The organism is Shewanella atlantica, from assembly GCF_003966265.1.
GTDB lineage: Bacteria > Pseudomonadota > Gammaproteobacteria > Enterobacterales > Shewanellaceae > Shewanella > Shewanella atlantica.
Window position 1 is genome coordinate 1,153,428 of sequence record NZ_RXNV01000001.1, and the last position, 57,671, is coordinate 1,211,098.

General features: G+C 45.1%; 52 protein-coding genes and 4 tRNA genes (2 of these 56 cut by a window edge). 11 read left to right on the top strand and 45 right to left on the bottom strand.

Annotation, left to right across the window (positions count from 1 at the left end):
• Window positions 1–339, top strand: partial view of a class 1 fructose-bisphosphatase gene (locus EKG39_RS04980; RefSeq protein WP_126504617.1) — the 3' end only. 651 nt of this gene lie to the left of the window's left edge; only the last 339 of its 990 coding nucleotides appear in the window; its start codon lies off the left edge, out of view; it ends in the stop codon at window positions 337–339.
• Window positions 340–457: 118 nt separating this feature from the next.
• Here EKG39_RS04980 and EKG39_RS04985 read toward each other — a convergent pair whose 3' ends face one another.
• From EKG39_RS04985 to orn, 27 genes are all read right to left on the bottom strand, one after another.
• Complete coding sequence (locus EKG39_RS04985) at window positions 458–1,255, bottom strand: DUF1338 domain-containing protein (protein ID WP_126504618.1); 798 nt, start codon at window positions 1,253–1,255, stop codon at window positions 458–460.
• Window positions 1,256–1,480: 225 nt separating this feature from the next.
• Entirely contained in the window at window positions 1,481–2,941 is a 1,461-nt protein-coding gene (astD, locus tag EKG39_RS04990) for a succinylglutamate-semialdehyde dehydrogenase (protein WP_126504619.1), read from the bottom strand.
• Between the two features lie 8 nt (window positions 2,942–2,949).
• The gene (gene astA, locus EKG39_RS04995; RefSeq protein WP_126504620.1) at window positions 2,950–3,969 is read right to left on the bottom strand and encodes an arginine N-succinyltransferase; all 1,020 of its coding nucleotides are present in this window, start codon (window positions 3,967–3,969) and stop codon (window positions 2,950–2,952) included.
• Between the two features lie 137 nt (window positions 3,970–4,106).
• On the bottom strand, window positions 4,107–5,324 hold the full coding sequence (locus EKG39_RS05000; RefSeq protein ID WP_126504621.1) for an aspartate aminotransferase family protein: 1,218 nt from the start codon (window positions 5,322–5,324) through the stop codon (window positions 4,107–4,109).
• A 460-nt stretch (window positions 5,325–5,784) separates the two neighbouring features.
• On the bottom strand, window positions 5,785–6,927 hold the full coding sequence (locus tag EKG39_RS05005; protein ID WP_126504622.1) for an HDOD domain-containing protein: 1,143 nt from the start codon (window positions 6,925–6,927) through the stop codon (window positions 5,785–5,787).
• A gap of 226 nt (window positions 6,928–7,153) precedes the next feature.
• Window positions 7,154–9,637 (bottom strand): S9 family peptidase, encoded by a 2,484-nt coding sequence (locus tag EKG39_RS05010; protein ID WP_126504623.1) that lies wholly within the window; start codon window positions 9,635–9,637, stop codon window positions 7,154–7,156.
• Window positions 9,638–9,899: 262 nt separating this feature from the next.
• A complete protein-coding gene (locus EKG39_RS05015; protein WP_126504722.1) occupies window positions 9,900–10,469 on the bottom strand; it encodes an anthranilate synthase component II in 570 nt (189 codons plus the stop codon).
• Window positions 10,470–10,637: 168 nt separating this feature from the next.
• Complete coding sequence (locus EKG39_RS05020) at window positions 10,638–11,093, bottom strand: ClpXP protease specificity-enhancing factor (protein ID WP_126504624.1); 456 nt, start codon at window positions 11,091–11,093, stop codon at window positions 10,638–10,640.
• Window positions 11,093–11,722, bottom strand: coding sequence for a stringent starvation protein SspA (gene sspA, locus EKG39_RS05025; RefSeq protein WP_126504625.1), 630 nt, complete (start codon window positions 11,720–11,722; stop codon window positions 11,093–11,095). The genes EKG39_RS05020 and sspA overlap by 1 nt, the downstream gene beginning before the upstream one ends.
• 108 nt (window positions 11,723–11,830) lie before the next feature.
• Window positions 11,831–12,541: a cytochrome c1 gene (locus EKG39_RS05030; protein WP_126504626.1), complete on the bottom strand. Its 711-nt coding sequence runs from the start codon at window positions 12,539–12,541 to the stop codon at window positions 11,831–11,833.
• On the bottom strand, window positions 12,541–13,755 hold the full coding sequence (locus tag EKG39_RS05035) for a cytochrome b (protein ID WP_126504627.1): 1,215 nt from the start codon (window positions 13,753–13,755) through the stop codon (window positions 12,541–12,543). Before EKG39_RS05035 ends, EKG39_RS05030 begins: the two co-directional genes overlap by 1 nt.
• Window positions 13,755–14,345 (bottom strand): ubiquinol-cytochrome c reductase iron-sulfur subunit, encoded by a 591-nt coding sequence (petA, locus tag EKG39_RS05040; protein WP_126504628.1) that lies wholly within the window; start codon window positions 14,343–14,345, stop codon window positions 13,755–13,757. Before petA ends, EKG39_RS05035 begins: the two co-directional genes overlap by 1 nt.
• Window positions 14,346–14,673: 328 nt before the next feature.
• The gene (gene hflC, locus EKG39_RS05045; RefSeq protein ID WP_126504629.1) at window positions 14,674–15,552 is read right to left on the bottom strand and encodes a protease modulator HflC; all 879 of its coding nucleotides are present in this window, start codon (window positions 15,550–15,552) and stop codon (window positions 14,674–14,676) included.
• A gap of 2 nt (window positions 15,553–15,554) precedes the next feature.
• On the bottom strand, window positions 15,555–16,700 hold the full coding sequence (gene hflK, locus EKG39_RS05050; RefSeq protein ID WP_126504630.1) for an FtsH protease activity modulator HflK: 1,146 nt from the start codon (window positions 16,698–16,700) through the stop codon (window positions 15,555–15,557).
• 44 nt (window positions 16,701–16,744) lie between these two features.
• Window positions 16,745–18,043, bottom strand: a complete 1,299-nt coding sequence (gene hflX, locus EKG39_RS05055) for a ribosome rescue GTPase HflX (RefSeq protein ID WP_126504631.1) — start codon at window positions 18,041–18,043, stop codon at window positions 16,745–16,747.
• A gap of 20 nt (window positions 18,044–18,063) precedes the next feature.
• Window positions 18,064–18,345: an RNA chaperone Hfq gene (hfq, locus tag EKG39_RS05060; RefSeq protein ID WP_012141144.1), complete on the bottom strand. Its 282-nt coding sequence runs from the start codon at window positions 18,343–18,345 to the stop codon at window positions 18,064–18,066.
• Between the two features lie 93 nt (window positions 18,346–18,438).
• Complete coding sequence (gene miaA / locus EKG39_RS05065; RefSeq protein ID WP_126504632.1) at window positions 18,439–19,365, bottom strand: tRNA (adenosine(37)-N6)-dimethylallyltransferase MiaA; 927 nt, start codon at window positions 19,363–19,365, stop codon at window positions 18,439–18,441.
• Complete coding sequence (mutL, locus tag EKG39_RS05070) at window positions 19,358–21,220, bottom strand: DNA mismatch repair endonuclease MutL (protein WP_126504633.1); 1,863 nt, start codon at window positions 21,218–21,220, stop codon at window positions 19,358–19,360. The genes miaA and mutL overlap by 8 nt, the downstream gene beginning before the upstream one ends.
• A 60-nt stretch (window positions 21,221–21,280) precedes the next feature.
• Window positions 21,281–22,603 (bottom strand): N-acetylmuramoyl-L-alanine amidase, encoded by a 1,323-nt coding sequence (locus EKG39_RS05075; RefSeq protein WP_126504634.1) that lies wholly within the window; start codon window positions 22,601–22,603, stop codon window positions 21,281–21,283.
• A 2-nt stretch (window positions 22,604–22,605) separates the two neighbouring features.
• Window positions 22,606–23,064 carry a tRNA (adenosine(37)-N6)-threonylcarbamoyltransferase complex ATPase subunit type 1 TsaE gene (tsaE, locus tag EKG39_RS05080; RefSeq protein ID WP_126504635.1) on the bottom strand — a complete coding sequence of 153 codons (459 nt, stop codon included), beginning with the start codon at window positions 23,062–23,064 and terminating at the stop codon, window positions 22,606–22,608.
• A 133-nt stretch (window positions 23,065–23,197) separates the two neighbouring features.
• The gene (locus EKG39_RS05085) at window positions 23,198–24,676 is read right to left on the bottom strand and encodes an NAD(P)H-hydrate dehydratase (protein WP_126504636.1); all 1,479 of its coding nucleotides are present in this window, start codon (window positions 24,674–24,676) and stop codon (window positions 23,198–23,200) included.
• 488 nt (window positions 24,677–25,164) lie between these two features.
• Entirely contained in the window at window positions 25,165–25,620 is a 456-nt protein-coding gene (locus EKG39_RS05090; protein ID WP_126504637.1) for a hypothetical protein, read from the bottom strand.
• 998 nt (window positions 25,621–26,618) lie between these two features.
• Window positions 26,619–26,694: transfer RNA gene (locus tag EKG39_RS05095), tRNA-Gly, on the bottom strand.
• 14 nt (window positions 26,695–26,708) lie between these two features.
• Window positions 26,709–26,784: transfer RNA gene (locus EKG39_RS05100), tRNA-Gly, on the bottom strand.
• Window positions 26,785–26,798: 14 nt separating this feature from the next.
• Window positions 26,799–26,874: transfer RNA gene (locus EKG39_RS05105), tRNA-Gly, on the bottom strand.
• A gap of 46 nt (window positions 26,875–26,920) precedes the next feature.
• Window positions 26,921–26,996 (bottom strand) — tRNA-Gly (locus EKG39_RS05110).
• Between the two features lie 113 nt (window positions 26,997–27,109).
• Window positions 27,110–27,655: an oligoribonuclease gene (gene orn, locus EKG39_RS05115; RefSeq protein ID WP_126504638.1), complete on the bottom strand. Its 546-nt coding sequence runs from the start codon at window positions 27,653–27,655 to the stop codon at window positions 27,110–27,112.
• A gap of 113 nt (window positions 27,656–27,768) precedes the next feature.
• Between orn and rsgA the strand changes: the two genes are divergently transcribed.
• The 5 genes from rsgA (at window position 27,769) to EKG39_RS05140 (ending at window position 34,933) form a co-directional block, all read left to right on the top strand.
• Window positions 27,769–28,827: a small ribosomal subunit biogenesis GTPase RsgA gene (rsgA, locus tag EKG39_RS05120; RefSeq protein WP_126504639.1), complete on the top strand. Its 1,059-nt coding sequence runs from the start codon at window positions 27,769–27,771 to the stop codon at window positions 28,825–28,827.
• Between the two features lie 35 nt (window positions 28,828–28,862).
• Window positions 28,863–29,726 (top strand): archaetidylserine decarboxylase, encoded by an 864-nt coding sequence (gene asd / locus EKG39_RS05125; RefSeq protein WP_126504640.1) that lies wholly within the window; start codon window positions 28,863–28,865, stop codon window positions 29,724–29,726.
• Window positions 29,726–30,610, top strand: coding sequence for a DMT family transporter (locus tag EKG39_RS05130; RefSeq protein WP_126504641.1), 885 nt, complete (start codon window positions 29,726–29,728; stop codon window positions 30,608–30,610). Before asd ends, EKG39_RS05130 begins: the two co-directional genes overlap by 1 nt.
• 161 nt (window positions 30,611–30,771) lie before the next feature.
• A complete protein-coding gene (locus EKG39_RS05135; RefSeq protein ID WP_126504642.1) occupies window positions 30,772–33,975 on the top strand; it encodes a mechanosensitive ion channel domain-containing protein in 3,204 nt (1,067 codons plus the stop codon).
• Between the two features lie 262 nt (window positions 33,976–34,237).
• Window positions 34,238–34,933: a glycerophosphodiester phosphodiesterase gene (locus EKG39_RS05140; RefSeq protein ID WP_126504643.1), complete on the top strand. Its 696-nt coding sequence runs from the start codon at window positions 34,238–34,240 to the stop codon at window positions 34,931–34,933.
• Between the two features lie 138 nt (window positions 34,934–35,071).
• Here the strand turns inward: EKG39_RS05140 and EKG39_RS05145 are convergent, their stop codons facing one another.
• Complete coding sequence (locus EKG39_RS05145) at window positions 35,072–35,404, bottom strand: DUF3392 domain-containing protein (protein WP_185817519.1); 333 nt, start codon at window positions 35,402–35,404, stop codon at window positions 35,072–35,074.
• Window positions 35,405–35,717: 313 nt separating this feature from the next.
• Between EKG39_RS05145 and EKG39_RS05155 the strand changes: the two genes are divergently transcribed.
• Together EKG39_RS05155 and EKG39_RS05160 are read left to right on the top strand one after the other, a co-directional pair.
• Window positions 35,718–36,644, top strand: a complete 927-nt coding sequence (locus tag EKG39_RS05155; RefSeq protein ID WP_126504645.1) for a D-2-hydroxyacid dehydrogenase — start codon at window positions 35,718–35,720, stop codon at window positions 36,642–36,644.
• A 238-nt stretch (window positions 36,645–36,882) separates the two neighbouring features.
• Complete coding sequence (locus EKG39_RS05160) at window positions 36,883–37,074, top strand: bacterioferritin-associated ferredoxin (RefSeq protein WP_126504646.1); 192 nt, start codon at window positions 36,883–36,885, stop codon at window positions 37,072–37,074.
• A 111-nt stretch (window positions 37,075–37,185) separates the two neighbouring features.
• Here EKG39_RS05160 and parC read toward each other — a convergent pair whose 3' ends face one another.
• The 7 genes from parC to nudF all read right to left on the bottom strand — a co-directional run bounded on the left by parC (window position 37,186) and on the right by nudF (window position 45,391).
• On the bottom strand, window positions 37,186–39,459 hold the full coding sequence (gene parC / locus EKG39_RS05165; RefSeq protein WP_126504647.1) for a DNA topoisomerase IV subunit A: 2,274 nt from the start codon (window positions 39,457–39,459) through the stop codon (window positions 37,186–37,188).
• Window positions 39,456–40,619 (bottom strand): PQQ-dependent sugar dehydrogenase, encoded by a 1,164-nt coding sequence (locus tag EKG39_RS05170; RefSeq protein ID WP_126504648.1) that lies wholly within the window; start codon window positions 40,617–40,619, stop codon window positions 39,456–39,458. The genes parC and EKG39_RS05170 overlap by 4 nt, the downstream gene beginning before the upstream one ends.
• A 42-nt stretch (window positions 40,620–40,661) precedes the next feature.
• Window positions 40,662–42,548 (bottom strand): DNA topoisomerase IV subunit B, encoded by a 1,887-nt coding sequence (gene parE, locus EKG39_RS05175; protein ID WP_126504649.1) that lies wholly within the window; start codon window positions 42,546–42,548, stop codon window positions 40,662–40,664.
• Between the two features lie 48 nt (window positions 42,549–42,596).
• A complete protein-coding gene (locus EKG39_RS05180) occupies window positions 42,597–43,175 on the bottom strand; it encodes a YqiA/YcfP family alpha/beta fold hydrolase (protein WP_126504650.1) in 579 nt (192 codons plus the stop codon).
• Window positions 43,176–43,416: 241 nt separating this feature from the next.
• On the bottom strand, window positions 43,417–44,256 hold the full coding sequence (gene cpdA, locus EKG39_RS05185) for a 3',5'-cyclic-AMP phosphodiesterase (RefSeq protein ID WP_126504651.1): 840 nt from the start codon (window positions 44,254–44,256) through the stop codon (window positions 43,417–43,419).
• 9 nt (window positions 44,257–44,265) lie between these two features.
• Window positions 44,266–44,715: a DUF1249 domain-containing protein gene (locus tag EKG39_RS05190; protein ID WP_246028405.1), complete on the bottom strand. Its 450-nt coding sequence runs from the start codon at window positions 44,713–44,715 to the stop codon at window positions 44,266–44,268.
• Window positions 44,716–44,776: 61 nt separating this feature from the next.
• On the bottom strand, window positions 44,777–45,391 hold the full coding sequence (gene nudF / locus EKG39_RS05195; protein ID WP_126504653.1) for an ADP-ribose diphosphatase: 615 nt from the start codon (window positions 45,389–45,391) through the stop codon (window positions 44,777–44,779).
• Window positions 45,392–45,703: 312 nt separating this feature from the next.
• Here nudF and tolC point away from each other — a divergent pair, with 312 nt between their 5' ends.
• Window positions 45,704–47,029, top strand: coding sequence for an outer membrane channel protein TolC (gene tolC / locus EKG39_RS05200; protein ID WP_126504654.1), 1,326 nt, complete (start codon window positions 45,704–45,706; stop codon window positions 47,027–47,029).
• A 113-nt stretch (window positions 47,030–47,142) separates the two neighbouring features.
• On the opposite strand, the gene EKG39_RS05205 is transcribed toward tolC, so the two are convergent.
• From EKG39_RS05205 to EKG39_RS05215, 3 genes are read right to left on the bottom strand one after another with little or no spacing between them, the layout of a single operon-like run.
• Window positions 47,143–47,907, bottom strand: coding sequence for a TIGR04219 family outer membrane beta-barrel protein (locus tag EKG39_RS05205; RefSeq protein WP_126504655.1), 765 nt, complete (start codon window positions 47,905–47,907; stop codon window positions 47,143–47,145).
• A gap of 7 nt (window positions 47,908–47,914) precedes the next feature.
• Window positions 47,915–48,886: a DUF2333 family protein gene (locus tag EKG39_RS05210; protein ID WP_126504656.1), complete on the bottom strand. Its 972-nt coding sequence runs from the start codon at window positions 48,884–48,886 to the stop codon at window positions 47,915–47,917.
• A gap of 39 nt (window positions 48,887–48,925) precedes the next feature.
• A complete protein-coding gene (locus tag EKG39_RS05215; RefSeq protein ID WP_126504657.1) occupies window positions 48,926–49,402 on the bottom strand; it encodes a copper chaperone PCu(A)C in 477 nt (158 codons plus the stop codon).
• 32 nt (window positions 49,403–49,434) lie between these two features.
• Between EKG39_RS05215 and EKG39_RS05220 the strand changes: the two genes are divergently transcribed.
• The gene (locus EKG39_RS05220; RefSeq protein WP_126504658.1) at window positions 49,435–50,175 is read left to right on the top strand and encodes an enoyl-CoA hydratase-related protein; all 741 of its coding nucleotides are present in this window, start codon (window positions 49,435–49,437) and stop codon (window positions 50,173–50,175) included.
• Window positions 50,176–50,244: 69 nt separating this feature from the next.
• Here the strand turns inward: EKG39_RS05220 and EKG39_RS05225 are convergent, their stop codons facing one another.
• The 4 genes from EKG39_RS05225 to dusA form a co-directional block, all read right to left on the bottom strand.
• Window positions 50,245–50,598, bottom strand: coding sequence for a hypothetical protein (locus EKG39_RS05225; RefSeq protein WP_126504659.1), 354 nt, complete (start codon window positions 50,596–50,598; stop codon window positions 50,245–50,247).
• Window positions 50,599–50,618: 20 nt separating this feature from the next.
• On the bottom strand, window positions 50,619–50,837 hold the full coding sequence (locus tag EKG39_RS05230) for a PspC domain-containing protein (RefSeq protein WP_246028406.1): 219 nt from the start codon (window positions 50,835–50,837) through the stop codon (window positions 50,619–50,621).
• Window positions 50,838–50,987: 150 nt separating this feature from the next.
• Window positions 50,988–51,284, bottom strand: a complete 297-nt coding sequence (locus EKG39_RS05235) for a hypothetical protein (protein ID WP_126504660.1) — start codon at window positions 51,282–51,284, stop codon at window positions 50,988–50,990.
• A 284-nt stretch (window positions 51,285–51,568) separates the two neighbouring features.
• The gene (gene dusA, locus EKG39_RS05240) at window positions 51,569–52,552 is read right to left on the bottom strand and encodes a tRNA dihydrouridine(20/20a) synthase DusA (RefSeq protein WP_126504661.1); all 984 of its coding nucleotides are present in this window, start codon (window positions 52,550–52,552) and stop codon (window positions 51,569–51,571) included.
• Window positions 52,553–53,183: 631 nt separating this feature from the next.
• Between dusA and EKG39_RS05245 the strand changes: the two genes are divergently transcribed.
• On the top strand, window positions 53,184–53,648 hold the full coding sequence (locus EKG39_RS05245; RefSeq protein ID WP_126504662.1) for a chemotaxis protein CheX: 465 nt from the start codon (window positions 53,184–53,186) through the stop codon (window positions 53,646–53,648).
• A 97-nt stretch (window positions 53,649–53,745) separates the two neighbouring features.
• Here EKG39_RS05245 and EKG39_RS05250 read toward each other — a convergent pair whose 3' ends face one another.
• The 3 genes from EKG39_RS05250 to dnaB all read right to left on the bottom strand — a co-directional run.
• Window positions 53,746–55,125: a BamA/TamA family outer membrane protein gene (locus EKG39_RS05250; RefSeq protein WP_126504663.1), complete on the bottom strand. Its 1,380-nt coding sequence runs from the start codon at window positions 55,123–55,125 to the stop codon at window positions 53,746–53,748.
• Between the two features lie 85 nt (window positions 55,126–55,210).
• Complete coding sequence (gene alr, locus EKG39_RS05255) at window positions 55,211–56,287, bottom strand: alanine racemase (RefSeq protein WP_126504664.1); 1,077 nt, start codon at window positions 56,285–56,287, stop codon at window positions 55,211–55,213.
• Between the two features lie 204 nt (window positions 56,288–56,491).
• Window positions 56,492–57,671: the 3' portion of a replicative DNA helicase gene (gene dnaB, locus EKG39_RS05260; RefSeq protein ID WP_126504665.1), read on the bottom strand. 227 nt of this gene lie beyond the right edge of the window; only the last 1,180 of its 1,407 coding nucleotides appear in the window; its start codon lies beyond the right edge, outside the window — the gene reads right to left on this strand; the stop codon is at window positions 56,492–56,494.

Sequence of the window (57,671 nt, forward strand, 5' to 3'; positions counted from 1 at the left end):
ACTATTGGTCCGAGAGAAAAAGCCTTCAACATGCGCTGGATAGCTGCCATGGTCGGCGATGTTCACCGCGTCCTTTCACGTGGCGGTATCTTCACCTACCCGACAGACAACAAAAATCCGCAGAAGCCATACAAACTAAGATTGATGTATGAAGCAAACCCTATGTCATTCCTGGTCGAACAAGCTGGCGGTAAGGCATCTACAGGCTATGAAACCATAATGGATATCCAACCAAGTGAGATCCACCAGCGTGTGGCCGTCATCTTAGGTTCGGCTAATGAAGTCGATGCCTGCCTGAACTATCATGGTTTAGATTACAGCGAAGAGCCTCAGCTATAAGCTATAAGCTATAAGCTATAAGCAAAGTAACAAAAAAGGAGCCCGTTGTGGCTCCTTTTTTATGGCTAATTTATGACAATGATTAGCTCGCGTTAGCTTGCACTCGCATTAACTTGCATTAACTTGCATTAGTACTCTCAAAGATCTTATCCGCTGAGGCCGCCACAAAGCCTGTGTAAAGCTCTCCATCGGACTTAGGATAGCGTAAGGCAAACTCATAGAAACAGCTTGGGATCTCTTTCTGAGTGTCTTTAAAGCTTACCTCTATCTTATCTGCCATAGTCGAAGACTGTTCAAGCAAAACTTCTGCTGAACCTTTAACCTCACCACCGGCAGAGTTAAGGACAAAATCTCCCTTCTTAAGTGTTTCATTAACATCTAAAATGCTGGTATATCCAGGTAGATGATTAATTGATACTGTAAAGTGATTGGCACGGTAGCCAAATGCGGCTACCCAAGCAGCGTATTCACTCTCTGCAAGCAAGGTTTCGTAGGTGGTGTAATCCAGCTCCCAATGACGACCTGAATAGAGGAAGTTATCGGCTCTTGTGGCTGAACTCTCGATTTGAGTGACTAACCCTTTGATGATTGTCTGCAACTCATCACTAAACTCTTCAACGAGAAGCTCAGAGATAAATACTTTTGGTTGAGTAGCATCCGGATGTTCAAAATGCTTGGCTTTAAGCTTCTTTGCTTCGAAATTGTAATCGCCACAATCTACATAACCTAAGGCTTCGAAATGAGCGGACAATACCGCCAAATTAACCTTTTCAATATTGAAAGTTCGTAGGGCAATATGGTCGTTAATAATGGTGTCACCCTTGGACAATAATTGATGAACCTTAGCCGCCGAAGGCGTCATTTCAACATAATCATTCCAAAGAGATTCAAAAAGCTTATTAATATCTGTGTGCATCAATTTCTTCCTTTAGGGCATCGTGTCGCTAATCGCAAACTGTGCGGGCGAAGTCTTTTATTTTTTTCACGAGAGGTCTTTTATTACTTTCACAAAAAGTCTTTTATTATTTTCACGAGATAATCGGGCGAGAGTGGAGGCGTATTCTTTTCTACGTCTCTTAAAAAGCGGGAAATATCATAAGGATATTTCCCACCAAATTTTAATGACTGAACGTCCTAGTACTTAAATGCTCAAACCAGGACTCAAATTAGCGGGAAGGCTAACTTCGTCCGCTTCAACAGAAGCAACCGGATAAGCACAGTAGTCGGCAGCATAGAATGCGCTCGCTCTATGGTTACCCGATGCGCCTACGCCACCGAAGGGAGCCGCACCAGATGCACCAGTGATCTGCTTATTCCAGTTAACAATCCCGGCACGAATACGCGCAAGGAAATACTCATAATCGTCACGATTATCGGCAAGGATCCCGGCAGAAAGTCCGTAGCGGGTATTGTTAGCTAACTTGATCGCCTCATCGAAGTCGGTATAGCGAACAACTTGCAACAGAGGACCGAAGTACTCCTCATCAGGCAGTTCGATAACCTGAGTTACATCGATTAACCCCGGAGATACCAGGCCAGTTCCCGGCTCAACATGGGTTAACTCAACTAATGAAGTTCCGCCTAAGTTCACCAGGTTACGTTGAGCTTCCACCATTCCCTTAGCGGCAGTCTCTGAGATCATTGACCCCATAAACGGCTGTGGCTGAGCGTTCCATGCCCCAACCGCAATACGCTTAATGGCATCGGTGAGTTGAGCCAGTAAAGCATCGCCCTCTGCACCTTTCTCCACATACAAACGACGCGCACAGGTACAACGTTGACCGGAGGAGATGTATGCAGACTGAATAATGTCGTGCACCGCCGCCTTACTGTCTTTAACGCCTTTGATTATGAGAGGGTTATTCCCTCCCATCTCTAATGCCAGAATCTTTCCGGGATCGCCTGCATACTGTTGATGCAAGATGTGCCCGGTGCGAGAGCTTCCGGTAAAGAACAAACCATCGATCTGAGGGTGAGATGCCAGCGCTTTTCCGGTTTCAACTTCGCCTTGTACTAAGTTGATAACGCCGGCAGGCAGTCCAGCCTTCTCCCAAAGCTTCAACATCAACTCGGCAACTTTAGGGGTTAACTCAGATGGTTTGAAAACGACTGTATTACCCGCAAGCAGTGCCGGCACTATATGACCATTAGGCAGGTGACCCGGGAAGTTATAAGGACCGAAAACGGCAACGACACCATGGGGCTTATGACGAAGGACAGCGCGTCCTGCAGGCGTATCATTCTCTGATGTGCCTGTGCGCTTATTGTAAGCTGCCACAGACAAGCCAATCTTACCAATCATGGCACCCGCTTCGGTCGCCGTTTCCCACTGTGGCTTGCCGGTCTCCTGAGCGATCACTTCGGCTATCTCAGCTTTATTTTCTTCTAACTGGGCACGGTACGCCTCTACAATCGCAAGGCGTCCCTCGAAACCTAACATAAACCAATCAAACTGCGCGTCACGTGCCGCTTCAACTGCGGTATTAACCTGATCGGGCGTCGCTGTTTGACTGTTCCAGATAACGTCATTATTTGCTGGGTTTTTTGAAGTCACTTCGTGACCTAGACCGGCAACCCACTGGCCTTTAATAAATTGAGTCATATTTATTCCTACAAAGCTAAGACACGGATCTCATCACCTTGCTCGAGCAGTAAACCTGCAGCGAGTTCAGGAGAGATCGTCACTTCATTACAGCCTTCTGTCAGCAGAAGTGCAGCAGAGGTAGCACGGTAATTAGCTAATTGAGTATTTGAGATAATAAAGTTGGTATCAGATTCGGGCGCATCGCCAATATTCACGGTCAATAAGCGGCTCTCTCTGACGGAACGAATATCGCTGAGATTACACTCAACAGTCGGACCACCATCGAAAATATCGACATACCCTCGGCACCTGAATCCTTCGGCTTGTAGCAAGTTAAGCGCGGGGCGCGTATTAGCGTGTACTTCACCGATAACTTTTTGGGCTTCTTCCGGTAATAAACAAACGTACACGGCATTCTTTGGCATCATTTCGGCCATAAATGCTTTCTGTCCAAGTCCGGAAAGATAGTCGGCTTCGACAAAATCGATACCTAAGAAGTGCTTCTGTAACCAATCATAAAATGGCGAATTACCATTTTCGTCACTCTCGCCACGCATCTCAGCAATCACAGTTTCACCGAATCGCTGCGCGTGCTGAGCTAAAAACAGAAAACGACTGCGTGACAGCATTCTACCGTTATTGTTCTTTCGATATGAGCTACGCAAGAAAAGCGTACACAGCTCAGCTGCACCGGTGTAATCATGGCACAGGGTCAAGGTTTCAACTTCATTTCTCACATCGATCTGTTCTGAGTAATAGACTTCGGTCCCTAATCGATAGTGGTAAAACGCATCTTCCATTCCAACGGCCGCCTCGAGACCACAAGTACCGACGACTTCGCCGGTATCTGTATCTTCGAGCACCATCAGGTAACCTTCATCGAATGGTTTATCGACCTGCTTTTGAAATGAAGCTTCTACGCGGGCAATTTTCTTTCTTAGTAGATCTTCATTGACAGGCAATGATGTAAACCCATGTCCGGATTCTTCAGCTATTTGATAAAGCGCTTCAAAGTCGCTGGATCGGATAGGACGTATAATTAACATCTCAGGATCTCCTCACTTTCACTCGTCGCTTAACGATCCCTATCCATTCTAAGACAAGCAGATCACAGTTAAGGTTCAAGTATTCCAAATGACAAAAAAAAGAGTGCTTGATAAGAATCAGCACTCTTTCATGTCATCTAGGCCGCAACGACTTTAGCAACTGCACGCTCAAAACGTGCTAAACCTTCGGCGATGTCGGCTTCGGGAATAACCAGAGAGGGAGTGAAACGAACAACGTTTGCCCCTGCGATTAGGCTCATCAGTCCTTCGCTTACTGAAGCAACCAGGAACTCCTTAGCACGTCCCTGATATTTATCATTGAGCACAGCCCCTAAAAGAAGACCTTGGCCACGCACCTCTGAGAATACTTCATACTTCTCATTGATTTTGTTCAGACCATCTTTTATCAACTGCTCACGCATCTTAACCCCATCGAGAACTTCAGGAGTATTGACCACATCGAGCACGGCATTACCGACGGCACATGCCAATGGGTTACCACCATAAGTCGAACCATGAGTACCAATCTTAAGGTGATCGGCAATCTCTTTAGTGGTCAACATAGCCGCTATCGGGAATCCACCACCAAGAGCCTTAGCCGTTGTCAGTACATCAGGGACGACATCTGAGCGCATATAGGCATATAGCTCACCCAAACGACCAACACCGGTTTGAACTTCATCGAATACAAGCAGGGCGTTGTGCTTATCACACAAAGCACGAACAGCTTTGAGGAATTCAGGGTCTGCATCGATGATACCGCCTTCACCTTGAAGCGGCTCCATCATAATGGCGCAAGTCTTATCTGAGATCACAGCTTCAAGAGCGGCAATATCATTGAATGGTACATGAGTAATGCTCTGTGGCTTAGGACCGAAGCCATCTGAATATGCCGCTTGGCCACCAACACTAACGGTGAAGAAAGTACGACCATGGAACGCCTTATCGAAAGCGATGATTTGATCTTTCTCGGCACCAAACTTATCCATAGCATAACGACGAACCAGTTTAAGTGCCGCTTCGTTAGCTTCTGCGCCCGAGTTAGCAAAGTACACTCGATCTGCAAATGTAGCGTTAACCAGTTTTGTTGCAAGTTCAAGAGCTGGTTCATTGGTCATTACATTTGAAAGGTGCCATAGTTTCTCACCTTGTTCTTTCAATGCACCAACCAGTGCCGGATGACAGTGACCTAAACAATTTACTGCTATACCACCGGCAAAATCGATAAACTCATTACCCTCTTGATCCCAAACTCGGCTACCTTCTCCACGAACAGGAATTACTGCCGAAGGCGCATAGTTAGGCACCATCACTTCATCAAATTGGGCTCTTGTCAGGGTGTTGTTTACGCTCATACCTTCTCTTCCTTTATTATTGTTAATGGCTCTGAAAGCCACTACTTCCCGCCTTTTATCGTTATCAAAAGTCTTGATGGCGGTGATTGTTTAGATTGCTTAAGTGACATTAATAACGAAAATGTGATCAAAATACCAGTTTCTTACACTCAAGTAGGAGCATCAGCGCACATTTAATGCATAAAGAGTTGAGTTTAAGAATTATACAAGCGTTTATAGCGGGGGTTTTGAGCATAATTAGTCATAAAAAAAGTTACTCGAGGCCAATACGGCTAAGTATGCACAGCATGTGCATATAAAACCGCATAAAAGACCCGCTGAAAATGAAATTGACTGCTTTTAAATGACCTGAAGTTCACTTGAACACAGCTAAACCCAAAAGCCGTTCACAAAAATTATGGCGGCTTTTTATAAAATGAAAAGACAAAGATGAGGGAAAAACAAAATGGGGAGGGGGAGCCTAAATAATATCTAATTTACGATAGTTTTGGCCTTTTAAACGAATTACCTCCTGTTCAGAGAGCTCATAATAATCAAACATTATACGTTTTTCCTGAGGCGTGATCTGACGCATCTCCTCCAGCAGAACTATTTTGGCAAAGCAGTTCGCTCGGGCTACCATAGCCGCATCGTCAGACAGTTCTTTATAGCTCAGATTATTATCGAGTTCGGCTAAGACTTTGGCCATAGCACTGTCTTTAAAATTTAATTGCTGAAGAAGTTGCCAATTAAGTGAGCTTCCATGCTTCAGAACCAGGTTATATACCTTTTCCGCGGGAAACTCGGTTGCCACAACTGCATCATAAAGTTCTTTATCCCGGCTATCGCTGGCTTCACGGAGCCACTCTCCCCATGTTTTCTCAAACAAGGTTGCGCTATTCTTAAGCACTACAGACGCACCAAGCTGGCTTAATAGGGTGCAGGTATAAACGAATGAGCAGCCCTTACCGTGGAGCTTAGCTAATGCTTGGGCAGCAATAGCACTCACAACCGAGTAACGCCATAATTTTCTGGTAGTCCACAGCAGATTTGCATGACCTGAAGGTAACCAGTTTCGCAAACAAAAGTAAGGTACCAATAATCTGAGATTTTCTCCCCCAATAAAGTTAACCACTAACTTTATATCGGTAACTTTAACATCGGAACGTTGTGGCCGACGATGCCTGAAAGAGGGGCTATTGACAATATTAAGCAGATCTCTGGCTAGCCATGCCTGTTCGGTAATAAGAGGGCTAAGACGGTTAATATCGAGGTTTTTACGCTGTAAAAGTTCCAGGATAAGAAGCTGATTTTCATTTATTCCCGAGTAGGTCAATATCGAGTCGGGCGATGCCAACTGATGTCCTATCGCATTATTAACGGTATTTATCAGTTGAGTGGAAACCTCTTCAAATACTTGTTTTGCCTGGATCTGTTTTGCCATCCTTTCCAGAATAGCTTCCCTCTCGATAGCAAGCTTACTGGCATCGGCCTCGAGTTCGGCGTCGAGCTCATCATACATAGAACCAGACTTTTGTTTACCAACAATAAGTTGCTGGTATAGCCTATGTTCAATCTCTATGACTTTCCCGGGTCTAACGCCCCCCGCTACCGATATCGCCACTGTCTACATCTCTCCAATCGTTATCTATCTCTATAATTTAGCATAATTTACCTTGAATCCACTGATTATGATGGAGTTTGAACTAAACGCATATCTCAAATGTTGATTTATCACTCGTTTCAATATTCTGGTTTTGTATCCGCTCACACTAATCCTCCCCCCAAATATTCTCGTGGCCCATAAAAAAGGCCTCTATTTAGAGACCTTTCATTAAACAATTAGTGCGTTACTTAAGCTCTTGCTCAAATAACTTATAGATACGACGGTACTCATCTAACCAACTCGAAGGCTGCTTAAACCCGTGAGGCTCTACAGGGTAAATCGCTGTCTCAAACATGGGCTTCTCCAGCTCAATTAAGCGCTGTACCAGACGAACACTGTCCTGGAAGAATACGTTGTCATCCAATACACCACTCATGATAAGAAGTGGTTTTTGCAGCCCCTGAGCATGCTCTATGGGTGAGCTTCGTTCGTAGGCAATCCCGTCAACATCAGGTGTGTTAAGTATATTTGAGGTATAGGGTGCATTATAGTGTGCCCAATCTGTCACAGGACGTAGCGCAGCACCGGCCTGGAAAAGCTCGGGCTCGGTAAACAATGCCATAAAGGTCAGGAAGCCCCCATAAGAGCCACCATAGGTGCCAACTTTACCCGCATCAACATTAGCATTGGCAGCCATCCAGCTGACGCCATCCTTCAAGTCCTCAACTTCCGGGTGCCCCATGTTACGGTAAACAGCAGTACGCCAATCACGTCCATAGCCTTTAGAACCACGATAATCCATATCCAAGACAACATAACCTTTCTGAGTCAGCAGGTTATGGAACATGAACTCTCTGAAGTAACCGGAGAACCCGTAGTGAGCATTTTGCAGGTAGCCTGCTCCATGATTGAAAATCACTGCAGGATACTTTTCGCTTCGACTCTCATCGTAACCTTGAGGAAGATAGACTCTGGCATAGACATCATCGGCGCCATGGGTCGAAGGTACTGCGACCACTTCAGGCGCTTGCCACTGATACTCCTTAAAGGCGTCACTGGTGTATGAAGTCAGTTTCTTGATAGCACCGCCGATAGGTTGAATATATAGCTCTTCAGGTTCAGTTCGACGAGACGCGCTGAGCAGCAGCGAGTTTCCGTCCGGGCTCAAAGTATAATCGAGTTGGCCATCCCACTGAGTTAACTGCTCATCTTTACCTGTCTTAACTGAGACTCGGTAAACGTTATCTATGCCAGGATGCTGCTTATTTGCCTTATAGTAGATAAATTGAGCCTTAGGGCCTAAGGTGATATCGCTTACGACAAACTTGCCTTGAGTGAGGGGCTCGGGCTGCTTGCCCTCTTGCTTAATATAGATATGTGAATAGCCGGTTTCTTCTGAGAGATAGTAAAGATTATTCGTATCAGGCAACCAACCAAATTGATTGAAATTATAGTTAACCCAAGCTTCATCATGCAATCTGTGCTGGGTCTTCATAGCTCCCTTTTTAAGATCCAGTGTAGCTATCCAACGATCTTTATTGTCGACGGCTTCGAGCATGATGGCGACCCGATTTGCAGACTCCTGCCATTGAATGGCACTTTGAGACCAGCCCCAATCCTGCATCAATTGGATCTTACGAGGTGTCCTTTCACTCTTATAAGTTTCGCCTGCTAACTTAGCATTTTCAGACTTAACCTCAGCCAGAACATCTTCATCGAAACCTTCAAGACCTTCGATAGTGATATCCGTTGAACTGTGATTTTGAAGATCGAGTAATACTAAACGCTCCCCCGGTGGATTATCTTCGGCAACACGAGCCCTTGCAGGTACGGCATCAACATAGCCATCTTTACCCAGATAATTCGGCATGATGTCATGTTCACTTCGCCAACTGTAATCCTTATCAATTAGTGACAAGAGCACGAAATTACCATCTGGAGAGAGGCTTAAGTCTGACACCTTCTCTTTATCCCCCAAATACCAGGCTTTTGCAGCAATCGTCGGGTCTAGCTTGCTAAGTTCGTTGCCGTACTCTTCTCTCTTCTTTGCATTAGCCTGCTGCATCGCAACATATTGAATTAACCTATGTTGCTGCTTGGCAATATAGCTAGCTGGAGCCTCTACAGCTTTAGGCTTAACATCCATCTTGATGCTTGCCAGTTGCTCAAACATACCCGAGTCCTGATGAATACGATAAACGGTGCTTCCCTGCCAGAAGGCAATATCACCATTTGTTAGGAATCGTACCCCGTCTACATTGTCATTTTGTCTGGTAAGTTGAATTATCTGACCCGTCGCCAACTCTTTTACGAAGAGGTTACCCTGATATATATAGGCTTTTCGGTTTTTGTTCTTATCAAAAACTCCGGACTCTTGATCGGCACCATGAAGTTGTTCCAGCTTGAGCTGAGTTGCCTCTCCCCCCGACACATTCTGGCGGTAATGGTTTTTTATTGGTGCGCCATGGGCCTGACGAGCAAAGTAGATAGACTGGCTATCATCACTCCAATAGGCACCTTTAGCTAGTATTCCCATCCAATCAGGGTTAGCCATGATCTGATTCAAGGTCAGATCTGCTCCGACCTTAGGAGGTGCTGTGAGTTCTGCTTGTACCTTAGTATGCTTCTCTTGCTTTTGTGCAGCGACAAGACTCTCGCTGTTTGCACAGCCCCCCAATATCGCTATCGCAATTAAACTAAGACCAGAATTACGGATCAGTCCTGTCATTTCCCTTCCTTTATTGTTTTTCAACGAACGTCTATACCGCTGACATGGGCAAGGCACGTTGCTATTATTTTGCGGATATTTATAACACAAATGGAATGACGTTGAATTAGGAATATTTATAAAACTTGTAACAGAGGTTTAAACAAAGATAGAGTTTTAAGATAGCTATTGTATAAAGCAATCGAACCTTCCGGCCCTGAAGCATTGCCTACTAAAGTCGCTTCTATATGGGGAGTATCTGACTGCCTAGGTAAACAGGGCCTCAAACGTTCAAGAAATTTCGTAAAAGCTCATGACCTTGCTCGGTAAGCACAGACTCAGGGTGAAATTGAACCCCATATATAGGCAAGGTGTCATGTCTCATGGCCATGATCTCCATTCCATGTATAGGATCTTGATACCAGGCATCAAGCCTAAAGTGCTCGGGTACCGAGTCTACCAGCAAAGAATGATAGCGCGTCACCGTCAGTGGGTTATTGAGCCCCTGAAACAGGCCGGTTCCAAGATGTTCGATAGCACTCGTTTTCCCATGCATTACCCGCTTAGCACGAATCACATTCGCGCCAAATACTTGTGCGATAGCTTGATGGCCCAGACAGACACCCAATATCGGTAATTTGCCGGCAAAATACGCTATGGCTGACAATGAGACTCCCGCTTCATTCGGGCTACAGGGACCCGGAGAGATCACCAGATGAGTCGGCTTTAATGATGTAATCTGCTCGATAGTGACCTCATCATTACGCTTAACCACGACCTCTTGACCCAGTTGCTGAAAATACTGCACTAGATTAAAGGTGAATGAGTCGTAGTTATCGATCATCAAGAGCATAGAGGGCCCGATATCCTGTAGGTGAAATATGTCATTGTAATTGGCCGCAGATGCTACCACAGTGCGCCAGCGGGATCACCTCACAGAGCAAAATCGGATCAATAGATCGGTTGGAAAACAGATATAAAAAAAGCCAGTCACTGACTGGCTTTTTTTGGAGACTAAGAACTACTTAACCAACGTGAGGTGACCTCGACGCTTAGGTTCTGGTGCTTGAGGAGTTTCTTCTGTCAATACAGGTTCAACTGCTGCTTCTTCAACAACGGTTAACCCAGCTTCAACAGACTCATCTTCAAGCTGATATGCTTCTTCCATATCGAAAACAGTACCAGCTCCATTTTCTCTGGCATAGATTGCAACAATCGCAGCCATCGGCAAAACAACTTGCTGAGGAACGCCACCAAAACGGGCACTGAACTCAATAAAGTCATGCCCAATCTGTAGGTTGCCTACAGCTGAAGCGGTAATATTAAGTACAATTTGACCATCTTTCACATACTGTTGTGGAACCTGAGTACCCGGAACATAGGCGTCGACGACGACATGTGGCGTTAACTCATTATCCATCAACCAGTCATAATATGCTTGCAGCAAGTATGGACGGTTCGGTGTCATAGGTTTCATTAGATACCCATGCGCATTTCGCGCTCGGCCTCAGTTAAAGATGCTTTAAATGACTCACGATCGAACAAGCGTGTCATGTAGGCCTTAACTTCTTTAGCTGTACGCATATCGAGCTCGATACCCAGTACAGGTAAACGCCAAAGTAGTGGACCAAGGTAGCAGTCGGCCAATCCAAACTCTTCAGCCATAAAGTATGGCATCTCAGAGAATACCGGAGCGATTGCGGTTAGGCTCTCTTGAAGCTCTTTACGAGCTGCATCGGCACGGTCACCACTTCTGATACGATCGACTAATGAATACCAATCCGTTTCGATACGGTTCATCATTAAACGAGTACGACCGCGAGATACCGGATAAACAGGCATAAGAGGCGGATGCGGGAAACGCTCATCCAAGTACTCCATGATGATGCGAGAGTTATAAAGCACTAACTCACGGTCAACCAATGTCGGTACTGTGTTATAAGGGTTTAGTTCGATTAAATCTTCAGGCATCTCACTTGGTTCAACCTGTAGCACATCAACAGTTACTCCCTTTTCAGCCAAGACGATACGAACTTGGTGACTATAGAGATCATCTGCACCTGAATACAGGGTCATGATTGAGCGTTTATTGGCAGCAACAGCCATTGATACCCTCCGGGACTTAAAAGTCAAAAGCAAAAAAACAAAAAGCAAACGAGGGGCAAAGCCCCCCGTTTACAATATGCGGATAATACATTCTAACCTTTATAGTGGTTAGTGTACATCTCTCCAGTACTCTTTCTTCAGCAGATAAGCTATCACAAAGAAGATAAACAGGAAGCCCATCACCCACCAACCTAAGCTTTCACGCTCAAGTTTTACAGGGTCACCCGAGTAAACCAGGAATCCGGTGATATCACGTACGACTTGATCATACTCTTCAGCCGATAGTTTACCGCCGGTAGCAAGCAAACTACCATCTTCCTGTTTTATAGGAAGTCCTTGAAGATGTTCGAGAACATGAGGCATACCTACCGACGGGAATACAGTATTGTTCACACCAAATGGACGACTCTCATCTTTATAGAAACCTTTAAGATAAGTGTAAACCCAGTCTGCACCACGAACTCGTGCAACTAAAGTCAGATCCGGTGGCGCTGCGCCAAACCATTTAGCCGCATCGGCTTCTGGTATTGCGTTTTGCATCAGATCGCCGGGCTTAGCATTCTCATCGAACATATACTTATTACGCATATCATCGATTGAAATGTCTAAATCTTCGGCAACGCGACTATAACGCTGGTATTGAGTACTATGACAACCAGAACAGTTGTGTTGAAACAGATCAACACCACGCTGCAAAGACTCTTTGTCATTTAGATCGACGTTAGCACTCTCTAAGTGAACGTGTGAACCACCGGCAGCAAATGCTAGAGATGGAACTAAGGTAACTAAGGTAACTAATGCAATAAGTAATTTTTTCATTAGTGAGTCAACCTCTCTGGAACAGGCTTAGTCTTCTCATTCTTACTGTAAATCCATAGCAGTAAGAAGAAACCGAAGTAAGTCAGAGTAAATATACGCGCAGCGATTGTCAGTGCAGGTGTCGCAGGGACAGCGCCTAGATAACCCAAGACCACAAATGACACGGCAAACTGACCGATATTCAACTTATGGATCATGCTACGGTAACGAACAGACTTAACTTTACAACGATCTAACCAAGGCAGTACAAACAGAACCGCAATCGCAAGTCCCATGCCTACGACACCTAACAACTTATCAGGGATCGCACGTAAAATGGCGTAGAAAGGTGTGAAATACCAAACTGGAGCGATATGCTCGGGCGTTTTCATTGGGTTAGCCGCTTCGAAATTCGGCTTTTCAAGGAAATAACCACCACCTTCAGGCATAAAGAACAACACGTAGCAGAAGACTATTAAGAAGCCTGCGACACCCATGATATCTTTAACTGTGTAGTAAGGGTGGAATGGAATACCATCTTTAGGCCAGCCATTCTCGTCTTTATTCTTCTTAATCTCGATACCGTCAGGGTTATTAGAACCCACTTCATGTAATGCGATTAAGTGCAAGAAAACCAATACAACCAGAACCAGCGGCAATGCGATGACATGCAAGGCAAAGAAACGGTTCAGTGTCGCACCGGAGACAACGAAGTCACCACGGATCCATAAGGTTAAATCATCACCTATGACCGGGATAGCGCCAAAGAGTGAGATAATTACCTGAGCGCCCCAGTAAGACATCTGTCCCCAAGGTAACAGGTAACCCATAAAGGCTTCTGCCATCAACACTAGGAAGATAAGCATACCAAACAGCCAAAGTAGCTCTCTGGGCTTCTGGTAAGAACCGTAGATTAAGCCACGGAACATGTGCAGATAGATGACAACAAAAAATGCCGAGGCACCGGTGGAGTGCATATAGCGCAACAACCAGCCGTACTCAACATCACGCATGATATATTCAATCGAAGCAAACGCACCTTCGGCAGTCGGTACATAGTTCATTGTTAGCCAGATACCTGTCAGTAACTGATTAACCAGTACCAACATAGCTAATGAACCAAAGAAGTACCAAAAGTTAAAGTTTGTCGGTGTCGCATACTGGCCAACGTGGCGATTATAGGTCGCCGTCATCGGGATGCGAGCATCGATCCAATCAACAATATTCTTAACCATTAGACTGCTCCCTGATCAACACCGATGATGACATTGCCATCGTCGATATACTGGTGAGGTGGAACAACTAGGTTCAGTGGTGCCGGAACCCCCTGGAATACTCGACCAGCCATATCAAACTTGGAACCATGACATGGGCAGAAGAAACCTGAAGGTACACCCTCAACCTGCTCACCAAATGTGTCAGGCAGATAGGTAGGAGAACAACCTAAGTGAGTACATAAACCTACGGCAATAAAGTACTCAGGATTAATAGAGCGAACTGCGTTTTGTGCATAAGCAGGCTGTTGCTCTTCTGCTGATGCTGGATCGCGTAGTTGATCATCGAGAGTGGCGAGATTATTCAGGATCTCTTCAGTACGACGTACAACCCATACAGGTTTTCCACGCCATTCTACACGGATCAGTTGACCCGGCTCTACTTTGCTAATATTTACTTCAACCGGCGCACCTGCAGCTTTCGCTTTGGCACTCGGATTCCATGACTTTATAAAAGGAACCGCTACAGCGACGGCACCTACACCACCTACTACGGCAGTGGCTGCGGTCAGAAATCTGCGACGTCCGGTATCGACTGGCGCATTGCTCATCCACTTATCTCCAGAGAGTGTTGGAATTTTTGTTTTAAATTATTTTTCGAATATAGGGTTTTAACCCGAAACTCAAAAACGAAACTTGAGGCGGGGCTCATTATAGCCAAAAATTAGAACCAGATCATAGTAAAACAGATAACAAAGTTAACTATGTTAGAAAAATAACCGTTCCAGCTCAAAAAACATGCGAACTTATATACGATTTAAACAAAAATAACTCAGGAAAAGTATAGAAACAACAATAACATTCATCACTAAATTAGTTAGTTAAGAGTTGTAAGCAAAAAAAAACCCGACCAGAGTCGGGCTTTTAATTCAAATGGGTTTATTTACCTTGAGAGCTCTTCATATATTTGAAGAATTCGCTATCCGGCTCTAACACCATAACATTTGATTCACCACTGAAACTTTCTTTATAGGCTTCAAGGCTTCGTATAAAGCTATAGAACTCAGGATCCTTATTGAAAGCGTCGGCATATATCTTGGCCGCCGTCGCATCACCTTCACCTCGAACTTCCAATGCTTTACGTTGTGCATCAGCAATCTGAACCGTCACAGAAGCGTCTGTCTTGGCGCGAATTATCTCTGACTGCTCCATACCTTGCGCTCGATGCTCTTTCGCTACCGCGGTACGTTCTGCACGCATACGCTGATAGATACTCGAACTTACGTTTGCAGGTAAGTTGATCTGCTTAACACGAACATCAACTACTTCAATTCCTAGGTCTGCAGCGCTCTCAGATGCATTTTTAAGTGCATCTTGTTGAAGCTCGTCACGACTACCGGAAACAATCTCTTTGATCGTACGACGACCAAACTCGGTACGAAGATCGTTATTGATCTTACGTTGAAGTAAAGACTCGGCGTTCGCTTTAATACCGCCATTAGTCGAAAGATAATATTTCTCATGGTCTAATATGCGCCACTTCACATAAGAGTCGACCATAAGATCTTTCTTCTCTGAAGTTACGAATCTATCAGCTGCGCCATCCATCGTTTGGATACGTGAATCAAGAAACTTAATCTTATCGATCATTGGTAACTTAAGATGCAAGCCAGGCTCATAGATGCGTGTTACGCCATCATCCTTTAAGATCTTTCCGAAGCGTGAAACAATCGCTCTCTCACCTTCGTTAACAATCAAAATAGAGGACAAAAACACAGCTACAAGTACCGCTGCAATAATTGCAGTTAATCTACCCATTCTTAATTCCTCCCCTGGCGAGTTCTATCGCTGCGAGACGAACGAGAATCGAGCGGCATGCTGTTCTGACCAACAATTTCATTTGATGAACTCATCGATGAGGTAGAACTCACTTTGCGAGGCTTAGAGTCAGATGGAGTACCTTGCATTAACTTATCCAAAGGCAGATACATCATATTGCCACTGCTCTTCGAGTCGACCAGGACCTTATTTGTGCCTTTTAATACTGACTGCATAGCATCAAGATAGAGACGTTCGCGTGTCACTTCAGGTGCAGCTTTATATTGAGGGAGTAATAGTTCAAAGCTTGCAACTTTACCCTTAGCCTCTAATATTTCGCGTTCTTTATATGCATTAGCCTGCTGCTCCATTCTTTGAACCTGGCCACGAGCCTTAGGTTCAATTGCACGGGCATAAGCCTCAGCTTCACGAATAAAGCGCTGCTCATCTTCCTGTGCTGAAATAGCATCATCGAATGCATCCTTCACCTCTTCAGGAGGACGTGCTGGCAAAAAGTTAACGTCTACAATGTTAATACCAAGATGGTAAGGCTCGATAATACGCTCGACCTCTTCCCAGGTATCACGGCGGATCTGATCACGACCGGTCGTTAAGATGTCATCCATTTTGTTATGGCCGACAACGTAACGCAGCGCACTGTCAGTTGCTTCACGCAAACTTTCATTGGCATCTACAGCACTGAACAAGAAGCGATATGCGTCGACAACACGATACTGGACATCGAGTTCAACCAAAACCACATTCTCATCAGCCGTAAGCATGCTTCCTGAAGCAGGAATCGAGCGAACAGTACTCACATTAACCGGAAAAACTTCATCGATGAAGGTAGCTTTCCACTGTAAGCCAGGCTCGACTTCACCAATGTATTCACCAAACCTCAATGCGACACCTTTCTCGGCCTCCTTGACTGTATAGAAACCCGATAGTCCCCACACTACAAGTGCGATGCCCAAGACAATGACAAGACCAAATGAACTGACCCCTGGTCCTGACCCACTACCTTTCCCACCACCAAAGCGTTTCGAAATATTACGAAAAACCTCATCGAGATCTGGTGGTCCCTTATCGTTACCGTTTTTATTTCCCCAAGGGTCTTTTCCCTTGTTACCGGGCTCGTTCCAAGCCATTTAGCACTCCATAGGTACGTGAAATAAATGAGATTACTAAAAACCTACTCAACTGCCGTATTCTCGACAACAAAGGTCTCTAACTCCCCTTGGCTCTGTTTCATCAGTCGGCGCCAATCGGCCTCCAACAAACGAACAGATAAGATACAGTTCCCCAGATCGTCGTACTCTTTCTGCTGTATCACATCAAGTCTGTAAAACTGACCAAGATAATGTCCAGCAGTTGCTGGAATTTGCAAGGTTAATTCTAAAGTCGTCTTACCAACTATTGCGTTGATAGCTTCCTTCAGTTGTTCCAAACCTTTTTGCTGCTGGGCAGATACCCAGACTCGTGTTGGTACGCCTTCAGAGTCATAGTCGATCTTCGGGCTTACATCCTCTAACAGGTCAATCTTATTACAGACAACCAGCTGTGGAATCTCTTCAGCATCAATCTCTTTGAGCACTTTTTGAACCTGCTCAAAGTTATCCCCCATATCCTCATCGGCACAATCAACAATGTGAAGTAAAAGATCCGCTTCTCGTGTTTCTTGTAATGTTGCCTTAAATGCAGCAACTAAGTCATGGGGTAGATGGCGAATAAAACCAACGGTATCAGCTAATATTATCGCACCATCCCTCAACTCTAACTTTCTCAAGGTAGGATCGAGTGTGGCAAAAAGCTGATCGGCGGCATAAACATCTGATGCCGTGAGTGAATTAAACAATGTAGACTTACCGGCGTTGGTGTATCCAACCAGAGAAACAGTCGCTAAATCGCTACGACGTCTCGAGCGTCGGCTCTGCTCACGTTGCTTATCCACCTTCTCCAAACGACGATTAATCGTTCTTATCCGGCCACGTAATAAGCGTCTATCGGTTTCAAGCTGAGTTTCCCCAGGTCCCCGAAGACCAATACCACCTTTTTGTCTTTCAAGGTGGGTCCAGCCACGTATCAGGCGTGTCGACATATGGCGTAACTGCGCTAGCTCCACCTGCAACTTGCCTTCGTACGTGCGTGCCCTTTGGGCAAAAATATCTAAAATGAGTGTAGTGCGGTCCAGCACTCGACATTGGCATAACTGCTCAAGATTTCGCTCTTGAGCTGGACTTAATGCATGATTAAAAATCACCACATTTGCCTCAGTCGCTGCAACTAAGGCAGCTAACTCATCGGCCTTTCCCGAACCTACGAAAAATTTTCGGTCCGGTGCTCGGCGACTTCCTGTTATCACTCCGATTGACTGGGCCCCAGCCGACTCTACCAATAATTGGAGTTCGACTAGATCCTCCCTACTATCTTCATCGGAAAAGTCGATATGAACAAGGACCGCATTCTCTCCCGCTTCATAACGCTCAAACAAAAAGCAAACTCCTTAATTTATTACTGGTCGTTGTTATCGTCTTGCTGACCATTAAAACCACCAGCAGGGCTAGGCGCTGCAGTGTGACTGTTAACATTAAATGGGCGAGCAGGCACAACTGTAGAGATAGCGTGCTTGTAAACCATTTGGCTTACCGTGTTTTTCAACAAAATAACAAACTGGTCAAATGACTCAACTTGCCCTTGTAACTTAATGCCATTAACAAGATAAATTGAAACAGGAACGCGCTCACGGCGCAGTGCGTTCAAAAACGGGTCTTGTAAAGATTGCCCCTTTGCCATTTTATAATTTCCTTTTTAATTAAAATAAGTAGTAAAACTAATACAACACAACTTTTTGTTTGGTTTTAGTATTATATAGTGAGGCCTAATTAGCTAGCGACAATGTCGCAATACGGTATTTAGATTAGAATCTACACCACTTTCCAGCCAATTTAACTCAGGCCAGCCTCTCAACCATGTTAATTGACGCTTGGCTAATTGCCTAGTAGCAACTATCGCTTTTTCGACCATAGTATCATAGTCATATTCACCATCCAGATATTGCCAACATTGTCTGTAGCCTACACATCTCATCGAAGGAAGCGCTAAATCCAGATCACCCCTTTCTTTCAAGGCGCGAACTTCATCGACGAAACCTTGATTTAACATCAATTTGAATCTTTCTTCTATAGAAAGATGTAACACTTTGCGATCTTTTGGTGATATAGCAAATTGAACGACATCATAAGGCAGAGGCTCTGACTTAATTTGGCTCAATTCGGTCATTGACTTGCCACTGACCCTGCATACTTCCAGCGCCCTGATTAACCTTTGAGGGTCATTCGGATGTATACGTTCAGATGAGACAGGATCAAGACGCTTAAGTTCATCATGCATATCTTGCCAACCGCGCTGCTCAGCTTCCACGATAATTTGTTCGCGCACAGCCTCATCGGCACCGGGAAGTGGGGAAAGACCTTCCACTAAAGCCTTAAAATACATCATGGTTCCACCAACTAATAGTGGTGTTTTCCCGGCCTTTAATATCTGCTCTATTTCACATAGCGCATCGGCCCTGAAATCGGCCGCCGAATAACTTTCTGCCGGATCTCTTATATCGATCAACCTATGCGGCGCAACGGCAAGCTCATCGGCATTGGGTTTGGCAGTGCCTATATCCATACCACGGTAGATAAGTGCAGAATCGACTGAGATAATTTCACAGTTGTGCTTTTGAACCAATTCAATCGCTAATGCCGTTTTTCCTGAGGCCGTAGGCCCCATTAACGTTATAATTTTTGGCATATTCTGTTCAGTCACTCGATTGCTCTTCCAGCCATGATTGCCAAGGTAAAACCTTGGCTTTCTGAATTAATTCTTCTCGATCATTGTCATCTAACTGGCTAAACGCTAACCAGGTATCCGGTGCTGATTCAAATCTCTTATCGTCATGTTTTGCAAGCCAGCAAGCCAATGCTTCATTATTCGGTTCTTCGAACCTAAGCCACTGCAGTAAATCAGGTATGACTGTGACTAATTGGCTCTGTCTTAAATATGGGGGCACTTTCTTTATAATCAACTGCCCGAGACGAATTGTTACCTCAATTCCTATTTTTCTGAGCAATAATTCTCTTTCAGTAAGTGTATCGCCCCAAGTTTCATCCATAGCGATAGAAACTGGCATCAATAATGGCTGGCTAACCAGCCCGCTATCGAGTTTATCTGAGATCTCATGTTGCAAAAGCCAGCTCGAAACGATTTTAACTGGTAAGAGTATCAGTTGCTCTCCCTGAGCAAGAACCCAGTATTCTCCCGCCAAGAGTGGCGGCATGGTCAAATTAGATTGAAGCTCCTTGTTACCTCTATCTCCTTGCTCCACATTAGGTGTCTTTAATAGCTCTCCATAGGATGCTATCGCCTCGGCACTGGGCAATTCCGTTTGTGGGCGATAAGGAGAAGCCGAACCTCCTCTTATCTGTGGTTGAGGCTCGCGGGAAGGAGAAGCTGAAATAGGCGAAGAAAAGCTCTGACGATTTCTTTCTATGCTTGATGGAGTCTGATGTGAATAATCATGTCTTGAATGGCCTGGCTCAGTAACGCCATAACCACTATTTTCGGTCTCACGACTCTGGGGGCGAAAACCAGTATCGGGCGTATTATCTGAATCGATAGCTAACCTACCAACTTGCTGAAGAGCAGATTGTAGGGCTTGAAAAATATAGTCATGCACGTAACGACTCTGATGAAACCTAACTTCATGTTTAGCTGGGTGTACATTAACATCGACCTGATGTGGATCCAGCTCAAGCATCAATACATAGCTTGCTTGCTCTCCGGTCACATGCTCGGCAAATGCTTGCCTCACGGCATGATTAACCAGCCTGTCACGTACCAATCTGCCATTAACATAAAAATATTGAGTATCACTCGCCGGCGCTTCAAAGAAAGGAGATTGAATATAACCAGTTAACTTAAGATCATCGTGCTGACAGTTGATCTCAATCGCCTGCTCGGCAAATTTTTTACCACTGATCTGAGCTAAACGTTGCAGATATTGATCTTGAGTACTGGTTGCACGGTAGTTTCGCACTACCTTGCCGTTATGCTTCAGGGTGAAGTGAATATCACTGCGCACCAAAGCAATACGTTTAAGCCACTCATCGATATGGGTGAACTCTGTTTTATCACTCTTAAGAAATCGTCTTCTCGCTGGCGTATTGAAAAACAAATCGACGGCTTCAACGGTTGAACCAACCGGATGGGCGGCAGGTATCACTTTCACCGCCATATCAGAGCCTTCGGCATATGCTTGCCAGGCTTCAACTTGGTCGGCCGTTCGGGAAGTTAAGGTTAGCCGGGAAACGGAGCTGATACTTGCTAACGCCTCACCACGAAATCCGAAGCTGAGAATAGCGTCAAGGTCATCGAGAGAATTGAGTTTTGAGGTGGCATGTCTCGACAAAGCAAGGCCTAGATCCTCTTTTGAGATCCCAGAGCCATTGTCGTGAATTTTAATCAGTTTACTGCCGCCTTTCTCGATCTCTATATCGACCCGAGTGGCACCGGCATCCAGACTATTTTCAACCAGCTCTTTAATCACTGAGGCGGGTCTTTCGACAACTTCACCCGCCGCGATTTGGTTTGCCAGTTGCGGCGGTAATATCTGTATTGTCATAATATTTTAACTCTTGAGGCCAATGAGACCTGCTTGCCTATTCACCCGTGCAGGAGTGACTTAAGCCCTTGGTATAACCAACTTTTGACCAATACGTAATGTATTAGATTTCAAACCGTTGGCCTTCTTAATACTGATTATTGAAACCTGATACCTGTGCGCTATAACCGACAATGATTCCCCTTTACGGACATTGTGCTTAAAGGAACCTTTACTTGCCATCAATGAGTTGACCGGCGGATTCGCTTCAAAGTAGCGTAGCACCCCTTTATGTACCGCTTTTGCAATATTATTCTGATGCTCTCTCTGCGACAAAAGCCGCTCCTCTTTATGATTCGATATAAAGCCGGTTTCAACCAAGATCGAGGGGATATCGGGTGACTTGAGTACTGCAAAGCTGGCAGATTCAGGTTTATGCTTATGCAGTTTGGTTACTTTGCCTAAGTTGGAAAGCACATCGTCGGCGATGTTATGACTGATTGCCATAGATCTATCCATCGACATATCTAATAGAGTCATGGCCAAGTACTGCTCATTATCGGTACTTTGAATTATCTCACCGGCTCCACCTAATAACTCTGAATGCTTCTCTTTCTGCTCGAGCCAGCGACCAATTTCACTGTTTGCCCGGCGCATAGACAGCACCCAAACAGATGCTCCTCTGGGCTGAGATGAGGTAAACGCATCCGCGTGAATAGAAACTAAGAGATCGGCTTTACTATTTCGTGCAATTTCAGAGCGCTTATTGAGGTTAACAAAATAGTCCCCGGTGCGGGTCATGACGGCTTTCATACCTGGTGTTGCATTGATCTGAGCTTCGACTTTTTTCGCAATCTGCAGGACAATTTTTTTCTCATATATGCCTGATGGTCCTATGGAGCCAGGGTCGTCCCCGCCATGGCCGGCATCGATCGCAACGATAACGTCACGCAACTTCTGCTTAGGTTTGCTGGTTGGTTTAGTCTTCGAACCGGAACGGCTATCATCAAGATCGACCACCAGTCGGTTGCCATATGGCGCCGTAGGTGAGAGGGCAAACAGGTTTGCCTTTACCGGCTTAGTCAGATCGATAACCAGCCTGAGCGTTCCCTTAGCAGGTGGCTTACTAATACGCACTCTTTTGACTATTTTACTGTTGTTTGCCAGCTTTTTGAGATTAAGAGAGGTCGATGTTCCTTTGAGATCGACGACCAATCGGTAAGGGCCGGTGAGGGTGAAATGGGTAAAGCTAGGTGCCTTACTCAAGTCGAAAACGACCCTAGTCGACTCAGGAGCAGCCCATATCCGCACACCATCGAGCTTTGTAGCGCCATTGGCTACAAAGGAGATACAGACAGACAGTGAAACTAATAGAAACTTAAAAATAAAATCAATTCTTATCATTGTTATTTGAGTTTACTCAAGAGTTGGCTTCCCTTATCTGAACCAGATGAGATTTCAACTTCCCTACGTTCACCTACATAGTTAATTTGAAGACTGATATCGGCCTGAGGTAACAGACCATGCCCTCTATCCGGCCATTCAACAATACAGATACTTCTCTGTGTAAAATAATCTCTGATCCCCATGAACTCCAGCTCTTCAGGATCGCTCAACCGATAAAGATCAAAATGATAGAGATCGATCCCGTCAAACTCATAGGGTTCAACTAATGCGTAGGTAGGACTCTTCACCGCCCCTTTATGTCCTAAGGCTTGGATGAGGCCACGACTCAAGGTTGTCTTACCCGCACCCAATTCGCCAGACAAATTCAGCATCAGAGGTGGAGAAATAACTGCCGCTAATCGCTTACCAAGATCCACTGTATCTTGTTCATTATCGAGGTAGACTTTTACTGATGTCATTGTATTGAGTTTACTAACCTAAAGTTGTTCCGAACCTGTTACTTTATACCAATTAACCAGTCAGCTAAATAGCTTTCATGTAATTACACTAAATCGTCTCTGTGCCCCATTAAACCTTATGGGGTAACGGCAATCATATTCGGTTCACCAACTGCCTGATATGGGGCATTAAGTCACTGGCAAGCATCCCCCTCTCTCCATCCATTGCGGCGCGGTCGGCAGCTTCTCCATGCACAACCACTCCCATAATTGCCGAAGAGAGTTGATCGAATCCCTGCGCCATCAGCGCAGCAATAATTCCTGATAACACATCGCCACAACCGCCACCGGCAAGCCCGGGGTTACCTACAGGGGCAACGTAACATTGTGAACCATCATAAATTAAAGTACCCGGCCCCTTTAATACCACCACCCCACCATATTTCTGCTGTATGGCTTTAACCGCCGCAAACCTGTCGTTTTCAACTTCTTTTGTAGAAATACCCAATAATCTGGCTGCTTCACCGGAATGAGGGGTCAAAACCCAATGATCCTGTCTTCCATGTTCTGCGCTGAGTAAATTCAGGGCATCAGCATCCATCACGCAAGGTTTATCACTCAAGCCTACAGCCTTGAGTAGATTGTAGCCCCAATCTTGCTTACCAAGACCCGGACCAATAACCAAAATATTGGCCCATCCGAGGCGAAGGTAAACTTCCATATCGACTAACTCACATCCCCAGAACATCAGCTCAGGTCTATTTGAATTTACGACAATTTGATGTTCAGGCCTGGATATTACCGTGACCAGACCAGCTCCCGCCCTAAGGCAAGCCTCCCCGGCTAACCTGACCGCACCAGCCATACCTGAATCGCCGCCAATAACTGATACCTTTCCGGATAAACCTTTATGTGAGTCTCTATCTCTGGGTTTAATATGTTGATTAACATAGTCAATAGAGACATTTATTGACTTAGGCTGAGGCAGATATTCTGTTAAGCCCAGAGCCGTAAACAGCAACTGACCAACACAGTGTCTCGCACGACCTGTCATTAGCCCTTGTTTAATCGCACCAAAAGTGAGTGTAACATCGGCCTCTACGGCATTAGGTCCTGTTCCTGTATCCCCATTGATACCCGAGGGAATATCTAAGCTAAACACCCATGCACCACTGGCATTGATGCTATCGATGGCAAGTTTAAAGTCGCCTTGTATGTCACCACTAAAACCGGTACCCAGTAAACCATCGATGATCACATCTTCCGAGAGTGCCTTTTCCGGGGAAAAACGCTCCACCTCTCCACCAGCCTCGATGAAAAGTCGTTGCGCTTTAAGTACCTCTTCCCCCATCTGCTCTCGGGTAAATGCCATTAGCGCAACGCTATAACCCGCCACCAGCAACCTCCTGGCACACACGTAGCCATCCGCGCCATTGTTACCGTAACCGACAAGTACCAAAATGGAACTCGATTTATCTTGTGCCATTTCAATCTGCTCGAATGCTGCTTTACCCGCAGATTCAACAAGCCGATAAAAATCTGTGTTTCCACTATCGACAAACTTTTGTTCAGCGGTTCGTACTTGCGAGCTTAAGAACATTTCACAAGGAAAAGTCGATCCGTTTGGCAACATGATTATTTCTCCGTTGAGGTTACGTAAAGCAGAGACCAGCATTCTGAATGCCTAGAATAATAAGATTAATAGAATTTGAGCTTAGATTCGTAAATAGATTCACTTGTCACTACACTTATGTAAGAGAAAGTTGATCTCGCACAAGAAATCAGTTCAGGAGCAAAGGGATGAAGCTCTTTACGTTACTCGTATTAGCGATATGCATGCTGTTATTGAGTTTACCGTTACAATCAAAAATTTTGATTCAAGCACTTTTACTTCTATGCCTGCTACTGGTAGGGATAGGCCTGTATAAAGCAATTATTCAGCCATGTAGCGATAAAGATGATGATGGAAATTAACAGTTCAACCTTATTTCTAGCTGAATTAAACTTAAAACATTAAAAAAGGCACCCTAAGGTACCTTTAGTTAGGCGCTGCATCTGATTTTAGTTGTATCTAATCGATACCAATCAGATTAAAAGCTGCAATTGCTATAACTTGAAATTTTACATGTCATCCATACGGATACTGCTGTGAACCAAGCGCTGTTGCTGAATTTTCTCTACACGTACCAAGTCGTTTAAGGCTCCGGCTATTTCGCTCGATGAAGAGTTTTCAGCCGTCTTATTCAACAGGTTAATCAAAGCGTTATCCAGTTCTAAATGAAGCTCTAACACATCTTCCTCTGACATGTTTGCAGTGAGCACAGTATCCTGGCATCGTTTGACAAAATCCTCAAACGTGATGTCTTTATACCAGGTATCTAACACCCGCTTTGGTGCTTCATCAATATAGTTTTCTAATTTTTCAGCCACACCCTTTTGATGTTGTTGAAAATATTCAAGCATCATCTTCACTCTCGATGAATCTGCCTCTGTCTGTAATCTATTATACAGTTGTGCCATCTCTACGCGGCAAGTAGCAACATAACCTAATAGTTCGCTGAGTTGTTGAAATCGCATGAATCGCTCCCAAAAAAATACTTGCCAAAAATCGGCTCAATTAATCATCTATGTAGGCATTATGCAAACAAACCACGAAGGAATACTTGAACAAGTTCAAAGTTTGATACTTCCGAGACCGCTACATTAGGAGTTGTTAAAAGAAATCAGCATCAGATCACGCTTATCAAATCTACGTGATTTAAACATAAAAAAATCAGAAATTGAGAGGTAAGCTTTACAACCCATCACTGTTGAAGCAAGTTTTTGATTCTTATGGGGCCGGTAGCTGCCAGCTAGCGATAGCTTGCCAAGCGAATAGCATCTCGCTTAAAAAGTTTTTTGTTTGAAAGTTTTGAGATGTTTGAGATGTTTGAGATGTTTGAGATGTTTGAGATGTTTGAGATGTTTGAGATGTTTGAGATGTTTGAGATGTTTTAAATATAGGGGAAGATTGGAGCTAGCTTTTTATTTGAACAAGAGTGGGTTCGAACCGACCTTTGGCTTAACGATTAGCTACGCCTTAGAAAAAAGAGGGTATCGACTCGTTCTATTTACCGAACAAGAAGCACAACTGAGCTAATTTCGTTTAAAACTTTATGAAGTGTTTGAGGTGTTTGGAGTGTTTGAAGTGTTTGAAGTGTTTGAAGTGTTTGAGAAATTTAAATATAGGGGAAGATTGGAGCGAGCTTTTGATTTAAACCAAAGGGGTTCGAACCGGCACTTAGCTAAACGAGAAGCTATACCTTGGCAAAAAGAAGGTATCGACTATTTCTCTTGACCTAACGAGGGAGCGCAACTGAGCTAATTTCGCATAATCTTTTAAAGCTAGGAGAATTTTAATCAAGGAGAAGATTGGAGCGAGCTTTTGATTTAAACCAAAGGGGTTCGAACCGGCCTTTGACTTAACGAGAAGCTATACCTTGGCAAAAAAGATGGTATCGGCTCTTTCTACGAGCACAACTGAGCTAATGTCATATAATCTTTTAAAGCTACGAGGATTAAATCAAGAGGAAGATTGGAGCGACATATCGGGTTCGAACCGATGACCTATACCTTGGCAAGGTATCGCTCTACCAACTGAGCTAATGTCGCATAATCTTTTAAATTGGAGCGACATATCGGGTTCGAACCGATGACCTATACCTTGGCAAGGTATCGCTCTACCAACTGAGCTAATGTCGCTTAATCTTTTAAATTGGAGCGACATATCGGGTTCGAACCGATGACCTATACCTTGGCAAGGTATCGCTCTACCAACTGAGCTAATGTCGCTTAAAACTTTTCTTAAAGACTTTGGTAAATCTCTAAGTTATAAATTTGGAGCGACATATCGGGTTCGAACCGATGACCTATACCTTGGCAAGGTATCGCTCTACCAACTGAGCTAATGTCGCAAAACTTTACTTTTTAATACTCCCCTAAATCGGGAAGCCGTAAAGTTGAGGCCGCATTATATGAGAATTTCATCTCTCTGCAACCCCTTCTTGAAAATAAACTGACTGATTGGTCAAATTTTAAATACTTTTGCCCGATAATACTGCAGTTCTGCTATAGATTCCTGAATATCGACCAATGCTTGATGAGTTCCCTGCTTAGTAAAACCATTCATTAATTCTGGTTTCCAGCGACGAACAAGCTCTTTGATTGAACTCACATCAATATTTCGGTAGTGAAAGTAGTCTTCCAGCTCCGGCATATATCTATTCATAAAGCGTCTATCCTGGCCTATGCTATTGCCGCACATAGGAGAGTCGCCTTTGGTGGCATGCTGAGAAAGAAACGCTATCGTCATTGCCACAGCTTGCTCTTCACTATATTTACTGGCACGAACCCTATCAACTAAACCCGACTCACCATGGTGTTTCTGATTCCAGTCGTCCATTACAGCAAGCTGTTCTTCAGATTGGTGAATGGCAATGACAGGCCCCTCAGCGAGAATATTTAACTCTTTATCTGTCACTATTGTTGCAATCTCAATGACTCTATCGACGCTAGGATCTAGCCCTGTCATCTCTAAATCTACCCATATGAGATTGTTTGCATCTGCAGCCATAGATCTGCCTTATTGTTCCGGTTTGCCTAAATTCAGGCTTTTTTGTTTAAGACCGTGTATCATACTGCTTTTTTAAGCAACACAAAATCACCTTATTTTACGATGGCAAATCTGTGAGTAAAAAGAAACCCCTAAGTCAAGGCCAACGCCGCCGTATGCGGGCCAATCAAGAGAAAAGACTGCAACGGAAAGATTCAGGCAGTAATGCCCCTGAATTACAGGATAGTTCACTTGGGCCGGAACAGCTCGGAACCGTCATATCTCGTTTTGGCCAACATGCCGATATTGAAACAGAATCGGGACAACTGGTTCGCTGTAATATTCGTCGAAATATTCAAAGCCTGGTCACCGGCGATAAGGTCGTCGCGAGATTAGCTCAAGATATAGAAAAGGGAATTGCCGGAGTAGTGGAAGCCGTCCACCCCCGTCACTCCTATCTTTCTCGCCCCGATCTCTATGATGGCATTAAGATCATTGCCGCCAATATTGATCAAATTTTGATAGTATCTTCCGTTGTTCCAACCTTCACGACTCAGATCATCGATCGCTATCTGGTTGCAGCCGAAGACACGGGTATCTCCCCCATTATTGTCCTCAATAAGATCGACCTCCTTACCGATGAGGAACGACCTGAAGTTGAAGCGGCTCTCGAGCGTTATAAAAATATTGGCTATTCCGTCTATCAAGTCAGCAGTAAGTCTGGACTTGGCGTGGACGCTATAAAAGAGCTTCTAAATGAAAAGGTCAGCGTTTTTGTTGGCCAGTCCGGTGTAGGCAAGTCTTCACTGATCAACGCCATGATGCCAGATGCTGAGTTACAAATTGGCGATGTATCTGAAAACTCAGGCTTAGGCCAACATACAACGACTACGGCAAAGTTACTTCATTTTGCCAGCGGTGGTGATCTTGTTGACTCTCCGGGTGTTCGCGAATTTGCTTTATGGCACCTTCCCGCCGAGCGGGTAGGATGGTGCTTCATAGAATTCAGGGATTACCTTGGAACCTGTAAATTCAGAGACTGTAAACATAAGAACGATCCCGGATGTGCGATAACAGCGGCATTTAATGATGGTAAGATTGCAGAAGACAGATATAACAACTATCACAAAATTATCGCTAGCTTAGATGAACAGCGTCACGCTCGACACTTCAGAGCCGGTTCTGACGAATAAGAGTGCAACTCATTAAAATTTAAGGGAAGTAAAACGTGGACAAAATTAAAATTGCGCTGCAATACGTGATGCCAAAGCACTTAATTTCTCGCCTAGTAGGTAAATTGGCGGCAGCAGAACTTGGTAGTATCACCACAGCTGCGATTAAGTGGTTTATTAAGCAGTATAAAATAGACATGAGCGAAGCGGCGCAGAGTGAGCCAGAAGCTTATACGACCTTTAATAATTTTTTCACACGTGCCCTAAAACCAGGTGTACGTCCTCTGTTTGACGACAAAGACTACATTGTCCACCCGGTGGACGGCGCAATAAGCCAGTGTGGTCCAATCAAAGATGGTCAAATTTTTCAAGCGAAAGGACATGAATATTCGTCACTTGCACTGTTAGGCAATCAGGCTGATGATGCGAAGCGCTTCGAAGATGGCGATTTTGCAACTATTTATCTGGCACCAAAAGATTACCATCGAATTCATATGCCGATTAAGGGTACTTTGTCAAAGATGACCTACGTACCCGGAGAGTTGTTTTCAGTCAACCCATTAACCGCTGAAAATGTACCCGGTTTATTTGCCAGAAATGAGCGTGTCGTCGCTCTGTTCGAAACTGAAATTGGCCCAATGGCTATGGTACTTGTCGGCGCAACCATTGTGGCAAGTATTGAAACCGTCTGGGCTGGTACTGTTACGCCACCAACTGGCAAGAAAGTCTTTACCTGGGATTACCCTACTGAAGGACCAGATGCACTGACTCTCGATAAAGGCGATGAGATGGGCCGCTTCAAATTAGGAAGCACTGTGGTTATGTTATTTGCTAAAGATGCATTGGATGAGTTTGCCGAAGATGTCGCAGCTAAAGCAGTCACTAGAATGGGGCAGCCGTTTGCAAAAATAGAGGACTAATGAACCAAACTGCAAATCAAAAACAATCAGGTTTATTAGAGCTACACCTCGCGGTGCTGCTATTTGGCGGCACTGCACTCTTCTCTAAACTTATCCCCCTAAGTGCATTAGATATCACTCTTTTAAGATGTTTTGTCGCAGCCTTGGTCCTCGCACTCATAGTCAAAGCAAGTAAACACAGATTGTTATTAAATTCTGGTCGAGACTATCTGATTGCCCTGGGCTTAGGGATAGTTGTTAGCCTGCATTGGGTCACCTACTTTGCTTCTATGCAACTCTCATCTATCGCCGTCGGCATGATAGCTTTCTTTACCTACCCGGTTATGACCGTATTAATCGAGCCGATAGTTACCGGTAATAAAATTCAAAGAGTCGATATTGTCAGTGGTATCACAGTGCTCATAGGTGTCACTTTACTCATCCCCGAAGCCAACTTGGGTAATGATGTGACCTTAGGCATCGCCGTGGGCGTGTTATCCGCTGCGTTTTTTACTGCACGCAACTTACTCCATAAACGATATTTCTCAGCTTACTCCGGCCCCCAAGCGATGTTTTACCAAACTGCAGTAGCTGCTGTTTTTCTGGCTCCATGGCATAGCGTAGAGATCAACACTATAGAACAGAATGTTTGGGGTTTAATACTTCTGTTAGGTGTTGTTTTTACTGCCGCTCCCCATGCGTTATTTACGGCGGCATTAAGACATTTAAGCGCGAAAACCGTCAGTTTAGTTTCTTGCCTTCAGCCATTTTATGGTGCCGTACTCGCCCTGTTTTTCCTCGGTGAAAACCTGGAACTTAAGACAGTTTTAGGCGGAGTCCTCGTCGTCGCTACCGCAATTTTCGAGACCCGACGGAGCCGCCGTACATATAGAAAATCAAACTAACCCAAGCCTTTTTCATTGAGATTGACCATCGAACTGTTGGTTACTGATTCGAACAAAGTCGACTCTTAAGTAATGAACTGTTCAAATTGATAAAAAGAGCTTGAACTGCGATACCATTATCTTACTATACCTCTGTTCCTTTTCTCTGCCAGCATCAAACTATGCGACTAATTTTACTGCTCTTAGTATTCATGTTTACCCCCTTTGCCAATGCCAACTCTCCTCTTGGGCTAGATAAACGTCTGGGGATAAACCAAACCACAGCTAAAAACCTTTCAGTTGAAGAAAAGCTGGCGCATTTAACACGTGCAACCGAAGAGCAAAAGTTGCTTGCACAGAGCTACCAAGAATCGATTGATAGTTATCAGACTCATAAGCTCAGTATTGAACATCAACTTGTTCAAGCTCAAAACCCTCTCTCTTTGTCACAAAGTCAGGGGTTAACTCAACAAGCTTCTCTTGCGTATTTGAGGCTTTCAGAGTTAAAAGAGACAGAAGCCAATCTGAATGGAAAAATAACAGACTTAATAAAGCTGCATAACCAGCTGCCGAATAAGATAAGTTCGGCTCGACAAACACTTTCCCAGAACAAGAAGCATACAATCACTCAACCGCCCAGCGGAGAAGAACTTGTACTTCAGGCACAACGTCAGCTCTATATTCAAACCTTAGCGACACTTGAAGCTGAACTTGCCAGCAGCCAAAAACGCATAGACCTCAATCAGAAACAGATGTTACTGGTTAGAAAACAGCTATCCCAACAAGAAAACCTGATTGAAACGCTTAACAGCGCAGTGGCTCTGCAACGCCAGAAGAAAACCGATGCTACAATCGCTAAAAGTCTGATTGAAACCTCGACGGAGAAAGATCCTCTCACCCAAGAGCTAAGCGCAATCAATCAAAACTATGCCTCTGAGTTAAAAGGTCTGACAACCAAAACCAATCAGGTAGTAAAACAACAAGAGGTGGCAGAGAACCGATATCAACAGCAAGCCAAGCAGTTGGCAAATATTCAACAACAGATTGGATGGATTAAGCTCAACTCGGCTTTTGGCGAACGCTTTCTGCAGATGCTGCAAACATTACCGAACCCGCCAAACCAAGAAAAGCTACAAAATAAAATTGCCAATGCAAGAATGGCAAGATACCAAGTCGAGCAAGATCAAACCCTCAACGGACAGCAGCTACTGGCTCAGGATTCATTCACAAGCATACAGAATAAATTACTCGACTCTCAGCATGCGCTGATCACTCAGCTATTACAGAGCTATGATCTGTACCTGAGTGAACTGGGCGACTTAAGGGTTGTTTACGAGCAGCTGACTCAACAGCATTTAACCTTAAAAAGTACCCTGAACGAGCACCTGTTTTGGGTTCCGAATGCAAACTCTATCGGACAACTATGGTTCACTGAATTCTACCAGAGTACACAATGGCTGGTACATCAAGCTCCCTCCATAGATCTATCAAACTCCTTCACTGAACGCAGTGGTTTTTGGTCCTGGTGGATTATACTCTTTGTACTCTGTCTCGTTGCCCAGGACATTGTGACGCCTAAGTTTAAAACCGCCATGGCCCAGGATGTGACGTTCGTGGGGAATGTAACCCAAGATCAATTTGTTTATACCTACAGAGCACTTATCAATTCGCTGGCGTACAGCATCATTAAGCCTCTGCCCGTCATCACCGCGGGTTTAATCATGTACTACTCCAGTCAAAATATGGTTTCGGCCATAGGCATGGGGGTGTTAGCCATTGGACTACTCTACCTCCTCTATCGTTTTACTTACCTGCTGGCACTCGACCGCGGCCTGTTGATCAGCCACTTTAAAGGTGAAAAAGAGATCATTCGCGAGGGCCAGCTCAGGTTCAAAACATTCACATTAATGGCCATACCTTTCTTCGGCATCATGGGGTTTACAGAGTTTATTGATAACTCGGTACTACGAAACAGCATAGGAAGAGGTGCATTTATTGTATTCTGCATCATGTTGTTTTGGTTCTATAAGGATATTCTTGCCCTGTCGAAAAAAGAGCATCACTACCACCAGGATGGTAAGAATAAGAAGCTTATTCAACGTATCTTATGGGCTATTCTTCTATTCGTCCCACCCGTGTGTGCAGTGCTTGCATTCAGGGGGTACTACTACACAGCCTTCCAGATGCTGTTACAGTTGCAGTTATCTCTGTTACTCTCATTAGGATTTATGTTGCTCTATCAGTTGATAAAGCGCTGGATGTTGATTGAACGACGCAGAATCGCCTTCGACCGGGCAAAAGCCCGCAGAGCCGAGATCCTCTCCCAACGTGAACGAGGTGAAGATCCTCAAAACACCAATGACTCTCCAGACACCTATGAAGAGCCCGTAGTCGACTTAGAGACCATCTCCAGCCAATCTTTGGGCTTAGTACGTTCATTGCTGCTGTTGGCCTTTCTCGCCTGTTTAATCGGCCTTTGGACCCAGACTCACACGGCGCTATTCTCTTTGCTCGACGGAATAACTCTCTGGACCAGTAATTCAGTAATCAATGGGATTGAACAGCAGCTACCAATCACATTAAAGTCGTTACTGTTAGGGCTTATCATTGTGGGCTTCTCACTGATGATCGCCACCAATTTGCCTGGTTTGCTAGAGCTTATGATCTTGCAACGACTCGATTTAACCCAAGGTACAGGGTTTGCGATAACCACCGTCAGCCGCTATCTGGTGGTTTTCTTCGGCCTGCTTAGTGGGTTCTCGACCCTTGGAATGGAGTGGTCAAAACTCCAATGGCTGGTCGCAGCATTATCGGTAGGTTTAGGTTTCGGTCTTCAGGAGATCTTCGCTAACTTTATTTCAGGCTTGATCATTCTATTTGAAAAACCTGTACGTATCGGCGATACCGTCACTATCAGAGATCTCACTGGAACTGTGAGTAAAATTCAAATTCGAGCGACAACCATTATAGACTGGGACAGAAAAGAGATTATCGTTCCCAACAAGGCATTTATTACCGAGCAGCTAATCAACTGGTCGCTATCGGATCCGATCACCCGTGTCATTGTGTACGTTTCTGTTGCAAGAGATTCAGATCCGGCACGTGTCGAAGCCGCATTATATCAAGCGGTAAAGGAGTGTGATGACGCCTTGGATACACCAGAGCCAGAGGTCTGGTTTGCCGGTTTTGGCAAACATACTCAAGACTTCGAAGTCAGAGCATATGCCAAGGATATGAACTCGCGTTGGCCACTACGTCATAAGTTACATAAACGGATCAGTAAAAAGTTAAACGAAAACAATCTTGAATTAGCATATCCGCAGCTGGAAGTGCATATTAACAATAGCCAGAACAAAGATGCTCAAGGAGTTATTAGGGCCTGTTGACCTTTCATGGTTGTTTTTGCAGCGAGGGGTTGGCATTTTATACAAGGCGGAGCTTGTGCGGTGTAGTTACTCTACATGAATAAGCAACAACGTAGTAGAAATGGCCAACAAACGCTGCCCTACGGGCTCATCTCAATGGGCATATTGCTGTGTTACGAGCTTTTCGCTTAACCCATTAGGCGTCATAGCTCGAAGCCTTGCACTAAACCCATTGAGATTGAGCAAAATTCAAGCTCGAAAGATAAACAGGCCCTAGAACCTAATGATTATTTTCGCACATAGAGGAGCAAGCGGTTATGCCCCGGAAAATACCCTCGCAGCAATGAAAAAAGCTATCGAGCTGGGGGCCGAGGCGATAGAAATTGATATTCATAGCGTAGAGGGAGAACTCTATGTATATCATGATAGAAGGCTTGATCTTAAGAGTAGTGGAACGGGGCTCATCAGTGACGTCAGCCGCGAGTATCTGAAAAATATCTCTGTTGATGGTGAAGCGATCCCGACGCTTTGGGAGGTGATGACCTACCTGAGTAAGCAAAACTGTCTCGTCAATATCGAGTTAAAGGGGATGACATCTCTGGCCCCCTTTATCGCCCTGTACCCAAAGCTCATTAATGAGCTGGGGTTCCGGGCCGAGCAATTACTGATCTCATCCTTTCACCATGGATTTCTACAGAAGTTTCGCCACTCCTACCCCCAGGCTTTTGTCGCACTGCTGTTAGAGGGCATTCTCTTCAATACTATCGATGCAGCAATACAGCTTGATGCCTACTCTATCCATTTCAGCCTGAGCTTTATTACCTCCGAGTTAGTCGACGAAGCTCACTCGAAAGGATTAAAAGTGTTCGTGTATACCGTCGATCATCCCGATGATATTCATGAACTGGATAGCATAGGGGTAGATGGAATATTTACCAATTACCCTGATAAGGCGGCACAAACACTGGCCCAGGGCTAAATATCAATATTATTGAACCCATACATGAAAAAGTTCGATATTATTAATAAACGCGAGACATTCAGTCTGGTGGATTTAAGATAAAATTGTTCGCACAATCAGCACATTCCAGCCTAAACTAGATATTGTTGTGACTCATTAAACTTGACGATTACCTTGTGCCCAGGCACCAATAAGAAAGAAGATAAGCGTCACCACAAGCAATAACCAGTGAGCAGGCAAACTGGCCATGTTTCTGGCAAGTATGGGACTAACTGAAATAATCAGTAAACCATAGCCAAATGCATTGACCAATACAAAAGCTAACGTCCTGAGCACAAATGATCGAGTGGCCAACTTTCGCCTTAAGAAGCGATTGATATCGGCGCCGAATACGACAAGAGTACAGGCAACTATGGCTGTCGCGATCTCGTTAAGCCAAGGATAGAGCCAGGTTCCAACCTGATGAAATATTGAAATAATTTGTTCCATTCTAGGATCCATGAATAATACCAATCAGTATAAGAAAGTGATCTACTCAGAGTTACTTTTGGAAAACTAATTCAAGGCGAATAGATGATGCAATGGTGCTCCCTTGTGAAGCTATTCAACGAGGAAGTAGGCAGCCAAAAAGACTCCTGAAAGGCGAGTTTTAGCGTTTCTGAAGCTGCGTTAACGAGCTTAAACGTAGAGCAACTATGTTCTTCACTCGCTGCCTTGCCTCAGAAGCGCTAAACTCTCGCTGAGCGATCACATCTTTATACTGATTGGTATAATAGTCAACTTAAGAATAAAGGGAGTGTGTATGAGACACAAGTTACTATTATTGACCCATGAAAATGAGCGCTATCGTGATCTGCTTACCTCCTGCCATCTTCCTGAACTCACCCTACTGGGTGATGACCCGCAAAACATAGTTGAAGCCGATATCTGGCTTGCCGAACCAGGCCTCGCCGCCCCAATTCTGCCCCACGGTAGAAAGCTTACCTGGATGCAATCCACAATGGCCGGAGTCGACGCCTTAGTCAAACCGCGTCAGAGAAAGGACTATCGACTCACAAATGTGAGGGGCATATTTGGCCCATTGATGAGTGAGTACCTTTTTGGCTATTTGCTGGCTCACCAGCGAGAGCATCAAAAATATAAGTCGCAGCAGGCTGAAAAAATTTGGCTTCCCGGTAGCTTTAAGACACTTCAGGGCCAGCACCTGCTCCTACTCGGCACCGGTAATATCGCTAAGCACCTTGCGCAAACCGCCAAGCATTTTGGCATGCGGGTCACCGGAATCAACCGTGGCGCCAAACCAACTAAGGGCTTCGATGAAGTAGACACCTTAGCGCACTTACCTAAGTACCTGGTGCAGGCTGACGCTATCGCCAGTATCTTACCCAGCACTCCTGATACCAAAGGTGTCCTCAATACCGAAATGCTTTCTCTGATGAAACCTGAGGCCATCTTATTTAATCTGGGGCGCGGAGATGTGTTGGATTTGGACGCGCTCTATCAGCAATTAGTTAAAAATTGTCAGCAAAATGCAATTTTAGATGTCTTTAATCAAGAGCCACTTCCCCGGGAACACCCTATCTGGTCATTACCAAATGTCATCATAACCCCTCATATTGCAGCGCCCAGTTTTCCTGAACAGGTCGTGGAGATATTTATCGAAAACTACCACAAGTTACTCAATGGTGAGCAACTATCACATGAGGTCAATTTTCAACGCGGTTATTGAAAATGAGTCGATTCACCGGTCCTTATTCAAAGCTGAAACCTGCAGGGTTTTCAGCTTAACGGGCCTTCTACACGACCAATAAAGCTTATCTGCTTCCACTTTCTTCTAAACAAGAACCTCTGTCACATTTTTTAATAACACACACCAGGATTTTTAGCAGTAAACTATAACCACCAGCTATTAGCATTGAGAATCATTTTCATTTATACTTCTTAAATCGAATTAGGGAGACTTTTTAATGTACGTTTGTCTTTGTCATGCAGTAACTGATACACAGATCAAAGAAGCCGTTAGTCAGGGGGATATCTCTCTTGCTGATGTTAAAAAGCGCTTAGGTGTAGGCAGTCAATGTGGAAAGTGTACCAGAATGGCAGGCCAGATCATTCAGAGGCAGTTAGACATAGAGCCTAACTATTACGAAGTAGCCTAAACTTCTAAGCCCCTCTATTGTTCTAAGCTTCTAAGATAATCGTACTCCCAATAAAAAAGCTGCCATCGGCAGCTTTTTTTAGTAATAACGACTTATACCGATTGGTATTAGCTATTCTTCTATCGCTTGAACGCCGTCACCGATTTCAACACTATCGACCCGTTGCAAGCCGCGAGGTAGCTTAGCTCCACGTCGGCCACGCTCACCTCGATAATGCTCCAGATCGCTTGGTTTTAACGTTAATTTACGCTTACCCGCCCAGAGCGTTACCGCAGTATCTTCGGGGACGACATGCAGATGTGCTAACAGCTCTTCCCGACTCTTAGCTCTCTCGCTGGGGATACCGATGATCTTATTACCCTTACCTTTTGAGAGCTGAGGTAAAGCCTCAAGGGAGAATACCAACATACGACCTTCATTGGTGATAGCCAATATCGATTCCACCTTCGATTTATCGACGATCTGAGGTGCGATAACCTTTGCATTGGCAGGCAGCGTCAATAAGGCCTTACCCGCTTTATTTCGGGATACCATATCTTTATAGGAACCGACAAAGCCATAGCCTGCATCTGAAGCGAGCAGATAGAATTTATCATCATCGCCTAATAAAACATGCTCCATCACCTCACCCGGTGACAGATTAAAGCGCGTCGTTATCGGCTCGCCCTGACTCCTTGCCGATGGCAGGGTGTGAGTCTCAGTTGCAAAAGCACGCCCCGTCGACCCTATAAACACACTAGGCTGGTTACTGCGACCCGCAGCGCAGCAGAGGAAGCTATCTCCGGACTTATAAGACAACGCCTTCGCATCGATATCATGCCCTTTAGCACAGCGAACCCAACCCTTTTCTGACAACACAACGGTAACGGCTTCAACTGGCGCCAACTCCTGCTCAGTCAATGCCTTGGAATCTCCACGCTCAACCAGAGGAGAACGTCTGTCATCGCCATAAGTTTCGCCGTCTTGCTTCAGTTCCTTCTTAATCAGCGTCTTCATTCTTCTATCAGAGCTTAATAGCAACTGCAGTTTGTCACGCTCGGCTTCAAGTTCGCTCTGCTCACCCTTGATCTTAAACTCTTCGAGTTTAGCCAGGTGGCGTAGCTTAAGATCAAGAATCGCATCAGCCTGAATATCGGTCAGGTTAAACCTCGACATCAATTCGGCTTTAGGCTCATCCTCATAACGGATAATCTCAATCACCTCATCGATATTCAGGAAGGCCGTCATCAAGGCTTCGAGTATATGCAGTCTGGCTAAGATCTTATCGAGTCTATGTTGAACACGACGAGTTACCGTTTGGAAACGATACTCCAACCACTCGGTGAGGATCTGTTTTAAGCCCTTCACCTGTGGACGTCCGTTCAGCCCTAAAATATTCAGGTTTACTCTGAAAGACTTCTCTAAATCAGTGGTGGCAAACAGATGAGCCATAAGCTGATCGTTATCGACTCGATTTGATCTGGGGACAACGATGATACGCACAGGATTTTCATGGTCGGACTCATCTCTGAGGTCGGCAACCATAGGCAGCTTCTTAGCCTGCATCTGGGATGCAATTTGCTCCAGGATCTTGCCGCCGCTGGCCTGATGAGGAAGCGCGGTGATGACCACTTCGCCATTTTCAATCTTATAGACGGCTCGCGCTTTAATCGAACCTCGACCCGTAGTGTAGATTTTGCTGATATCACTGCTGGGAGTGATGATCTCGGCTTCAGTGGGATAGTCGGGGCCCGGCACAAATTCCATTAAACGTGCTAAATCAGCCTTAGGGTTATCGAGCAGTTCAACACAGGCTGAGACTAACTCACGAACATTATGGGGTGGGACATCCGTCGCCATGCCTACTGCGATGCCGGTAATACCATTGAGCAGAATATGCGGTAAACGAGATGGCAGAACCAAAGGCTCTTTCATCGTACCATCGAAGTTCACACCCCAATCGACGGTCCCCTGCCCTAATTCACTTAATAAAACCTCTGAGAATTTTGACAAACGTGCTTCGGTGTAACGCATGGCGGCAAAAGATTTAGGATCATCCGGTGCCCCCCAGTTCCCCTGACCATCAACCAATGGATACCTGTAGGAGAATGGCTGAGCCATCAACACCATAGCCTCATAACATGCACTATCGCCATGCGGATGGTATTTACCTAATACGTCACCTACCGTACGCGCTGACTTCTTATGCTTGGATTGAGCAGATAACCCCAGCTCGCTCATCGCGTAAATAATACGACGTTGTACAGGCTTCAAGCCATCACCTATGTGAGGTAAAGCACGGTCCATAATAACGTACATGGAATAGTTCAGATAAGCGTCTTCGGTAAAGCGCCGAAGAGGCATCTGTTCTACACCATCAAGGCTTAAATCTATCGCATCACTCATTGTTCAGTATCCAATTTTTGAGCAGGTTCAATCTCTTCTTTAATAATATCTTTATAAAACAAACGATAGATATTGCCTTTAAGATCATCTGAGATATACATAGCACCATCGGGTGCCGTTAATAAAGCGTAGGGTCTGGCAACGGGAAACTCTCCGTCTAAAAAGCTGACCACAGTACTGCGCTTTATCACTTGTTGATTTTCGATCTCCAGCATCACAACCTGATAGCCAATCTTACTGGAGCGATTCCAGGACCCATTTTCGGCAACAAACATTTGATTATGATATTTAGCAGGAAATTGTTGACCACGGTAAAAATGAAGACCCATAGGGGCTACGTGTGCAGGAAGCTCATAGGCCGGCAGCGTGACCTTGAGATTCTCAGGCTTCTCGTATGCCGGTTCTATCACTGACTTTGCATGAATATAGGGAAAACCATAATGTGCGCCAATGTGCTCAACACGATTTATCTCATCCGGCGGCAACCTGTCACCCATCCAGTCCCGTCCTAAATCGGCAAACCAAAGGTCATTATCAATTGGCGACCAATCAAAGCCAGTAACATTACGGATCCCCGTGGCTATCTGTTCACTGCTTCCGGTCTCTATATCTATGGCGATAATGCTACCAAAGGGTGCTACAGCCTCACAGACATTACAGGGGGCACCAATCGATACATACAATCGACCATCTAGCCCAAAATGCAATGCTCTGCGGCTCTTATTCGCTTTTCCCGGTAATCGGTCGTAAACTTCTTTTCCGCGTCCGGGACGTCTTAAACGGTTCTCAATATCGACAAATCGAATAATTCGCTCATCGACTGCGGCATAAAGATCGCCCTTATAAAATGCGATGGCCTCAGGAGCCTGCAAACCTTTTGCTATGACATAACGCTTATCGACTCTGCCGTCGGCATTACTATCTACCAAGGCCTGTATCGTGCCCTTCTTACGTGAACCAACAAATAGTGTCCCTTTATCTCCCAACGCTAACTGCTTTGCATCTCCCAAATCGGAAGCATACAGGGTTAACCCAAACCCTTTAGTTACGGTGATCATCATAGGTTGCGAAGCGGCTTGAGCACTCAGGCTAAACAGCGCGGCGACACTAGCCAAAAACAACCAAATTCCTTTATGATTTTTTGTATGATTCAACAACATTATTATTATTTAAGCCTAATTATCTAATTACTGGAATAGTGACTAAAAATCAGCCAAATCTCCCTTAGTCTCCAACCAAGTCTTTCGATCACCCGAGCGTTTCTTGGCAAGTAGCATATCCATCACCGAGATTGTCGCTTCCGCGTCATCGATCGTTAACTGAACTAACCTGCGGGTATTGGGGTCCATAGTGGTTTCCCTCAACTGCAATGGGTTCATCTCACCCAGACCTTTAAATCGGGTAACCTGAATTTTACCTTTCTTCTTCTCAGCTGCAATTCTATCCAATATGCCCTCTTTCTCCGCCTCATCCAGGGCATAAAAAACCTCTTTACCCACATCGACGCGAAATAGAGGTGGCATTGCTACATAGATATGCCCCTGCTCAACCAACACTTTATAATGCTTCATAAACAGCGCACAAAGCAGAGTCGCAATATGTAAACCATCGGAATCCGCATCCGCAAGTATGCATATTTTGCCATATCTCAGCTCTGAAATATCTTCACTATCCGGGTCACAACCGATAGCGACAGAGATATCGTGCACCTCTTGGGATGCCAACACCTGTGTTGCATCAACTTCCCAGGTATTCAGTATCTTTCCTCTCAGGGGCATGATCGCCTGAAACTCACGGTCCCGGGCCTGCTTAGCGCTACCACCCGCAGAGTCACCCTCCACCAGAAATAACTCTCCTCGCATGGGGTCTTGCCCACTACAGTCAGTCAACTTACCCGGAAGTGCGGGCCCGGAGGTCACCTTCTTACGTGCAACCTTCTTCGCAGACTTCAACCGTTTCTGTGCATTATTGATGCACATCTCTGCGAGGGCTTCAGCCTGATCAGTATGGGTATTGAGCCAGAGGCTAAACGCATCCCTGACAATACCGGAAACAAAAGCAGCACTTTGACGACTCGACAGCTTCTCTTTCGTCTGCCCGGCAAACTGAGGATCTTGCATCTTGACCGATAAGATAAAGCTACTGCGATCCCAGATATCTTCAGGGGTCAGTTTTATCCCTCTTGGGATCAGGTTACGAAATTCGCAAAACTCACGCATCGAGTCGAGCAAGCCCTGCCTGAACCCATTAACATGAGTTCCCCCTAATGGGGTTGGAATAAGGTTAACATAGCTTTCATTGAGGTATTCTCCCCCCTCTGGCAGCCAGGTTATCGCCCAGTCGACAGCCTCAAGATTCCCCTTCAAGCTGCCTATGAACGGTTCCTCTGGCAACATAAGTGCATCTTTAATCGACGAGGTGAGATAATCCGTTAAGCCGCTTTCATAGAACCACTCTTCTACTTCATCTGTTTGCTTGTTAACAAACTTGATCTTGAGACCCGGACAGAGAACGGCTTTGGCTCTCAACAGGTAAACAAGCTTTGAAATAGAGAAATTGGGAAAATCGAAGTAGCTTGGAGTCGGCCAGAAATGAACGCGCGTTCCGGAGTTTCTACGCCCGCAAGTTCCGGTCTCGGTAAGATCTTCAACCTTGTTACCATGTTCGAAAGCCATGTCATAGACTGTGCCGTTGCGTCGAACCGTAATTTCAACACGGCTGGACAAAGCATTTACGACAGAGATCCCGACTCCGTGCAGACCACCCGAAAATTGATAATTATCATTTGAGAACTTACCGCCGGCATGCAATTTAGTTAAGATCAATTCTACGCCGGGGATCCCCTCTTCCGGGTGTATATCGACGGGCATTCCACGGCCATCATCGATAACTTCAAGAGAGTTATCTTTATGCAGGATGACATCGATCTTAGTCGCGTGTCCCGCTAACGCTTCATCGACACTGTTATCGATAACCTCTTGTCCCAAGTGATTAGGACGTGTGGTATCGGTATACATACCAGGACGACGTTTAACTGGATCTAGCCCGTTTAGGACTTCAATGGCATCTGAGGTGTATTGGTTTGTCATGGCACACACAATATATTGTTATTCAGGCCATGTTGAGGCCCTACATGGCTATTTGTCAAGAAACAGAAACTGGCAGATTGAATGCAACTGCTTTTCATAGCCTATAAAACTATGATCACCACCGGCTTCAACTAAAAGCTTACAACAGTGATATTTCTGAACGGCTTGTCGATAATCGAGAACTTCATCACCCGACTGCAATAATACAAAGAAACGATCCGGGTTAAAAATAACTTGGGTATTAAACTCTGCTACGTCACATTTATGCTCAGGTAGAACCTGATAGTGCTCATCGGTATAAGGATTATGTTGGGGGCCAATAAACTCATCGAACAGCTCGAAAGGTGTCACAGCTGGGTTTATCAGTGCTGCACGCCCCCCATATTTCTCAGCTAAATAGCTGGCAAAATACCCCCCCAGAGAGGAGCCGATAAAGGTCAACTCCTCACCATCACTCTGCGCCGACTCAACCAGATTGCACAGTAACGTCATCGCATCTTTCGGACTGGAGGGAAGTTGGGGCTGCAAGAACACGAGTTCCGGGTAATTATCAGTAATAAACCGTTCAGTAACGGTTCCTTTCTCTGATAAGGGAGAGCTATTAAACCCATGAATATAGAGCAGCATATTTCCTCATTCTTTGATTATTCCTGTTATCGAATAACCACAAGGGTTCAAATAGGGGGAGTAATCGAAAAATTCACAATAAACAATCGCTAGAATGCTAACACTTGCCGAGGCTTCTACCAAGCATCGGAGGCTAATAAGTCGGCAGCGGGCTCTAAATTTCTAACATTTATTAAACATCGGCATAGGAGTTCGTCATTTCCTATGCCTCAAACGAAACACAACAGTCGATTGACGACGTTTAGTAACCGCTCGCCTCTCTGTCCGGTGAGAAGTTATCACCAGGCACCCTATAGACATTAGTTAAAATGGTACCGTTCGCTTTCAGTTCAAGTAAGCGGTAACCGGGTTGAAGGGCATCCAAAGCAAAGTAAGAAGACTGTGGTTTAAATTGGATACAGGTCGATGGCGTCGCCATCAAGTGCATTATGCCGTGCTTTCCACGGTGCTCTTGATCCAACTTCTGGTGCACATGTCCCCACAACAAGCCTTTGACCTGTGGTATCTCGGCAACCTGCTCAATGAAGTCACTTCCGTTGTCCATACAGTGCTGATCCAGCCAGGCACAATTCACCAGAATCGGATTATGATGCATCACAAGCAAGGTGTGGCGATCGGGTTGATCGGCAACGGCACTCTTGATGATCTCGATCTCACTATCTGCCATATGACCGCCGGGTTTACCGCGAACGGTAGAGTCGAGCATGATTATCTGCCAGTTTCCGGCCAGAATTCGTCTCTGCCCATAGATATTCGGCCCCTGCATATTAAGATGCATGATCCTTGGGTCATCATGATTACCGGGGAGGTAATGGCAAGGCAACTCGAGCGGGGCAATAGCCCGAACGAAGTTATGATAGGACTCACTAGAGTAGTCTTGACTGATGTCACCGGTAGCCAGCATGAAATGAGCAGGGTAATGCACGGCATTAATCGTGTTGAGTACAGCTTCTAAGCTGTGGGCCGTATTGACTCCCAACAGCTGAGCATCAGGATCGGCAAACAGGTGTGGGTCCGTAACCTGTACGACTCGCACACTAGCATTATCATCGATTGAATAAGAGATAGCCTCTTTTAACACAATTAAACCCTAAGATTCTGACAAACAAACTGCACTCATGTGGCTATCAATCTTTAATAACTCTTCCAGAAAAGCATTGACCTGATACTTTTCATCACGATGGTGCATACGTATATTTGGATAATCATATACCGGACGCAATTGGTAAATCTGTCGACTAGTTAACACTTCTGCTAATTTAGCATCATGATAAACTCTCACACAAACCTGTGGGGAGTTAACGTAATCAGATCGACTTAGCTCTCTTGAGATCTCAATAAGTTGGGTATATCTGGTATTCTCGAGTAGACGCACATCCAGGCAACCAAATTCACCTTCAACTTGCCAGACATCACCCTGCCCCGCTTCGATGGGTAGCCAACGCAGAATATGGAAATAGTTTCGCCCACAAAGAGATAAGAACCTGCTTACATCAGGTTGGTATCTTTTAGGATTTAAACTAGTTGCAGTCTTTCTCACGGGCATTTCTCTTTCATAATGTTTGATTTACGCTCAAGGCATAAGCTTTAATACTTACCACTTACCACTTACTACTTAAAGTTAGTGTTTTATAGTTCAGCTCAAGCCACTGCAGTCCAATAACTGTAGACGCATTGTTGATTATACCATCTTTCACTAAAGTAAATGCTTCCTCACGGCCCATGACATGAACTAGTATATCTTCATGCTCTTCTCTCAGTCCGTGCACACCTTGCGCCTGGCTTGCATCAATTTCAGCCCAAAAAAAGTCATATTTTTCGCTCGAACCGCCAGGACTGGAAAAATAAGTCGCGACCTCCTCAATCCTGTTAGCGTTTATCCCGGCCTCCTCGTTAAGCTCCCTGACTGCCACATCTAAGGGGGACTCCCCAGACTCAACCATACCCGCGACCAATTCGAGTAACCAGGGTGTCTGGCCCGAACGAAATACGGGGATCCTTATCTGCTCAATTAACACGACCTGGTCGGTTACCGGATCATAGGGGAGCACAATAACGGCGTTCCCTCTCTCAAATACTTCCCGGACGACCTCACCGCTCCAGCCACCATCAAATAATCTGTGTTTGAAGCGATATTCCTCCAAGGTAAAGAAACCTTTAAAGAGAGTCCTTTCACCTAACAACTCGACATCCTTATGGCTATATTTTTGTTTCATTTTAACCTCCATATTGGATCGTTTTTGCAGTAATAAACCATTAGGTGCAGCCAAAAGCAACGCTAAACAAATGGTGCGGATAAAATCGGCAGAAAAAGCATAATTAAAATCAAAAACTGTTACAATTCATAGTTGACTTAAAAACAGGTAATTTCTTAATATCTATCTCTTAAATGAAATAGTCATTAAGTTTAGATGTATCGGGAAGCGTCGGGAAGCGCAAACCGCCTTACAGTTTTTTTGTGAGGTATCACTTAGCTATAAAAGTTAAATGGCTCCTCCAGTGGAGGATTTTGTCTAAAAGGACAACTAATGAAATTCAAGATCCGATCGATATGTGCAGCTTTAACGCTTGCAGCCACAACTTCAGCCGTACAGGCCGATGATTTATTGCAAATTTACGAACAAGCGCTAACAAGTGATCCTATCGCCTTACAGGCAAAGGCTCAACGAGATGCCCTGTACGAACAGATTGAAGAAAACCGTGCTCCATTACTTCCTACCATCAGCGCTAGCGTAGGTTATGGAAAAAGCTGGACTAATGTTTCAGAAAGCGAATATAACAGCGGCCTGAATGCCGGTGTTAGCTTAAATCAGATTATCTACGACCACAGTGCATGGGTAGGACTAAGCTTAGCAGAGCTTGCAGCTTCTCAGGCCGATGCCGCTTACGCATCGGAACTGCAAAAGCTAATCATCCGAGTCAGCAGTGCCTATTTCGACGTCTTATCGGCAAAAGATAACTTCGAATTTAAAGGTTCAGAGAAACGTGCTATCGAGCGTCAGCTGGAGCAGACTAAGCAAAGATTTGCCGTAGGTCTGACTGCCATTACCGATGTACATGAAGCTCAGGCTCAGTTTGACTTGGCTCGCGCCTCTGAAATTTTATCAGAAAACCAGTTGATCAACAGCTACGAAGCATTGCGTGAAATTACCGGTATCGATCATAAGTCTATCAATATCTTAGACACCACTCGTTTCTCCGCTGTTACGCCATCTCCGGCGCAACCTAACGACTGGTTAAAAATGGCTGAGACAAACAGCGTCGACCTGATGACCAGGCGTATCGGTAAAGATATCGCTCAAGAGACTATCAGTCTCTATAAGGCCGGTCACATGCCTTCGCTAAGTTTGAGTGCGGGCTATACGACTAACCTTGAGCAGAAAGACGAGCTTAAAGATAAAAGCGATTATGATAATGCCAACATAGGTTTGACACTGAGTGTACCTATCTTCGAAGGCTTTAAAGTCACATCAAAAGTCAATCAAGCTCAGTATCAGTTTGTTGATGCGAGTGAAAAGCTGGAGCAGACCTACCGTAAGGTCGTTAAAGATGTTCGCAATAACTTTAACAACGTAGGCGCTTCAATCAGCTCAATCAGGGCTTACGAGCAGTCGGTACTCTCTTCTGAGAGCGCCTTAAAAGCAACTCAGGCAGGTTTCGAAGTCGGTACCCGTACGATTGTCGATGTACTGAACCGAACTCGTGATCTCTATGATTCTAAGCGTCAGTTATCTGATGCGCGTTACGGTTATATCAACTCGATTCTGGCACTTAAGCAAGCTGCCGGAACCTTGAATGAAGATGACGTCATCGCCATCAACAACGGCCTGACAGCACAAGCTGTAAATCCATAAGCGATAAGACCAGCCAAGAGTCTGGTCTCGCTTTGGTTAATAGATATAAAAAACCGCCACTAACTGAGTTAGTGGCGGTTTTTTAATTCTTACAGTATAAATACTTGTCCGCTTTAGAAAACCAGTTCTACACCGGCAAAGTAGCCTTTAAATTGCGAGTTTGTACTTACCCCATCGAAGTCATTCACATCGAAGCTGAAGTCACGGTAACCGACGCGCACTTTAGTATCCAGTGCGGTACCATCAAACTGCCATCCCAAACCTACAGAGTAATCATAAACGCTGGACTCATCGACACCGACCATCACTTCGGCAAAACCGTAGAGGCCCAGACCCGGAACGCCAACCTGTGCATCGGCGTATGCCATCACGATACCGCTATCGAGCTCTTTCTCTGAGTTTTGACGCGACACGCCATTAGTATCCAATTGGTTTACACGGAATGAACCATGCATCTTCTTATATGCGGCACCTAAGTCCAATGCCACCATATCGTTATCTAACAACTCATAATAGAGTACGAAATCAGTATTGCTGAGATCGGTATTCGATGAGATATCTCCGGTGAACTCTTTACCGCCGAAGCTCATCGTAGTACCCGTTGCAAGACTTGCATTACCACCCGAGTCCAGACTATTTTCACGGATCTTGAAGTTAGGAAGGATTGGGATCCCATGCTCAACTGCAACCCAGACACTCCCCTGAGCGTCGGAGCTATAATTAAAATCTTGCTGGGGTTGACCATTTTCAGCAAAAGTACCGCTTGTATCTGCCTTCCAGTAATCACCACCGACTTTAAAACCAATCAGTGACGCTGCCTGTGCAGAAGTTCCAACTAGTGATCCTAGTAGAGCACATGCAATTAATGTTTTTTTCATTAGTTAATTAACCTTTAGTCAATAAGTTAGTTAGATCGATAACAGCCGCATTGGCGCGGGAAATATAGTTCGCCATCACCAAAGAGTGATTAGCGACAACCCCGAAGCCCGAACCATTTAAGATAATGGGGCTCCATACAGGTTGTTGTGTCTCTTCCAGTTCGCGAATAATTTGTTGCAAACTGACTTCAGCATTCTTCTTTTTCAGCACATCGGCAAAATCAACTTCAATCGCCTTCATGAAATTCAGTAACGCCCATGTCGCGCCACGTGTTTCATAAAAGACATCATCAATTTTCCACCAACTGGTCTTAATCTCCATACTCGCATTGTTAGGCGTCGATTGGCTTGCTTCGCTGTCACCGGCAAGATCGGTATTCAATCGTTCCTGTCCCACACTCGCAGACAGACGTTGCGACATGCTGCCGAGGCGCTTTTGAACCTCTTTAAGCCATTCGTTAAGGTTATCGGCGCGAGCATAAAACTGTGCGTCTTGATTGGCTGGGTCTGAGATTTTAGCGCGATAAACTTTTAATAGTTTGATCGCATCTCTGTATTCACCTTCTGCACTCGGCACTAACCAACTTGTGTGCTCAATATTAAGCTTTGAGTGCGCGGCTAACAGATCTTTATCGGCTGCAGATTGTGACTGGGAGCGGCTAAACTCTTTTCTCATAATAAGCGCCATATCTCTGGCTTGTTCGAGTGCACCAAATTCAAATGCCGGCATATTGTCCATAAATACAGATGGAGGCATTACATCATTGGATAACCAACCACCACTCTTATCCAGTAGCTTCTCCATGGTAAGCACCAATGAAGTCGTTGTCGCATACCCAACGACCTCGCTACCCACTTCAGACTTTAACTCTTGATGACTCAATACATCAGGTTCAACACTCCACCAAACGCTGATGATATAACCAATAAAAATTATCAAGGCAGCAATTAAGGCGCCTTTTTTCCATGTCATTTGCATCTGTTACACTCCTGTATTACCAATACTTACCACTACTTATCAATGGTGGTGTGCATGGCCTTTCATTTTTGCCATATCTTGCTTGCTCACCATCAGGCTAATCGGTAGTTCACTGCCGTCATCAAACTTAAGAGTTAAGTCGACCGATGTCCCGGAGACCAGAGGTTGCTTCAACCCCAACAACATCACGTGTTCTCCCGACTCCATCAGAGTCAGCGTGCCGTGCTGCGGAATGTTAAAACTTTCGACCTGGCGCATTTTTACCATGCCATCTTCTTCAATAATGGTGTGAAGCTGTGCCTCTTTTACGAAATCAGCTTGTACGGCCACGAGTTGACGTTCCGCACCGTGATTTTCAAGAGTAAAGTAAGCTGCCGTATTAGGCACGCTTGCAGGCATAGCCCTCACGTGTCCCTCAACCAATGCCACATTGGCAAAGCTGGCAAACGATGCACACGACAACACCAAGAAATTAAACGCTTGTTTGAATATTCGTTTCAATGTATTAAACTCCATTTAACCCCATTCGTCTAAGAGGAAAAAACGTAATGAGTACAATTCAGGTTCAGGATGAGCAAGGCGTCAGAATCATTACTATCAATAGACCAGATAAGCGCAATGCGCTCAGCCTCGATATGTATTCTAGCCTCACAGAGTACCTTATCCAAGGTGAGTCAGACAACGCTATTCACGCCTTTTTAATCAAAGGACAGCCAGACTGTTTTACCTCAGGCAACGATGTAGCAGACTTTTTAAAAAATAGTAACTTAGACGCAAAACACCCGGCATTTCGTTTCCTGTTCAGCCTGTTAGATCTCAAGAAGCCATTAGTTGCAGCAGTGACGGGTGCTGCAGTAGGAATTGGAACCACGGTTCTGCTACATTGTGATCTCGTCTATGCAGACCCAAGTGCAAAGTTTCAGCTACCCTTTGTTAACCTCGCTCTGGTTCCTGAAGCCGGTGCAAGCTTATTACTGCCACAACTCGTTGGACCACAGAAAGCCGCAGAGCTATTGTTACTGGGTGAAAGTTTCGACGCCAATACCGCCAACTCTCTTAACATAGTCAATGAAGTTGTTTCAGCAGGTGATGTATTCGACTATGCGCTTGCTAAGGCAATCAAGCTTGCCAATCAGCCACCTCAAGCCCTACAAGCAACCCGAGCACTTTTGCGTCCCCATAAAGATGCTGTACGAAAACAGATGGAGCGGGAACTGGAGCAGTTTGCAGTAAGATTGAAAAGTGATGAAGCGAAAAACCGCTTTAAGGCTTTTCTGAATAAAGAGTAACTTGTGAATTAAATATGAGTCGGTCTTCTAACGCTCAAGCTTCTGAATTAACGGTTAGAAAAAGTAGAGCTAATCAGCTTGGCTAGCTTGACCGACGCCCCATGCAGCAAGAATAAGCAGTAAAACAGGCCAAAAAAGCGAGAATCCGGCAAATATCATAATAAAGGCACAGCTGATACACAGCCCCGAAACCAATGCCAGAAAACTAAATGCTAACGTTAACCATAGTATAAGGAGTAAAGCACTTCCCAAGGCAAAGACCACAGCCCATATACTCATATCCATCCAAAAGAGTGGCTCAACGCTCAACAAGGTTCCGGTCAGGAACTGCGTCGTTCCCCAAGTTTGTACCGCCGCAATTAAAAGCGTTGTTGCCAAAATGGCGATACCGATCCCAATGAAGAGATCCAAAATCTTTTTCATTTTTAACCTTCTCTGAGCTTTCAAAAATTTCTTTCCCACTTAGGTAAAACTAATGCGAGAACAAAATAGATAAGCAAGCCCATAGCCGGGTTCATCAATACCAGTGCAGCCCAAACAACTCTCGTCCATAAGCATGACCAATTAAACTTATCCGCCGTCATGGCTGCCACGCCACATATCAAACTTTTTGGCTGCTTCAAACGTGATATCAACTTATCCATTGAACTAATGCTACTCATACTTCCTCCCGGTTAAATAAGTATTACGGCTAAGCGAAAATCAGTCATTAACCCTATCCCACCTGAATGTGCAGATCAGCAGGGCACAAAGAGTAAAACCAAACACAGGGGTCAATAACAGAGCCGCAATTTCTGAAGTGAACCACATAATTACTCCTTTACCATCGCGCTGGTGATGGCCTGCTCATTCTTCTCTTTAGCCAGCTGGGTCTCATCTTCTGCATCGACTTCAAACATGGCATCTGATAGCTGTGCCTGCAGAGACATACTCAATTCTCTTTGAGCGACCTGCATCATATCTTGCATCTGCGCAGAGATATTTTGCTCTATGTTGCTGGTAAGATCGCTGGGAATAAGCGTATCAGCATGGGCACTTACACTTGCTCCCATTAATACTGCAGCGGCTAATGATACTTTTGCTATTTGAGTTAAAGTTGAATTAAACATGATGCCTTCCTTTTCAGTGATGTCTTATGACCTAATCTCTTTACATAGAAGGTATTGCGAGTAGCGTGCCAACTTTTTATAAACATAGGAAGATACTGATAAACAAGAACTTAATTACTTTTCGCAACATTTTAAAAACAAAATAACTGAATGAATTGATGGTCTTTTAGTAAATTTCACCATGGGCTGGTGAAAATTACTAAGAGTTGAAATATATGGATTAATATAAGGAGGAAATAACTAAAAAACCGCCATAAAGGCGGTTAATTAAAGTAAAATGAAAGCTAAATACTCATATTTTTTCTTGCTTGTTCAATGACTTCTATACCGGCACCCGGTTTATGCGCATTTTCACTAATATAACGTCTCCAGGCACGAGAACCCGGTTCTCCCTGGAATAAGCCAGTCATATGACGACTGATATGGTTCAAACGACCACCCGATTGAAGGTGTTTCTCTATATAAGGAATAAATTTCTCTAAAACAGCATCTCGACTCAAAACGGGTCTATCGATACCGCAGAGTTGCTGATCCACTTCGGCTAACATATAAGGGTTTTGATAGGCTTCACGCCCAACCATGACACCATCGAGCTTAGCCAAATGAGTACGGCACTCATCGAGTGACTTAACACCACCATTGATTGAGATGCTCAACTCCGGATAATCTTGCTTAAGTTGATAGACGCGATCGTAATCTAACGGGGGGATCTCTCTGTTCTCTTTAGGGCTTAACCCCTGCAACCAAGCCTTTCTGGCATGCACGATAAACGTGTCGCAACCCGCATCACGAACAGTCTCAACAAACTCGGTAAGGAATGGGTAACTGTCCTGCTCATCAATCCCGATACGTGTCTTTACCGTCACAGGAATGTCCACGACCTCTCGCATCGCAGTCACACACTCGGCAACAAGCTTAGGCTCAGCCATAAGACAGGCTCCGAAACGACCATTTTGAACCCTGTCTGACGGACAACCTACATTGAGGTTTATCTCATCGTAGCCTCTATCTGCCGCGAGCTTAGCACAAGTCGCCAGGTCGTGAGCATTGGAACCACCAAGCTGAAGTGCCAAGGGGTGCTCTTCGCTATTGTAAGCAAGGTAATCGCCTTTACCATGGATAATGGCCCCCGTTGTGACCATCTCCGTATAAAGCAATAACTCGGCTGACATCAGGCGCGCCATATAACGATAATGGCGATCGGTCCAATCAAGCATAGGAGCGATAGAGAAGGTACGGTTGATCGTTGAGGTCAGAGTAGATGACATAGTTTATGTTGGCCTGCTTTGCGATGACAATTGTCGTTAAACCAATAAGGCTCAGTGTATAATCGAGCGTGGTCGCGCATTTTACACTGACCGCAGTAGAAATGCACAGTTGATTCACCATACTAAGCGTGCGCCAAGCAAATAACGCCCCACGAACCTTTACACTCAGTATGACTTTAGCTCATTGGTAATTATTGATTGGCTACCACCTGAACAGTCCACTCAACCTCAAATCGACTCATTTTGGGAGAATTCGCTCACATAGAATGAGTGGTACCCCATATTATCAATTACTTTTAGGAGTAAAGTCACAGAACAGTCTCCATAAGCCATGGAATAATGATTAGCTATATCTCAATGGCATGATTAAAGACAGCCTCTGCGTCCTTGTGTACAGATAAATGCTGAAGCCGATACAAAAATAGCCTAAGCTTTATACAAAGGTATGCTCGAGGAGCGGCTGGCATACGCGTAAAGTCACCAAACATAGAAGTGTGACACCATAAGCAATATCGATGTCCAGTTAAGTACCCCATATAGAATACTTAAATTCACGCTTTAAAGTTACTTGGTAATATTCGACAAAAAACTATTGCCGAGAAACAAGTTTTTAGACTATGGATAATCAAATATGAATGTAAATTTCATTAACCCTTTTCTTGAATCACTGCTCAATGTCATCTCGACGATGGCAAATATGCAGCTCACACCCGGAAAGCCAAGAATAAAAACCGACAACCTGGCTAAAGGCGATGTCTCAGGACTGATAGGCATGGTCGGTCCGCAAACTAAAGGTTCACTCTCCATCACCTTCGAACAGGGACTCATTCTGGAGATAATGCAAAATATGTTGGGAGAAAACCCGGGAGAGATCAATGATGAAATCACCGATCTCGTCGGCGAAATTACCAACATGGTCACTGGTGGCGCAAAAAATATCCTCGGCGATAAAGGCTATGAGTTCGAAATGGCAACGCCGGTTGTTGTCTCAGGCTTAGGACATCGAATCTCTCATAAGGCCAACGGGAAAAAGATTATCATGCCCTTCGCCAGCCCCCATGGCACTGCCTATATTGAGATCTGCTTCGAAACTTAAAAGCAGCAAGAACCATAACACCCTCGATACTCGAGTCATTAAGGGGACAAAGATTCCCCTTAAAGACGCTCGACTGATACTCCACAGTCAATGGGTATTAAAAAGGCTGATTAACCATTATCCAAAATTGCTTCGCGTCTTCGGCATAAGCAAACTCGGTTCTTACGATAACGTTTTCAACTTCAAACCTTGCACCAACACCTAGCGTCCATTTCATATCATCATGTAGTTCACTGGCACTGAAATCATCTGCAACCTGGCCGGCTTCTGCAAAAACGACCCATTGCCACCAAGGTACATCATAGAGATTAAATACGGGTAAACTCTGTAAAGGCTGCCAGCGGGGTTGAACTCGATACTCTGCAGAGTAAAGCAGTGCACTACGACCATAGAATTGCTTGCTGGAGTAGCCTCTCAGATGATCGAAACCACCCAATGTCACGCCGGCAAAAGATGGAGGTCGCTGATACGCTTGCGTGCTTGAGTCATAGTCGTTCCAGGTTGGTGTATCGGCAAGATAAAAATTGAAGGCTAATATTTGCTGACCGAACCAGTCACTCTCCCCCATTGATAGGAAGGCACTCTGTTCGAACTCCCACATAGTCCAACTTTCTCTATCATCGGCTCCACCGCCTCTCGCGCCAAAGTCGCGGCTGAGTGTCAGGCTGGACCGGCCCCCTCGGGTGCTATTTTTACCGTTATCCCGATTATCCCAATCAAGCTTAAATTTTAACCCCTGAGTTTCAGTCGGCAGGTCTTCATAGCCCAGCAGTTCCTGAGTATGAATAAAGGGGGTGATCTGTAGACTGGTAACCCCAGACTCTCTGGGATCCCAGCTCAGGGGATCCGTTGCCAGAGAGGGCATCAGGCTTCTCGCAGCACCTTTACTTCCCTTACCCCAGGGCAGCACATATTTAATGTGTAGTTTGGTATAAAACTCATCTCCAACCGTTATAACCCGATTGGTTGCCATCGCATCTGAGCGGTTAACACCTTTGCTCGATCTATTCGCATCTTCAGGAACAAAGTAGATCCCCTCTTTATAACTGGCGCGACTAAACTCGCCGGAAAACAGCCATTGATCCAGCTTGGGTAGTTGATAGTTATTGAGTCCTAAATAGGTGATCCAACTTTCATTACTACTATAGAGACCAATACCAAACGCAGAGGCCTGAGGCTGACCGGCATGCTTAATGACGCCAGCCCCACCCACTGTGGTACTCAGGGTTTCTGTAGAGAAAACAAAAGGCACGGCGACAAACTCGGGGGAGTAATCTTTACTCCTGTTTATCCCGGTTTGATGCACTTGCGGCATACTGTCAGCATTGGCACTCTTTGTTTGAGTCGCTTGCGTTGTTTGAGCCGCTTGGGTTGCTTGAGTTACTTGAGTTTCCAGAGCCTCATCGGCCAAGGCATAGGGCAAACTGAGTGCACTGCTGAATAGCAGTGCGTGTATACATAAAACTTTAATTTTCAACGAAAACTCTTCCTGATACAGCAGGCTATCGACTCAAGACATCCCGCCCATGAATCGATACGACAAAGGAATTAAATCTATGTGCTTAATCCAGGCACACGGCAACTCGAGGGGTTAATTTAGTCACTAACTCATAAGCGATTGTGCCTATGTGCTCCGCCACCTCTTCAACGGGTAATGCTTTTCCCCATAAAATAGCATCATCGCCAATCTGATCTGTCGCATTTATACCTAAATCGACGGTCAACATATCCATAGAGACCCGGCCAACGATAGGAACCCGTCTCCCGTTAACCCATACAGGCGTACCTTCGGGTGCATTACGTGGATACCCATCACCATAGCCAATAGCGACAACACCTAACTTAGTGTCTTGTTTTGCATGCCATGAGCTGCCATAACCCACAGGCTCACCGGCCTTATGAGAGCGAACGGCAATAAGCTGCGACACTAACTCCATTGCAGGCATCAAACCATGGTTAGACCCCAGATCCCCAATCACAGGCGAGACACCGTATAGCCCGATACCGGGGCGTATCCAATCAGCCTGACTCTCAGGCCAATACAGGGTGCCTGCCGAATTTGCCAAACTACGTTGACCCGGCAAGTCTTTAATCAGATCGTTAAAGAGATTAATCTGAAGCTTTGTGGATGGGTTATCGGGTTCATCGGCACAGGCAAAATGTGACATAAGGTTAATAGGTTTAGCGACTTGAGGGCAGGCCTCTAACCGGGCATAAACAGCATCAAACTGCTCAGGGGTGAAACCTAATCTGTGCATACCCGAGTCTATTTTCAGCCATACGGTTGCAGGCTTTGCCAGTATAGAGCTTTCCAGCATCTCCAGCTGCACTTCATTATGAACAACGGTATCGATGTCGTGTTCGACCAGAGTGGTTAAGTCGACTCGGCTGAAGAAGCCTTCGAGCAAAATCAATTTTGACTTAACCCCACCTTCCCTTAGTGCTAATGCCTCTTCCGGACGAGCGAGTCCGAAACCATCGGCGCTATCCAGACAATGGGCAACATTAAGTAAGCCGTGTCCATAGCCATTGGCTTTTACAACCGCCATAACTTTGCTCCCGGGAGCGATTTCACGGAGACGAGCTAAGTTATTCTTCAGTGCTTTACTACTGATCTCTGCACGGGGAAAGGGTTTCAAACGATAACCTTAATCTGTTAGTAACAAGACTCGATGCTGCACTAAAGTGATAATACTAATATGAGTGTCAAATCTATAATGAGTTCACTTAGTTATCAATGAAGAGCTGACTAAGTGAATCAAGTTTAATCTTAGGCGAAGCAACCCGTCTGTATCGTTATCGATAAATAACACCATTATCGATAGACGACACAATAGACGAGATTAGTCCTCTTCGAACTGTGGACCGGCATAGTTATCAAAACGAGAAAACTGCCCCTGGAAGGTTAAACGTACCCGTCCGATAGGACCGTTACGTTGCTTACCAATGATGATTTCGGCCGTACCCTTATTTTCTGAGTCATCGTTATACACCTCATCACGGTAAATAAACATGATGAGATCCGCATCTTGCTCAATCGCTCCCGATTCACGAAGATCTGAGTTTACCGGGCGTTTATCGGCACGTTGCTCCAATGAACGGTTAAGCTGAGAAAGTGCAACAACCGGTATCTCAAGCTCTTTTGCCAGGGCTTTGAGAGAGCGGGAGATCTCTGAGATCTCTAAGGTACGGTTATCTTTCAACGCCGGGACCTGCATCAACTGAAGATAATCGATCATGATCATCGACAAGCCTCCATATTCACGTGCAATACGGCGCGCTCTGCTTCGCACATCGGTGGGCGTCAAACCTGAGCCATCATCGATATACATCTTACCTTGCTCGAGCATGATCCCCATGGTTGAGGAGACTCGCGCCCAATCGTCGTCATCGAGTTGACCGGTACGGATTTTAGTTTGATCGACGCGACCCAGTGAGGCGAGCATACGCATCATGATCTGTTCTGAAGGCATCTCCAGACTGAAGATGAGTACCGGCTTATCTTCATTGAGTGCCGCAGCTTCACATAAGTTCATCGCGAACGTGGTTTTACCCATAGATGGACGCGCCGCAACGATGATTAAATCACCGGACTGGAAGCCCGCCGTCATCTTATCGAGGTCACCAAAACCACTCGATACCCCGGTTACACCACCGGTCGGGTTGTTATAGAGTTCTTCAATCTTATCGACCGTCTTTTCAAGAATGGCTTTGATCCCTTCCGGACCCTCATTGGCATTAGCCCGCGACTCGGCAATCTTAAAGACTTTAGTTTCAGCTAAATCCAATAGATCGCCGGAATTACGCCCTTCAGGGTTGAAACCGGCATCGGCGATCTCATTTGCCACTTTGATCATTTCACGAACGACGGCGCGTTCACGAACAATTTCCCCATAAGATAAGATGTTGCCTGCGCTGGGCGTATTCTTGGCAATCTCACCCAGGTAGGCAAAGCCGCCGGCCTCCTCCAGTTGGTCTTCGACCTCCAACTGCTCAGAAACCGTGATCAAATCGATAGGTTGA

What these genes read in the sequence shown, in the direction of transcription:
- EKG39_RS04985 (WP_126504618.1), bottom strand. Translation starts at nt 1,255, where the DNA reads ATGCACACAGATATTAATAAGCTTTTTGAATCTCTTTGGAATGATTAT.
- astD (WP_126504619.1), bottom strand. Translation starts at nt 2,941, where the DNA reads ATGACTCAATTTATTAAAGGCCAGTGGGTTGCCGGTCTAGGTCACGAA.
- astA (WP_126504620.1), bottom strand. Translation starts at nt 3,969, where the DNA reads ATGTTAATTATACGTCCTATCCGATCCAGCGACTTTGAAGCGCTTTAT.
- EKG39_RS05000 (WP_126504621.1), bottom strand. Translation starts at nt 5,324, where the DNA reads ATGAGCGTAAACAACACCCTGACAAGAGCCCAATTTGATGAAGTGATG.
- EKG39_RS05010 (WP_126504623.1), bottom strand. Translation starts at nt 9,637, where the DNA reads ATGACAGGACTGATCCGTAATTCTGGTCTTAGTTTAATTGCGATAGCG.
- EKG39_RS05015 (WP_126504722.1), bottom strand. Translation starts at nt 10,469, where the DNA reads ATGCTCTTGATGATCGATAACTACGACTCATTCACCTTTAATCTAGTG.
- EKG39_RS05020 (WP_126504624.1), bottom strand. Translation starts at nt 11,093, where the DNA reads ATGAAACCTATGACACCGAACCGTCCATACTTGCTGCAAGCATATTAT.
- sspA (WP_126504625.1), bottom strand. Translation starts at nt 11,722, where the DNA reads ATGGCTGTTGCTGCCAATAAACGCTCAATCATGACCCTGTATTCAGGT.
- EKG39_RS05030 (WP_126504626.1), bottom strand. Translation starts at nt 12,541, where the DNA reads ATGAAAAAATTACTTATTGCATTAGTTACCTTAGTTACCTTAGTTCCA.
- EKG39_RS05035 (WP_126504627.1), bottom strand. Translation starts at nt 13,755, where the DNA reads ATGGTTAAGAATATTGTTGATTGGATCGATGCTCGCATCCCGATGACG.
- petA (WP_126504628.1), bottom strand. Translation starts at nt 14,345, where the DNA reads ATGAGCAATGCGCCAGTCGATACCGGACGTCGCAGATTTCTGACCGCA.
- hflC (WP_126504629.1), bottom strand. Translation starts at nt 15,552, where the DNA reads ATGGGTAGATTAACTGCAATTATTGCAGCGGTACTTGTAGCTGTGTTT.
- hflK (WP_126504630.1), bottom strand. Translation starts at nt 16,700, where the DNA reads ATGGCTTGGAACGAGCCCGGTAACAAGGGAAAAGACCCTTGGGGAAAT.
- hfq (WP_012141144.1), bottom strand. Translation starts at nt 18,345, where the DNA reads ATGGCAAAGGGGCAATCTTTACAAGACCCGTTTTTGAACGCACTGCGC.
- mutL (WP_126504633.1), bottom strand. Translation starts at nt 21,220, where the DNA reads ATGACAATACAGATATTACCGCCGCAACTGGCAAACCAAATCGCGGCG.
- EKG39_RS05075 (WP_126504634.1), bottom strand. Translation starts at nt 22,603, where the DNA reads ATGATAAGAATTGATTTTATTTTTAAGTTTCTATTAGTTTCACTGTCT.
- tsaE (WP_126504635.1), bottom strand. Translation starts at nt 23,064, where the DNA reads ATGACATCAGTAAAAGTCTACCTCGATAATGAACAAGATACAGTGGAT.
- EKG39_RS05085 (WP_126504636.1), bottom strand. Translation starts at nt 24,676, where the DNA reads ATGTTGCCAAACGGATCGACTTTTCCTTGTGAAATGTTCTTAAGCTCG.
- EKG39_RS05090 (WP_126504637.1), bottom strand. Translation starts at nt 25,620, where the DNA reads ATGCGATTTCAACAACTCAGCGAACTATTAGGTTATGTTGCTACTTGC.
- orn (WP_126504638.1), bottom strand. Translation starts at nt 27,655, where the DNA reads ATGGCTGCAGATGCAAACAATCTCATATGGGTAGATTTAGAGATGACA.
- EKG39_RS05130 (WP_126504641.1), top strand. Translation starts at nt 29,726, where the DNA reads ATGAACCAAACTGCAAATCAAAAACAATCAGGTTTATTAGAGCTACAC.
- EKG39_RS05135 (WP_126504642.1), top strand. Translation starts at nt 30,772, where the DNA reads ATGCGACTAATTTTACTGCTCTTAGTATTCATGTTTACCCCCTTTGCC.
- EKG39_RS05140 (WP_126504643.1), top strand. Translation starts at nt 34,238, where the DNA reads ATGATTATTTTCGCACATAGAGGAGCAAGCGGTTATGCCCCGGAAAAT.
- EKG39_RS05145 (WP_185817519.1), bottom strand. Translation starts at nt 35,404, where the DNA reads ATGGAACAAATTATTTCAATATTTCATCAGGTTGGAACCTGGCTCTAT.
- EKG39_RS05155 (WP_126504645.1), top strand. Translation starts at nt 35,718, where the DNA reads ATGAGACACAAGTTACTATTATTGACCCATGAAAATGAGCGCTATCGT.
- EKG39_RS05160 (WP_126504646.1), top strand. Translation starts at nt 36,883, where the DNA reads ATGTACGTTTGTCTTTGTCATGCAGTAACTGATACACAGATCAAAGAA.
- parC (WP_126504647.1), bottom strand. Translation starts at nt 39,459, where the DNA reads ATGAGTGATGCGATAGATTTAAGCCTTGATGGTGTAGAACAGATGCCT.
- EKG39_RS05170 (WP_126504648.1), bottom strand. Translation starts at nt 40,619, where the DNA reads ATGTTGTTGAATCATACAAAAAATCATAAAGGAATTTGGTTGTTTTTG.
- parE (WP_126504649.1), bottom strand. Translation starts at nt 42,548, where the DNA reads ATGACAAACCAATACACCTCAGATGCCATTGAAGTCCTAAACGGGCTA.
- EKG39_RS05180 (WP_126504650.1), bottom strand. Translation starts at nt 43,175, where the DNA reads ATGCTGCTCTATATTCATGGGTTTAATAGCTCTCCCTTATCAGAGAAA.
- nudF (WP_126504653.1), bottom strand. Translation starts at nt 45,391, where the DNA reads ATGAAACAAAAATATAGCCATAAGGATGTCGAGTTGTTAGGTGAAAGG.
- tolC (WP_126504654.1), top strand. Translation starts at nt 45,704, where the DNA reads ATGAAATTCAAGATCCGATCGATATGTGCAGCTTTAACGCTTGCAGCC.
- EKG39_RS05205 (WP_126504655.1), bottom strand. Translation starts at nt 47,907, where the DNA reads ATGAAAAAAACATTAATTGCATGTGCTCTACTAGGATCACTAGTTGGA.
- EKG39_RS05210 (WP_126504656.1), bottom strand. Translation starts at nt 48,886, where the DNA reads ATGCAAATGACATGGAAAAAAGGCGCCTTAATTGCTGCCTTGATAATT.
- EKG39_RS05215 (WP_126504657.1), bottom strand. Translation starts at nt 49,402, where the DNA reads ATGGAGTTTAATACATTGAAACGAATATTCAAACAAGCGTTTAATTTC.
- EKG39_RS05220 (WP_126504658.1), top strand. Translation starts at nt 49,435, where the DNA reads ATGAGTACAATTCAGGTTCAGGATGAGCAAGGCGTCAGAATCATTACT.
- EKG39_RS05225 (WP_126504659.1), bottom strand. Translation starts at nt 50,598, where the DNA reads ATGAAAAAGATTTTGGATCTCTTCATTGGGATCGGTATCGCCATTTTG.
- EKG39_RS05230 (WP_246028406.1), bottom strand. Translation starts at nt 50,837, where the DNA reads ATGAGTAGCATTAGTTCAATGGATAAGTTGATATCACGTTTGAAGCAG.
- EKG39_RS05235 (WP_126504660.1), bottom strand. Translation starts at nt 51,284, where the DNA reads ATGTTTAATTCAACTTTAACTCAAATAGCAAAAGTATCATTAGCCGCT.
- dusA (WP_126504661.1), bottom strand. Translation starts at nt 52,552, where the DNA reads ATGTCATCTACTCTGACCTCAACGATCAACCGTACCTTCTCTATCGCT.
- EKG39_RS05245 (WP_126504662.1), top strand. Translation starts at nt 53,184, where the DNA reads ATGAATGTAAATTTCATTAACCCTTTTCTTGAATCACTGCTCAATGTC.